This window comes from Bacillus sp. RSS_NA_20, assembly GCF_020165915.1.
In the GTDB taxonomy this organism is placed as follows: Bacteria; Bacillota; Bacilli; order Bacillales; family Bacillaceae; genus Bacillus; species Bacillus altitudinis.
Genome location: NZ_JAIUKW010000003.1, coordinates 518,179 through 575,527 on the forward strand (window position 1 = coordinate 518,179; position 57,349 = coordinate 575,527).

A 57,349-nucleotide genomic window follows, 5' to 3' on the forward strand; every position below is an offset into this window, starting at 1 on the left:
CCGCATCTTAAGTAATCCCCATAAGAGAAACCGCCTGGTACGAGTACACCGTCAAAACCATCAAGACTCGTTTCGTCGTGCCATACATATTCAACTTGTTCACCTAACTCATCTTGAATCGCATGATACATATCGATATCACAGTTAGAGCCAGGCAAGACGATCACTGCAAACTTCACTGTGCGACAACCTCCTCCACCTCATAGCGGTAATCTTCAATCACCGTGTTGGCAAGCAATTTTTCACACATTTCTTTGACCACTGTGTCTAAGTCACGATCTGATTTCTCAATGACTAGCTCCATATATTTCCCGATACGGACATCCTTTACTTCCTGATAAGACATACTGTGCAAAGCGTGCTGCACGGCACTTCCTTGTGGATCAAGAACGCTCTCTTTTAAGCTGACAAAAATTTTCACTTTATACATGTTTATGGCCTCCAAGTCTTTTGAAAATTTCTTCGTATGCATTTGTTAAGCCGCCCAGGTTTCGTCTGAACACGTCTTTATCAAGCTTTTCGTTTGTGTCTTTGTCCCAAAGCCTGCACGTATCAGGTGAAATCTCATCAGCTAGCAAAATACGATTCTCGTGATCTATTCCGAATTCAAGCTTGAAATCAATTAAATTCACATGGCAATCTGAGAAGATTTGCTTCAATTCTTCATTCACTTGTCTTGTGATTTGTTTCATTTCCTCCACCTGCTCAGGTGTCGCTGCATGTAAAATGCGAATATGATCTTCTGTAATGAGCGGATCGCCGAGTGCATCATCTTTGTAGTAAAACTCGATCAAAGGTGTGTCCAGTTTCGTTCCCTCTGGAATCCCAAGACGTTTTGACATACTGCCTGCCACCACGTTTCGCACAACGACTTCAAGCGGTACGATGTCTACCTTTTGAATGAGCTGTTCTGTTTCAGATAGGCGTTTCACAAAGTGATTGTTGATCCCTTTCTCATGTAGCATTTGAAAAATCAAGCTAGAAATTTCGTTATTCAGTCTGCCTTTGCCTTCAATTTCCGCTTTCTTCTCACCGTTAAATGCTGTAGCTGAGTCTTTATATTCAACATATAAAATATGCTCGTCATCGGTCTGATAGATTCTTTTCGCTTTGCCTTCGTAGAGAAGTTCTTGTTTCACAGTCATTCAGATTGGCCTCCTAATTTGAATGTTGGCAATTTTCAGGATTAGGCGCCTGACTAGCAGGCGGCCCATTTCTTACGCAAGACCTAGACGTTCGAAAATCATATCGACATTTTTCAAGTGATAGTTGTAATCGAAGCAGTCAGCGATTTGTTCAGGTGTTAAGCGTGAAGTGATTTTCTCTTCTGCTTCTACTAATGAACGGAATGGTACTTGTTTTTCCCAAGCTTCCATCGCTTTTGGCTGAACCGTGTCATATGCTTCTTCACGTGCCATACCTGTATCAATGAGTGCAAGCAGAACACGCTGAGAGTAAATTAAGCCAAGTGTGCGGTCCATGTTGCGTTTCATATTCTCAGGGAACACCGTCAAGTTCTTCACAATATTAGAGAAACGGTTCAGCATATAGTTCAGTGCAATCGTTGCATCTGGTAAAATGATGCGTTCAGCAGATGAATGAGAAATATCACGCTCATGCCAAAGTGGTACATTTTCATAAGCAGTCAGCATATAACCACGGATGACGCGTGCAATTCCCGTCATATTTTCAGAACCGATTGGGTTTCGTTTATGCGGCATCGCTGATGATCCCTTTTGTCCTTTTGCAAAGAATTCTTCTACTTCACGCGTTTCACTCTTTTGAAGACCACGAATTTCAACAGCAAATTTCTCAATGCTTGTTGCAACTAAAGCAAGGGTTGCCATGTAATCTGCATGACGGTCACGCTGCAAGGTTTGGGTTGAAATTGGTGCAGCTTTGATGCCAAGTTTCTCACATACATATTGCTCAACAAACGGGTCGATGTTCGCATATGTGCCAACAGCACCAGAGATTTTGCCGTATTCGATGCCGGCTTTTGCTTGTTTAAAACGTTCTAAGTTACGCTTCATTTCCTCGTACCAAAGACCAAGCTTTAGGCCAAATGTTGTCGGTTCAGCGTGTACACCGTGTGTACGGCCCATCATGACGGTATATTTGTGCTCTTTTGCTTTTTCTTTTAGTATGTCAACAAATCTCTCAATGTCCTTGAGCAAAATATCGTTCGCCTGTTTTAATAGATATGAAAGCGCCGTATCCACTACGTCTGTAGATGTTAACCCGTAATGAACCCACTTTCTTTCTTCTCCTAGAGATTCAGATACAGCACGCGTAAAGGCAACCACGTCGTGGCGCGTGTCTTGTTCAATCTCTAGAATACGTCCAATATCAAAGCTTGCATTCTTGCGCATTGTCACAACGTCTTCTTTCGGAATGACGCCAAGTTCTGCCCAAGCTTCACAAGCGAGAATTTCTACTTCAAGCCATGCATTATATTTGTTTTCCTCTGTCCAGATTGCTGACATTTCTGGTCGTGCGTAACGTTCGATCATTTCCCGTTTCCTCCATCTCTTTCAGTCCATATCTTTGTGATGTTTGCCATCCATTCATCATCAAGCTGTTTCATAAATGTCATATGCCCCATTTTGCGGCCGGCTTTTACTTCATGTTTGCCATATAGATAAAGCTTCGCTTCCTTTAAAAGCTCAGGATGTTCTTTTGGGATGTCCACTTCATCGCCCAGCAAATTCACCATCATGCCCTCTGATAAAAGAGCTGTTCCGCCAAGCGGCAAACCGCATATAGCGCGAATGTGCTGTTCAAACTGACTCGTCTCACATAAATCCAATGTGTAATGTCCAGAGTTATGCGGGCGCGGTGCCAGTTCATTGACGAGCAGCTTTCCTTCATTTGTCAGGAACAGTTCAACAGCAAGCGTACCGACCAGCCCTAGCTTTTCAGCAAGCGTTGTTGCCAGCTCTTTTGCTTTCTCCTGAATGCTGCCATCTACCCGTGCAGGCACGATGCTTTGGAATAAAACATTGTGCTTATGAATGTTCTCAGCGACTGGGAATGTCGCAATTTCCCCATGAACAGACCGCGTCACAATCACGGACAGTTCCACTTGGAAAGGAACCCAGCTTTCTAAAATGCACGTTCCATGCGTGAGAAGTGCAGCCGCTTCATGAAGCTGATCCTTCTCTTTGATCACGTACTGTCCTTTACCGTCGTAACCACCTCTGCATGTTTTCAGCACAGCTGGCAAACCAAGCGCATTTACTGCATCTTTCAGCTCCTTCTCATCATGAACGATGCGATAAGGGGCGACTTCACAGCCTGCATCTACAATCCCTTTTTTCTCCGTTTCACGGTTTTGGGTTAAAAGAAGAAGTTCGCTTCCTTGCGGTAAGTACGCCTCTTCCTTCAGCTGATTGAGTGCATCATAATCAATGTTTTCAAATTCATATGTGACCACATCACTGATGTCCGCCAGCTGCCTGATCGCTTCAAGGTCACTGTATGCGGCTGTAATTTCTGTATCAGCAACCTGTCCGCAAGGAGAAAGTGTGACAGGGTCAAGAACTGCTGCACGGTAGCCCATTTGCTTTGCACTGACGGCCATGTATCTGCCAAGCTGTCCGCCGCCGATGATACCAATGGTTGCGTTTGGAAAAATGGTCTGCTTAGCCAAGCTGATCACTGCTTTCTAATACAGTTTGTTTTGTTTGCTCTCTTCTTTCTTCAAGGCGTGCTTCAACGGCTTCATCGAATGCTGAAATCATTTGTGCGGCTAGAAGCCCTGCATTTGTTGCACCGGCTTTGCCGATTGCCACTGTGGCAACAGGTACACCGCCTGGCATTTGAACGATGGATAATAAGGAATCCAGCCCGTTTAATGCTTTTGATTGTACGGGCACACCAATGACCGGCAGTGTCGTTTTTGCTGCGACCATCCCCGGTAAATGTGCTGCGCCTCCAGCACCGGCAATAATGACCTTGAGTCCTTTACCTCTTGCTTCAGTCGCATATTCAAACATCAAATCAGGTGTCCGATGTGCGGATACAACCTGTTTTTCATACGGAATGTTCAATTCCTCTAAGATATCGCACGCATGTTTCATTGTTTCCCAATCAGATGTACTTCCCATGATGACACCTACAAGCGGCTTCATTTTGTCCCCACCTTTAAGCTATTATTCGATTTTGTATCGTTTGACACGCTTCCCAAACCTAAGTAGCTTGTCAAACGCCGAACAAAAAGGCCCGGTTTGTATTGCATTGTTAGGAAGCAACACAAACCGGGCCATGGTAAGCGCTGTTCGCTTTTAAAACGCCATGTCAGTTTTGTTCACTATCCTGCATAGTCCAGTCATTTACGGTAACTGGGTAGAAACTTATGGGCCATATTCCCAAGATTATATGAGGCTCGTGTTTTGATTTCATGTTTATCTTAACAACGGATGTTCATGATGTCAACGGATTTATCGAACAATCTATGAAGTCGTCGTTTTAATGTTCGGATTTAGAGTATTTTTCCCTCAAATACGATTTTTTTCCCAATCGGAATGATCTGAATCGACCCATTTTCCTTCTTTTCCTGAAAGATGGGCTCCTCCATTCGTCGGACAGGTGAGTAGCCTTCCTCTGCCATCTGGGACAACACTTGTTCAATCGTCATGTTGTCTTCCACGTAGAATTTCTTTTTCTTTGGTTTTGCGGTCATTCTTTAATTCTCCTTTTCTTCACAGCCTTCACCCAGAAGCCGCCATGAATCGTTTTGGGCTCATACGAAATGATAAACGCCTTTGAATCAAGCGTTTTAATCGTTTCATATAATTGCAGTTCATATTTTCTCGGTGTTAAAATTTGCATCGCTGACCGGTCTCCTTCAAGACCTCCTACTACCCAGTTGGTGACGCCATATCCTTTTTCTCTCAATTGTTTTGGGAGATCTAGATCGATTTCTTTTGTAATCACGTTCACAGTAATGTAGCCAAGTGCCAGCTTCTCTTCAATTTTCATCCCGACAATGATTCCAATTCCATAACCTAGCGCATACGCAATGACATTTTGTACTTGATCTAAGTTATCTAATACGATACTCAAACCAATGACATAAATCAGCATCTCGACAGTACCAGCAAAAGCGGCTGCATACCTTCTGCCTTTCATTGTTAAAATTAAACGCATAGTGGAAAAAGAGACATAAACAATGTTAATCACTAAAATAATCAAAACCATGGTGAACGCATTGGATAAAAGTTGTTGAAGCACGATTCGAACCCCCTGCACTAAAAATCAAATAAAGCACCCCATATTCTACTAGAGAACAAACCTTGATACAATCAAATTTGCGCGAGAAAAACACATATATCTTTCGACAACAAGGGGTGGTCTTTGTTACCAAGAGTTTACCCGTTTTTTCCTCTTCTCAACATGAAAAACCTCCTTTTTCAAAAGGAGGCTTTAGATGGTTGATAAAGGGCTAAAATATACTTTATTTTAACCCTTTGTCTTCTTTTCAGCGTGATAGAAAACCTTTGAATTTTAAAAATACCGAGTACACGCTGAAACGTGTTTTATCCAAACCGAACTGGAACAAGTGATGGGATCAAATACTCTCCGACAATGCCCCATAAAAGGGCAATGATGACGAGCTCAATCAACAAAAAGACCCAGCCGGCATACATCAAGTCTCCCCGCACAGCTTCTTGATCTGATTGAATGGAGCGGAAGAGCACAATGGCAATCAGCTGAAGACCGAAAAACATCATGACGGATAAAATCACCGTTACATATGGAATATTCAGCATGGCAAATACAAGCCAAAGGATAGATAAAACCAAAACCGGCACAAGCACGGCACCGAACTTCATGATCACTTCTTTCAGCGATATGTTTCCTTTCAGCATGTACTTACCGAGCACCCAAACCGTCAGCATCATCAGTGTCAACAGAATGAGTGAAAAGACCGCTACCTTTAAAAAGGCGTCACCAAAGGAATAATGAATACCAAAACCTAATAAACGGGTCTTTGACGCCTTTAATTGAACGTAGTTGCCTAAAGCAAAAAACACACTGAACAACACAATTGAAATCCAGGCGTACTTCATGCGTAAAGTGTCCGCTTGATGGATCGCACGACTCGGTGATTTTAACATCGCAAACCCATATGAGCCATAGCGCTTAAACGCACCGCCTACACTTCTTGCAATGCGCTGAATGGCTGAACGCTCTTCATCAGCTGGCTTAGCCGTTCTTCCTCGTTTTGCAGCACTGCGGCTGAGGCGGGACTGCCTCGTTTCTTGATCTATTGATGGCTCTTCGTTTTCGTTTTTCGTTTCAGATGTGACCTGCTCTTGATCTTTCTCTAACATCCCATATCAACTCCTATCTCAGACAATCCGCACAGGCTCATGTGACCTGTCCGAATGACTCCTATTAAAGTAGCGGAGTCTCTCTATTCAGTCAAGATTCCTTGACGTTCATACGAATAGACGGATAAATGAATGAAGAGGTTTTAAATGGAGAGAAATTAAGCCAAAACAAAAAAGCTGATGAGTGGATCAGCTTTTCATCATCTTTCATTACTTTTCATGAACGATAGCGCCCCTGCTTTGCTTTCTGAATCCGAAAATTCTCCTGGTGTGCTGGGAAACGAGTCTTTTCTGTCGTATCGACTTGTGTAATTTGTCCATTATGAATGGTGATCACCACCGACCCGTATTCAATCCCTTTTAAGGCAGATAAAATAAAATTCAGCTTTTGTTCATCCATCGCTCATCCCCCATCCCACTAATTTTGCTTTCGCTCTTTTAAATAGAGAACCTCATTTTCCAGCTCATGAATCGTATAATGCATGAGCGCTTCATGTTTTTCTTCATGCCCCCATAAAAGGAGCTGCTCAATCAATACCTGCTTTTTCCGCTCAATCACCTGCCTAAGCCAGCGTGACAAGTCATCCCCTCCCGTTATAATGAATGCAAGAAAAAAGGCACTCTGAACCCTTCTATAGAAAAAAGGAAATCAAAGCGCCTTTGGTGATCCAATCAGCGAATTATGTCTTTTTATCATAAACACATAATCCCTATAAGTCAACTATGTTTTTAAAATTTCCCTACAAAAAACAGCAGCCTCCATGAGCTGCTGTTTCAGACAAATCATTAATGATTTAAGAAAGCAAAATATAGAATAAAGATGACAAACAGTCCGTACATAATTGGATGCACTTCTTTTGCTTTTCCTTTAAAGATCATGGTGATCGGGTAGAAAATGAAACCAATCGCAATCCCTGTTGCAATACTATATGTGAGTGGCATCATAATCATGGTTAAAAAGGCCGGTACCGCAATTTCAAAACGATCCCATGCGATCTTTGCAAGAGGTGCTACCATCAGTGCACCGACAATGATTAAAGCAGGTGCCGTTACATTCGGTGTCACGACAGATAAAAGCGGCGAGAAGAACATCGCAAGTAAGAAGAAAATACCTGTCACGACAGCTGCAAAACCAGAGCGGGCACCCGCAGCAACACCTGAACTAGATTCAACATAAGACGTCGTCGTTGATGTACCAAGAACAGAACCGACGACGATAGAAGAAGAATCCGCCAGAAGCGCTTTTCCTGCACGCGGCAGCTCATTATTTTTCATTAAACCAGCCTGCGTTGCCACAGCCACAAGTGTACCAGCTGTATCAAAGAACCCAACGAATAGGAACGTTAAAATAACCACAAGCATTTGAATGGAGAAGATGTCTGGCAAGTGAATCAAGGCTTGACCAAAAGTTGGAGACAAGCTTGGAATGCTATCTACAATTTGAGATGGAACTGGCACAAGACCAAGGATCATCCCAGCAATAGCTGTCACAAGCATCCCAATGAAGACACCTGCATTCACTCGAAGAACCATTAAAATGACAGTCACAACGATTCCAAATACCGTCAACAGGACAGGACCACTATGAATGTTTCCAATCGAAACGAGCGTATTATCGTTATTTGCAATAATACCGGAGCCTTGAAGACCCACAAATGTAATGAACAAACCAATCCCTGCACCAACCGCCAGCTTCAGCTCACTCGGAATGGCATTGATGATTTTTTCACGAAAACCTGTTAAAGAAAGAGCAACGAAAATCAATCCTGAAACAAACACACCGGAAAGTGCTGCCTGCCATGAGATCCCCATACCAAGAACCACTGAGAAAGCGAAGAACGCATTCAGTCCCATGCCCGGTGCAATTGCAATCGGGTACCTGGCGATCAATCCCATCAGGAAACAACCTGCCGCAGAAGCTAACGCTGTAGCTGTAAAGACAGCCCCCTGATCAATTCGTAATTTATCTGGAAAATCCGGTACTGCTACTAAAGCAAGTGTGATCGGATTGACAAACAAGATGTAAGCCATCGACAAAAATGTCGTTAAACCGCCGATGATTTCTCTGCGATAATTCGTACCTAACTCATCAAACTGAAAAAACTGTTTCAAAGCCAACTGACTCCCTTCATGTCCTTTTGCTTTAGTCTGTCCCATTCACAAGTCAAATAAAAAACGCCCCAACAGTTTTTGGGACGCTTGACTACAATGTGAATTCAGACCGTGACATCAAACAAGAACAATGCATGATTTATATCAAACGAGTGTGAATTGACGTAGTCAAGCCATTTACGGTAGCTTGGTAGAAACTTGCGGGCCATATCCCCGCCATTATACGACTTCTATCTATTTGATTTCTGTGTCTATTGTACCAACTTCATTTTTAAAACACAATACAAAAAGCGAACATTTTTCAAAGAAATGTCCGCTTCATTCGTCTTATTACACGAATTTGGAAAATCACATCTAGTTCTTTATACACCCATCACTGAATTCTGGCAAAAACCGTTCCTGCTACATCGAAAAATGCCTTCACAGCAGGAGAAGCTTGCGTGAGCGATGGACAGGCAAGCGCCACCTCACGATGATGCGATACATTCAGATGACTGATCTGCACAAGTTGCTGCGTTTTTAGGAATAACTCAGGACCTATCGTCACACCAAGTCCTTCCCCAACCATGCGGGCAATGGTCGTACAATCATGCACTTCAAATAAAATAGACGGCTTGATTTGCGCCTCTGAAAAAATATCCTCTACATGGGACTGATACATGCCAGTTGGCATAATAAACGGTTCGTCCGCTAATTCTTCCATATCTACAATTGGCTGCTGCTTAAAACGATGATTTTCGTGATAGGCAACCACCATTTTATCTTTCATAAGTGGCAATAGATCAAACGCTTTATCCGCTTTACCTTTTACAACAAACCCAACATCAATAATGCCAGAATCGAGCCACTCCAATATTTCTTCATATGTCCCCTCATAGAATTTAAATTCAATCTTTGGGTGCTTTTTCTGATAGCTCACAAGTAGCTTTGGCAATAAACAAGCGGATGCACTGGCAAAAGTTCCAATTCGAATCAAGCCAGACTCAATATTTTTGGTGAGCGCAATCTCCTGTTGAATTTTCTCTACTCGATTTAGCACTTCTCTTATATGCGGAAGAAGGGTTTCACCGGTATCTGTCAGCGTGATGCCCTTTTTTCGGTCACGCACGAATAAAGACACGCCCCACTCCGTCTCTAAACTTGCCACCGCATGACTCACGGCAGACTGTGTCATATTTAACGCTTCAGCTGCGGCGGTAAAACTGCCTAGCTCGACCACTTTAGCCATCGTCTCGAATCGAACAAAGCTCATGAGTATTCACTCATCCCTTTCATGAAAAACATCAATTTTACTTATGTTAGCACGGAATTTAAAATGAATACAACGTTTCAACATAAAGGAAGGGTTCAAAATGAAAAGTACATCTTATCCATTGCTCATATTTCTTTTAGCCGTCGGTTCTTTCGTCACAGGTACTTCAGAATTCGTCGTATCAGGCATACTGGACATCATTTCTGACGATATGCGCATCTCCATCCCGGTTGCAGGACAGCTCATCACCATCTATTCTCTTTTTTATGCCGTGGGTGCCCTCTTTTTAGTCATGGCCACATCGAAATTGAATCGAAAAAAGGTTCTTTTATCGGCGATTTCCATGTTTATAGCAGGTAATGTGCTTGCCTTTTTTAGCCATCACTTTATGCTGCTCATGCTCTCGCGAGTCATCATGGCCATGAGTGGCGGCTTATATATTGTGCTCGCAACAAATTACGCAGCGCAGCTCGCCCCGCCAGAAAAAAAGGGGAGTGCGATGGCAACAGTAATCACTGGATTTACTGTTTCACTAGTACTCGGTGTACCGATTGGAACATTTTTAGCAGGATATGTAGATTGGCATGCCATTTTTCTCATCATTGCAATAGGGACCGCTTGTCTCTTGTTTCTTCTGTATCGATTATTACCGCCTATGGAGGGACATTCCCATGTGCCATTTAAGCAGCAAATGCAAATTCTTCAAGACCGCAGGGTGTTAAGCGGCTTAGCCACGACAGCCTTTTGGATTTTAGGTTACACAATGGTATTTGCCTACATTTCGCCATTATTGCGACAGACATCCGGATTTACGCTCGAAATGACAGGCATTGCCTTGCTCGTCTTAGGGATATCTGCTTTTATTGGCTCACGCTTTGGTGGATACGCTGTCGATCAATGGGGACCAAACCGAACCATTTCAATCAGCATCACGGTTCAGATGCTCATGCTCTTTGCATTATCCTTTACACAATTTTCAGTAGTTGGCGTCTTCATCACGCTCGCCATTTGGGGCACCGCCACATGGACAACAACACCAGCGAAGCAATTTTATCTCATCTCCCTAAAACCCGAAACATCAGAAACCGTGCTGAGCTTTAATACAGCGATTATGAATATCGGCATGATGCTCGGCTCGTCAATGGGTGGTCTGATTATTCAATATACAAATGTAACGAATTTAAGTTGGATCGGCGGGCTAGCCAGTTTTGTTGCATTGATGTTGATTCGGTACTCGTTCAATCGCAATCGACTGGCGCATCAACAGATAAAAAGCGAACATGTGTAATCATGTTCGCTTTCTGATTTATCGATTAGCTTTTGATGTTTCTTTTTTGACTGGAATGGTTACAGGTATATCTTTCTGTGGTGCCAATCGGTTCAGATCTGACAAATCAAGGTAAAGTCCATAATCCTTAAAAGAAAATGTGTCTAACTTCTTCACATCAAATTCAAAGGTGGATTGCATAGAGGCTATCTTGAAATTGGTCACCTTCGCATCGTTTCTCTCCAAGTAATATCCGTTTTCATCATTTGCTTCAGGATCTGACCACGATTTCAATTTTTTAACATCACCTAATCCTATCCATTCACCGATATTCTCCATAACATCCTCATCTAATTCTTTCTGATCTAGTCCAGTAAATTGATAATAAACTGTCACAGAATGCCCCTTTTGCTCTATTTTATTGATTTTGATCCCTATTCCATGATGCTTTGTTTTGAACTGAACAGGCAGCTTTGTCTGAAGAGGAATGATTTTGCTTTCTTCTTGTTCGTCTGTCACACCCGTGTAAAATGTTAATTCAGTTGCCTCTGGATCAATCGACTGATCTAAAATGGTCAAATGATTTTTTCTAGTTTTGTCAGAAGTCAGTTGTTTTTCTCCTAAAACTGTTCCAATTTCGAGCTGATAATCATTCCCTAGATTATCCTTCATTCTTTCTATACTAATTATATCGTCTTTAGCAAAACCATTGTAATCAATGGTATATTGAATAACAGAGCTTTTCACTCCATTTTCTACCTTTATATTTCTTAAGTGATAACGTCCATTTAAAATAGACACGTCTTTTTGTCCAGCTAATACAGTGGTTTTTTGCTTGACCGCTGGTACCTTGAAGCGCCAATTCCCTACAATATCCCCAATTTTAGAAATGACAAGTGGCACTTGTTGACCTTGTTTGATCGTTTGACCATTTGTATAGACTGTCACCTGCCCAACATAATGGCCATCTTTTAATTTTTTCAATTCATGATTGTAGGAACTCGATTGGGAAGCTTGATTTACTGGATCTAAGTTGACTATGAAAGGGACAACATCTTCCTTTGTATTCAAATTCTCCACAGTAAACGTATAAACAAGCCGCCCGGCATCATAATACACACTGTTCACTTTCACAGTAACCCCTCTTGATTCAGCCCCCTCATTGACATGCTTCACCAACTCACTCTGAAAAAGAGACATTCCTACTTTATCGTGAAACATCATATATAACTGTCCAACAAACGGTACTCGAGCCATCGCTGTATTAAGAGAAGGAAAAATGAAGCCTGATGAAAAGTAAAGGACAACAAGGGCGATAACTGAATAGATTGGCGTTCTCCAATTCCATGTGAACCAACGTCTTTTCTGTTCCGCTTTCACATCTCCTATTGCTTGGCGAACCGCAGAGGTCACTTCAACCTTTGGTACATCAATCTCATCATAAAGCTTCTTCATTTCTTTTCGTTCCATCGACACTCTCCTCCTTCTCCAATGTTTGCTTTAATAACTTTCTTGCTCGATACAAATGAGTTTTGACAGTTCCTTCGGGCACACCCATCTGTTCAGAAATCATTGAAATCGAATAATCTTGAAAATAAAATAGCTGAATCACGAGCTGATATTGCTCATCTAACACATCTAGTGCATTTTTTAAATCCAGCTTGTCTTCCAAAAAATCATGCCGCTCAACGCTCTCATGATGCTGTTCAAACGGAACAACATCTTGCTGCTTTTTCTTCATTGCAAAAATTGTATGAATCAAAATCCGCGTCAGCCATGTAGAAAAATAAGCTGGCTCTTTTAAGCCGGATAAATGCTTAAACGCTTTAATGACCGTTTCTTGAACAGCATCTAACGAATCCTCTTTATTTCTTGTGTAGAGAAAAGCCGTTTTATATAAACGCTCTTGATACATCAGCATTAATGTCTCAAATGCCGGGACATTCCCTTTTTGTGCTTTTTTAATTAGACGCACTTGCTTCATCTCATCCACACCTCCTACACCTGTTAGAGCAAGGTTTCTCTCAAACGGTTTCAACAAACGAAAATTTCTTTTCCTTACCATATGTCGGACAAAAATAGAAAAAGTGAAGAAAGGGCCGCAAAGATTATGTTGCATATTTGATATAATGGAAGAAATATCTACAAAAAGGAGTATGCCGATTGTTTCTCTTTGAAGAACCCGTATGTGCTAGCTGTCAGAAGAAGATAGAAGGTAACGAAGAAGTGTACGTCAAGCTCGTCTATCCAAAGAGACGTGGAATGACAGAGGTGAAGGCTTGGCTGAGGAATGAAGGGATTTTTTATTGTAAGGCATGTACAGAACAAAAGACATCACAAGGGGGATAAATGCATGAACAAAATTACTTTTCCACAATCATTTCCAACGATACAGACCGAAAGACTAATCTTAAAACAAGCGACGATCGCAGATGCCGAGGATATGCACGTCTACTTATCCAATGAAACCGTGTGCCGCTATATGGGCATTGATGCACATGAAACCATCGAAGACACAAAAGGTGAAATCAAGTGGTATGACAATATCTTCAATGAACAAACAGGCATCCGGTGGGGCATTTCTTTAAAAGACAACCCCACCATCATCGGCAGCTGCGGTTTTCTTAACTTGGAAAAACAGCACTACCGCACCGAAATTGGCTATGAATTACACCATGATCATTGGAGAAAAGGCATCATGAAGGAAGCGATTACTGCGGTATTGCGATATGGATTTCAGGAGATGAACCTGAACCGGATTGAAGCGATCATTGATCCAGCAAATACGTCTTCTGTTCAATTATTGGAGAAAATTAATTTTGTACGAGAGGGTTTATTGAGGGAGTATGATCTTGGTCAGAATGGGTTTGATGATGTGTATATGTATGCGATTTTGAAGAGGGATTACGAGAAAAAAAGACTCTTACATTTCTAAATTAAAAATTAACGAACCTAAACAAGTTATTGTTTTCCTTCAAAAGAAATTTATGTTAAAATTATATTGCTAGTACTATTGTCATTTATTAGAGTGCTAGGTATGTTGTATAACAATGTCAAGAGATATTACTGTGAAAGCTGAAACTTGTATACCGTATGCTAATCTTAAGATCAGCATACTAGATAAGTAGCAAGCCAAAGTCATATCTATCATCATAGAACACTTCACCACCAGAACTTGTCTTCTTGTTATATTATACATTATTTGTATTTGTGAGTATTAAACTCACCCCGCCATACCATATAATATGCCGCGTGGTATAGTAGAGCCTAAGGATAGCGGCGCTTTAGGCAGAGTGCAAGTCAGAAGAAATATAGTAGCGGGACTAAGTCTGTACTTGCTCCAACAATAAAAAAAGGGATGTGAGTTTTAAATGGTATATAAATATCCATCTAAACCTTACTTGCATTTTGATAAAATTGCGTCTTTTAATAAAAAGGTAGAAAACTACGTCCTTGGTTTTAAACAAAACCCATCACATAGTTTTCTACCTTTAATTTTTAGTGAGTTAACCTTTGAGAAATTTAGCGATATTAATGATGGAACCACTATGAAGAGAAACGGTCAATTAATACCTATTAAAGTTAAAAAACGACCGATTATGTATGCTGCTCATATTGATAACTTTATATACAAACATTACAGTTTAGAGTTAAATGACTTTTATAATAGCTATGCTAAAGTTCAACAAATTGATGAATCTGTTACTGCCTATAGAAACAACAAAAAAAGACAAAACAATATACATTTCGCAGCTGAAGTAATTAACTTCATTGCAAAGAATCCAAATTGCTATATATACATAGGAGATTACCAAAATTTTTTCGACACTTTAGATCATAAATTACTTAAAGAAATGATTAACTTGATTTACGGAAGTGAAATGCCAATTCATCAATATAAAATCTTCAAGAGTCTCACTAAATATTCATACATTAATAAAAAAGATATCAATATAAGAGTAGGCGAAGATAAAGAAATATTTAGAACTAATCAAACCTGTTATTTCACTTCATTTAAAGAGTTTAGAAGGTTCAAAAATGAGAGAAGTTTAATTACAAATGATAACAGCAAAGTCCTAAAAGTAAATACGGATACCAAAGGTATTCCTCAAGGAACTGCTATGAGTGCTATTTACTCTAATATATATATGATAAAGATCGATGAATATATTACTAATTTATTAGCTAGCACAGGAGGTTTATATAGGAGATATTCTGATGATTTCATCTTGGTTTTTACTAATATAAATGAAGAAAAATTTTACACTATTAAAAATCAAATAGAGAATCAAATCAAAAAAAACAAATTATTAATTCATCCCCAGAAAACGCAAACCTTAATATTTGATGGGAGAAAAATTTTCGATATTAAATCTCAAAGACTTTCTAAAATTGATTATCTAGGATTCATTTTTAATGGTAATGAAGTTAGAATAAGAGAAAAAAGCATTTATAAATACTATAGAACTGTTTATAAGTTAATAAAGAAAGGTGAAATTGTTTCAAGAAAAAAGGGCTTTACTAAAGATCGAATACGCTTAACTTATAAAAGAAAATTATATCAACATTATCATCAGTTAGGAGAAAGAACTGACATAAAATATAACTATAAGAAAAGAGAATTCGGAACATTTATCACATACGCAAATAAGTGCAATAAAATATTTAATGAGATTTCGCCGCTTACTACAAATTTAATGAAAGAACAAATTAAAAACCACCGAAAGAAAATCAACAAAAAAATCCAGAAGTCTTTAAATACTCTAATGGATTAATGTTAATAGATTCATTACCTAAAAAAAGTATCCTTAACTTTTCACCTAAAGCAGTTCACACACGTCGTTGCACGTATACAACGTTCAAGAAAAAAACCGTAACATTTCCTTATACTTTTTATGAAACGGTGAAATTAATTATTCAATAGAATCTAATCAAGAGCATTTAAAAACATTATAATAGGCGTTCACACAACAAAAAGGAAAGGAAGAAGCTTTTAGGTGGTTGCATATGAATGAACAAACAAAAAAGTTTGCTTATTTCCCAGTTCAAGATAGACAAATACATGTATTGGAAGCACTTTGGCTGAGAAATCAAGGTATAATTGAAATGAATCGAGAAAATCCTGCTTTTTTTGACTTCAAGAACCCCTCTATTCGAAGCGGAGTATTACCAGTTTCTCCTACTTTCAGTGGAGAAAAAAAGATTAAAGACGCATTTTACCGATATTATCATAAAGAAGACATGAAACAGATTCTTTATTCAAAAAAAATGACAACTGCTCATTCCCTTTTTCAAATGATGTTTTCACAACTTAATCAATTCAAAATTGAAGACAAAGAAAAAAAGGAAATTAGAGTAGCTATTGAATCAGCAGAAATAGAATCTTATATTAAATATAATGATAAAAAAGGTATATTAATTGATATCTTATTGCGCATCAAACAAACGTATCCATACTCTTATAAGTATCTATGGAATAAAAAGTTGGCAATTGAAGTTAAAGTAACCCATGCTGTTGATCCAAAGAAAAAGCGCATATTACTCGATAATAATATTTCAACTTACGAAGCACCTGTTCCTAATGTTATTAAAAAATTGATTCCAAAAGCTCACGAAATATTAAAAAATAAAAAGCTTAGACAAAAAGAAATTGACAAACTAACTAAAATTTATAGCAAAAACAATTGGACTTTATTTGGAGACTTTATTGTAAACTCTAAAGTAGAAGATGAAAATAAGGAGAATTATCTATTGTTATCCCAAGCTGAAATTGAACTAGATAAATACAAAAAAAGAAAAAAAGAATTATCTGAAGAAATACAAAAATCTGAAGAATATAAGCTACATTTATCTGAAATTATTCATAAGCTAAACAAAGATTTATACACTCTCAAAGAAAAAGTTGAAGTTAATCAAGAATTACTATTGGCTTCTCAAAGAAATAATGAATTAGTATTAAAATTGAAACAAAAAGACCAACAAATTGAAAATTTTAAAAAAGAAAATGATATCCTCAAGAACAATGTAAATAAACTTCATGACGAATCCTTTTTGAAATGGATCAAGAGGAAAATTTTAAAATAACCTTTAAATCCAAAATCATAATTCTTTACTAATTTATAAATTATAAAATCAAAGAAATTTGAAATGAGCATAGAAATGTAAAAAAAGAATCCGAACTATTGGAAACACTTTGAAGTGGTTCCTAAATAGTTCGGTTTTCTTATTGGTGAAGAGTTTTTTATCCTTATTAAAAATTATTCCCACTCAATCGTAGCAGGCGGCTTACTCGTAATATCATACACCACGCGGTTAATATGCTTCACTTCATTCACGATACGAGTCGAGATCTTCTCAAGTACATCCCAAGGGATTCTTGCCCAGTCACTCGTCATACCATCAATAGAAGTAACAGCACGGATACCGATTGTGTAGTCGTATGTTCTTGCGTCACCCATGACACCTACGCTGCGGATGTCTGGGAGGACTGTGAAGTATTGCCAGATGTCGCGCTCAAGGCCGAAGTTGGCAATTTCTTCTCGTAGAATCGCATCCGATTCACGGACGATTTCTAGTTTCTCTTCAGAAATTTCACCTAGTACACGGATTCCTAGTCCTGGACCTGGGAATGGCTGTCTCCAGACGATGTCGTCTGGAATACCTAGCTCTGACCCTAGAGCACGAACTTCATCCTTGAATAGTGTATTGAGTGGCTCAATCAATTCAAACTGCATGTCTTCTGGAAGACCGCCAACGTTGTGGTGAGATTTGATTGTTTGTGCCGTTGCTGTTCCACTCTCAATGATGTCTGTGTAAAGAGTTCCTTGTGCTAAGTAGTCGATTCCTTTAAGCTTGTCCGATTCGTCATCGAATACATAAATGAATTCGTTACCGATGATTTTACGTTTTTGCTCAGGATCAGACACACCTTTTAGCTTGTTTAAGAAGCGATCTTTCGCATCTACTTTAATCACGTTCATGTTGAAACCTTCGCTAAATGTTTTCATAACCCCTTCTGCTTCGCCTTTGCGAAGAAGACCGTGGTCAACGAAAATACATGTCAGCTGATCGCCGATGGCTTTGTGGATCAATACCGCCACAACAGATGAATCTACACCGCCGCTTAGTGCGCACAATACTTGTTTGTCGCCTACTGTTTCACGGATTTTCTGCATTTCGATTTCAATGAAGTTCTCCATTGACCATTTGCCATCGCACTCACATACGCCGAAGACAAAGTTCTTCAATAGATCATTTCCGTACTCAGAGTGACGTACCTCTGGGTGGAACTGAACGCCATAGAAATTCTTCTCAGCTAAGCTCATCGCTGAGTTTGGACAATGTGCACTTGTTGCATCAACTGTAAAGCCTTCTGGTACTTCAACGACAAGGTCACCATGGCTCATCCAAACGACTTGATCCGTTGGAAGGTCTTTGAATAAAGCAGGTGTTCCGTTAATATGAATGTCTGCTTTTCCATATTCACGCTGGCTTGCCGCTTCTACTTTCCCACCTAAATAGTGAGTCATCAGCTGCATGCCGTAGCAAATGCCTAGAACTGGAATGCCTAGATCAAAAATCTTTTCGTCACAACGGAAAGATCCTTCATCATATACACTGTTTGGTCCACCAGAAAGGATGATTCCTTTCGGCGCCATTTCTTTAATTTCTTCAGCAGTTAAAGTGTGCGGATGAAGCTCACTGTACACACCAAATTCACGAATACGGCGAGTGATCAGCTGATTGTACTGACTACCGAAATCGAGAACCAAAATCATTTCATTTACTAAATTTGTCATGGTGTCACCTCTATGTCCAATATAGTTTTTATAAACGCACAGAAAAAATGAGAGGAGAAAACCTGCTCTCAGTGTAAATCACGCTTTTGAAGCGCCCAGACTCACATCCGAACGCTTCAATTTCATGTATTTTAGAAGGTTTTAATATTCACCTATTCTAACAACAGGAAGGTACGGGGTCAAGACTATCTCCTGTTTATTAAATTTTCCCATAACTTCACCGACTGCCGCCAAAGCGCCGAGGCATCTTCTCGCCTGTAGAGCGCCCGCTCATAGAACTGCGTTAGTTCAGACATGTGATGATTCCCTTCCTTGTCATCGATCAAAGAAGCAAATTCTCTTAGCGTCATGCCTGGCTTTTTATCGATCCCTCTGCGCTTTAGCTGTTTTAATAGAGCAGCATATGCGTAGAAAAAAGCTTCCTCATCTGGCAGACGTTTTACCTTTCTCACAATAAAGATTGGCAGCCATCTTGCTCTGAACCGGTAAAGCATCCAGCCTATAATTCCAAGAAAGACAATTGCACCTGCTGCGTAGCCCAAGATTGAACCAACATGAATCATACTTGGCTTTGCTTTAGCTGCTTGTTCCTCTTGTTTTGCCGCCTGTTCTGGTTCTTGTTGCTGCGGCTGTTGTGTCTGCTCGTTTTCTTGTTGATCAGATGCGGGCTGATCTTTTTCATCCTGTTGATCATCTGTTTGGTCGTTGTTAGCCGTGGTTTCATTCGTAAATGTCTCTGGGTTCGTGAACCCTTTTGTCGGTTCGAATGTCACCCAGCCACGGTTTGGAAAATACACCTCTACCCATGAATGCGCATTGTTATTGGTCACTTCATACACATTGTTTCCATCCATTTGTGTTTCATATAACTGACCTGACGTGTACCCTTTCACCCATCTCGCCGGAATTCCAATCGAGCGAAGCATGACAATCATCGAGGTTGAAAAGTTATCACAATAGCCAATCATTGTGTCAAATAAGAACTGATCCACATAGTCTTCGTTACGCCCAGGCACAGCGACATTTTGGGTTTCATATGAAAACTTCGCAGATCCTAAATAATCCTCAATCGCTTTTACTTTATCATACATATTATCCTTCGTTTCCGTTAAGCTGTTCGCCAATGTTTTCACACGCTCTGGCAGCGAGGATGGGAGCTGCAAGTATTCACGTCCGACCTGCTGGTTCACTTGCTGCTTGGTCGGTACTTTGATCCGCTGTAAGTCCTCTAGGATAAATGTAGGTGATAAGAAGCTGACTCGATAGTTCCCTAAATTTTTGGGCGGGTTTTGAGTGGACGGGACAATTTTCTCCGTTTTGCCCATCATTTGCAGTGGAATGTTTTCCATCGGCGTCATCATAACCGTACCAATCGGATAAACAGCATGATTAAATCGATAATTTGATTCCATATCGACTCTCGTTTCATGCTCCTCTGTTTTCACGCGATTGGTAAACCACCGGTTCGGCACCTCATTCCCTTTTAACCGAGTAGGTTTCGTATCATTTGAAGCATCCTCCCAGCCTTTCCCCGTGTAAATACTTTTTGTTTCTACACGAAAATAAGACGGCTCTTTTCCGCTCCATTTAAATACCGGTGTAAGGTCCTCACTAAATGGTCCCCCAAGCGACGAATCATCCGTACTATATCCCACCTTATTCTGCCCGGCAGAACCATCTTGATTCGTGACCGCTTTAAAAAACGGGACAGGGTCAGGCCATTTCGGATCAGATTTTGGCAAAGACGCACCGAGTGATGCTGATACAAGAACAAGCGCCAGCATGGGTAAGAACCAATTGAGACGCGCTTTCTGTGACACCCGCACACCTTCAGCCGAACGAAGCCGGTCGAAATAGAGCAGGCCAAGCAAACAAAAGCCAAATACCATAATTCGAACGATCGCAAAAGTCGCATCATAAGGTGTAAACGTATCAAGAATCGTGACATATACAATCGTCATCAGTAAAAAGAAAAAGATACGCTGCTGATACACAACCCAATAATGAAGCAAATAAACAAGTAGCCAAAGCAAAATATAAAACAACAATGTGCGGAAAGACGGATACATGTCACTCCACATGCCCATGCTCATCAAAGAAATATTATCTTGAATATCAGCAAACAGCGCAGGCAGATAACTTGGCTCTGATTGATAAAAAATCAAGTATAATGCGAGCAAGATCAATCCAGCACAAATAGGAAACGTCACATACCACTTCAATCGAAAGAACGTAAACAAACACGTAAGCCCTATAAAAATGATGAAATAAGACGTATGACTCGTCTCTGTAAAATCTTGAAGCGGACGAAGCCACTCCCAAAGCAGCAGAAATGCGACAGCATAATAGATGAACAACTCAAAACGGCTTTGCCGCTGATGCATATGCAGCATAAATGTTTGTCACCTCACAGTTCTTTCGTGCAGCCGGTCCTCAAATAAAAGGGTCGTGTGTATCCCAGAAGCTTTAAGCCGGTCCACAAGCTGTTTTTCTTTTGCCGTCAATCGATCAACGGCTCTCTTCACTAAAAGAACGGTGATGTTCTTTCTGTTTCGATTCCCAAGTAAAATGGTAGCAAGCTCTTCTTGCAGATGACCTGTCACCACATACTTTCCTGTCTGCTGGTGCTCACTCGATGTTAATGATTGATAATCAGGTGCACGAGAAGGCTGATACTGCACCTTTGTTAAATAGTAGAGCATGTCCTGTAAATGCCACTCTCCTTGATCCACTCGAAATATGTGCTGATCCCCAAGCGGGACAAGGCCTACCGGCACCCCTTTTTTCACAGCCGTTTGCAGAACCGATGCGGCCATAGACACAATCGTTTCAAAAGCGGCTTCATCTGTAAAATCAGCAAACACCACCAGATCCTTTGTCTGATTCTGTTCAAACTCCTTCGTCATAAGCTGACCTCTTCTAGCTGTTGTCTTCCAGTCCACCCAAGCGAAACGGTCTCCTTGCTGGTATTCACGCACACCTGTCGTCACATTTGTCGGTTCATTTAACCAAGAGTGCAACGCTTTGCCTCCATTTTCATTCACCGATGCAGCAGATTCAACCGGAATATCCAACATTTTCGGATACACAAGCAATGTTTTCTCTAGTGGAAGAATCACTTCTTTTTCAACAAACCCAAACATATCACCCGTTTTAATTCTAACCGCCGTCAATTGATGCTCTCCCCGCACAATGTCATTGAATTGATACGAAAATCGCCACGTTTTCCGAAACCAAGGAAAGATCATTCGCTTCATTTCAATTTGTTCCTGCAAATGAAAGGTATCCGGCGGGTCATCCTCAAGTATGACGTACACGTACGGAAATAAATTCGTCCGCTTGATTTCAAGGTCAACAGACAGCACATCCCCTGCCTTTAACCGGGTATGCTGTAATGTCCTTTTGGCTGTTGCACGAAGTGGAACAAGGGCAAACAACAAAGCATACAAAGCATATGGTGAAAATGCATAAAAAAGGAACCAGCTCACAAAGCCGCCCTGAAACATGGCATAGCAAAAGGCTGCTATTGTGAGGAGAAGGAGCATAAACACCCGTAACCATAGTGAAAAAGCGAAACGATCACGTGACTTCATTGAGTCATCGACTTTTGAACTGGTACGCCAATTTGCTCAATCATCTGTCGCAGCAGTGTCTCCGCCTTCTTCCCTTCATATGTTGCTTCTGATGTCAAAATCATGCGATGCGGCAATGTGTAAGGCGCCAAATACTGTACATCATCAGGAATCACATAATCCCGCCTGTTCAACAGCGCATACGCCTGAGCCGCTTTCATCAATGCAATTGAACCCCTTGGGCTCACGCCTAAATAGACAGACGGATGATTTCGCGTCGCTTGGGCGATTTCGACAATATATTCTTTAATCGATGCATCCACATGTACGGTCTGAACCGCTTGCTGCAAAGCATGGATATGATCTTTTGTCATGACTGCCTGAAGCGTGTCAATTGGCGATTGTTTCTCCTGCAAATTCAGCACCTCAAGCTCCTCCAGCATGGTTGGATACCCCATCTGCAGCTTAAATAAGAAACGGTCCATTTGCGCTTCTGGAAGTGGATAGGTTCCCTCATACTCCACTGGATTTTGCGTAGCCATCACAAAGAAAGGATCTGCCAGCGGCATCGTTTCTCCGTCCACTGTGACACTGCCTTCTTCCATCGCTTCAAGAAGGGCTGATTGTGTTTTAGGAGAGGTTCGGTTGATTTCATCAGCCAAAATAATCTGCCCCATAATCGGTCCTTGTCTAAATTCAAACTTGTTTGTCTTTTTATTATAAATCGACACACCTGTTACATCTGAAGGCAAAAGGTCAGGTGTAAACTGGATTCGCTTAAACTCACACCCAATGGATTTTGCAAGAGCACGAACCATCATGGTCTTCCCAACGCCAGGCACATCCTCTAATAGCACATGCCCCTTCGCCAAAATCGCAACAAGGCTTAATATCGCAATATCTTTTTTCCCCACCATCACTTTATTGATGTTATCTACGATTTTTTGTAAATCTGAATGCATCGGTTCATCAAATGCCATCCTGATCCTCCTATCACGTTTCCGTCAATTTTCATATAGTCTAACTTTACCATACAACACGCATTTGCATGAAACATCAACACGTAGAAAAAAGAAGCCTTCTCACGATGGAAAAGACTTCTGCTCCTCTTTAGGCTCACTTGCTGGTTCCATATGAACATGAGAGTGTAGAATATCATGTTCCTGCTTCATTCTGCGTTCAATTTCATCTGCAATATCATGGCTTTCTGCGATGTTTAAATGCGGTTCTACTTCAACGACCACATCCACATGGACGGTGCTTCCAAGATAACGAGCTTTAATGTCTTTCAAATCGCCCACTCCTGGTGTCGCTTCAATCGTCTCTTTATATTTAGACATATCTTTTATATGAAAACCGTCCGTTAACGAATGAGACGCATCTCTGAAAATCTCCCACGCCGTTTTACAGATAATTAAGCCAATCACAAACGCAGCAAGCGTATCAACCCACGCCAGCTGAAATTGAGAGGCGATAATTCCGACAAACGTCCCGATACTCACATAAGCATCTGATTTATTATCAGCCGCTGCCGCATATAGCGCCTGGCTATTAATTCGTTTAGACAGTTTACGGTTATACATATACACGCCATACATCACAACCGCACTTCCTGCTGCCGTCCAAGCTGCAATCATATCAGGCGTTTGATGCTCTGATGAGAAAAGCGACTGGCCTGCACTCAGCAAAACCTGAAGCCCGACAAGCATCATAATAAAGGAAGCCACAAGTGACGCAATATTTTCAGCTCTAAAATGACCGTATGGATGATCCTCATCAGGTGGCTTCTGTGAAATACGCAACCCAATTAATACGGCAAGCGAAGCAATGATATCTGTCGTATTATTCAAGCCATCTGCGGAAAGGGCTTCTGAATGAAACACATACCCAATGATCAGTTTGACAGCAGATAAGATCACATAGGCTATAATGCTGACCCAAGCACCTGTTTCACCTTGTCTTAATTCGTTGTAGCGCTCCATACCGAACAGCGCCTCCTCACACATTACTTTTCTATATTTATCTTACAAAGCCAAGCCCGTGTGGGTCTACAGCAACATGATTCGCTTGAATCAGCAAAATAGGATACATAGAAATGTGTTGACCTAAGCAAACTTATTTTTATAAGGTCAATTGACCTCAAGACCTACTCCCATCAATGTTTTTCAAAACCACCCTGAAAAATGAAGAAGAACAAAATTACTCTATTATACAATTGTCAGAATAGTTTTATTTTAAAACACAACTTTTCTTTCTTCCTTCTTATGCTATTTTTAAGAATGGGCAGAGGAAAATGAGGGAACATAATCTCTCAAATCCTTTATACTTTTTAACATCATGTTAAGAGGTTTGAAATGTCAGTTTGATAACCTGTCCAATGCTGAATGACAATTCAGTATGATAAAATTTAAAATATTCTAAAAACAAACTCTCGAATAAAAGAGAAATGTTTGGAGGTAAAGAAATGTCCAACATGACAAACGGTCTTCAAAAAAACCTTAAGACAAGACATATTTCAATGATCTCCATTGCCGGGGTCATTGGGGCAGGGCTATTTGTTGGTAGTGGTGCTGTCATTCATTCTGCAGGGCCTGGATCGATTCTTTCCTATTCATTTGCCGGACTTCTGGTCATCTTTATTATGAGAATGCTTGGAGAAATGGCATGTGCCTATCCGACAAGCGGCTCTTTCTCACAATATGCGAGCGACGCCATCGGCCCGTGGGCCGGGTTTACAATCGGCTGGCTTTACTGGTTCTTCTGGGTCATCGTCATCGCCATCGAAGCCATTGCCGGTGCTGCCATTATTCAATATTGGTATGGAGATGCACCTGTTTGGCTCACAAGTCTTATCCTCACAATCCTCTTAACTTTGACAAATATCTTTTCTGTTAAATCTTTTGGCGAATTTGAATATTGGTTTTCATTGATTAAAGTCGTCAGCATTATTCTATTCCTACTCATTGGTTTTGCATTTATCTTTGGTTTTGGCGGTCATCATACTGCAGGTCTTGCTAATTTAACGGGAAATGGCGGTTTCCTTCCAAACGGGTTCGGCTCTGTGCTCCTCGGGATTGTCGTTGTCATCTTTTCCTTCATGGGAACCGAGATTGTGGCAATTGCCGCAGGTGAATCAGCAGACCCTGTCAAATCTGTGACAACAGCTACCCGTTCAGTTGTATGGCGTATTATTGTGTTCTACGTCGGGTCGATCGCCGTCGTTGTCACTTTACTCCCATGGAATTCAGCGAATATTTTAACAAGCCCGTTCGTTGCAGTATTAGAATACATCGGTGTCCCATCAGCCGCTCAAGTCATGAACGTCATTGTTTTAACAGCCGTTCTTTCTTGTTTAAACTCCGGCCTATACACAACGTCCAGAATGCTTTATTCATTAGCTGAAAGAGGCGAAGCACCAAAACGTTTTATGAAAATCAGCAAACGCGGTGTCCCTGTAGCAGCGACAGTCGCAGGTACCTTCTTTTCCTATATTGCCGTCATGATGAACTACTTTTACCCTGAAACCATCTTTCTATTTCTAGTCAATGCCTCTGGTGCCATTGCACTTCTTGTCTACTTGGTCATTGCCGTTTCACAATTAAGAATGCGTCGTAAAATTGAAAAAGAAAATCCAGAACAACTCAAAATCAAAATGTGGCTGTTCCCATACCTTACGTACTTTACCATTTTGGTTATCTGCGCCATCTTGGCCTCTATGCTGTTTATCGAATCGATGAGACCTCAGCTCATACTGACAAGCATCATTACCATCAGTGTACTAGCCGCCTACTTCATCTTTAAACCAAACAAAAAAGTGCCTGCAAGTGCAGCGCTTGAAAATAAACACCCTTAATTCTCCCGCTGAAAAGCGGGTTTTTTTATTTTATTCACCTATTTGGATGTCCGCACTTATAATGTATCAAATTGATTTTAAGTGAGGATTAGTCAACATGAACCTAGAAAAGTTTGTTGACGAGCTGCCAATTCCAGAAGTCGCAGAGCCCGTCAAAAAAAACCCAAGACAAACGTATTATGAAATCGCTATGGAGGAGGTGTTCCTAAAAGTTCATAGAGATCTGCCCCCAACCAAGCTATGGACCTATAATGGCAGTTTGCCTGGTCCAACCATTAAAGCGAATCGAAATGAAAAGGTCAAAGTGAAATGGATGAACAAATTGCCGCTGAAACACTTCCTGCCTGTCGATCATACCATTCACGCTGGACACCATGATGAACCCGAAGTCAAAACAGTCGTTCACCTGCATGGGGGCGTGACACCTGCAAGCAGTGACGGTTATCCAGAGGCTTGGTTTTCGCGAGACTTTGAAGCGACCGGCCCCTTCTTTGAACGAGAGGTTTACGAATACCCTAATCACCAGCAAGCATGCACATTGTGGTATCACGATCATGCCATGGCATTAACACGATTAAATGTATACGCCGGATTAGCTGGATTTTATTTGATCTCAGATGCGTTTGAAAAATCACTGGAATTACCTAAAGATGAATATGATATCCCTTTAATGATCATGGACCGGACGTTTCAGGAGGATGGCGCACTGTTTTACCCAAGTAGACCAAATAACACACCAGAAGATAGTGACCTTCCAGATCCCTCTATCGTGCCATTTTTTTGCGGGGAAACGATTTTAGTCAATGGAAAAGTATGGCCGTATTTAGAAGTAGAGCCGCGAAAATATCGTTTTCGTATCTTAAACGCATCCAACACAAGAACTTACGAGCTTCATCTAGACAATGACGCCACAATCTTACAAATTGGATCTGATGGCGGCTTTTTGCCAAGACCTGTTCAGCATCAATCTTTTAGCATTGCACCTGCTGAACGTTTTGATGTCATCATCGACTTCTCAGCTTATGAAAACCAAACGATTGTTTTAAAAAATACGGCAGGTTGCGGTCAGGATGTCAATCCAGAAACAGATGCGAACATTATGCAATTTAAAGTCACTCGTCCGCTCAAAGGAAGAGCAGCTAAAACATTACGTCCGATCTTCAAACCACTGCCACCGCTCCGACCGAGCCGAGCTGATAACGAGCGAACGCTGACGCTTACTGGCACACAAGATAAATATGGGCGCCCGATTTTATTACTAGATAACCAGTTTTGGAATGATCCTGTTACGGAAAATCCTCGACTTGGTAGTGTAGAGGTATGGAACATCGTTAACCCAACAAGGGGCACACACCCTATTCATTTACATCTTGTTCAATTTCGGGTGATTGATAGAAGACCATTCGATACAGACATCTATCAATCGACAGGTGAAATCGTGTACACAGGACCAAATGAAGCGCCTCCTTTGCATGAACAAGGTTACAAGGATACGATTCAGGCGCATGCCGGTGAAGTCATTCGCATCATCGCTCGGTTTGTCCCATATAGCGGACGATATGTGTGGCATTGTCACATTTTAGAACACGAGGATTATGACATGATGCGGCCGATGGATATCATTTAGTAAATATGAAACCTCCTCTCTGTTAATTGCGTAATATGAAAAAGGGCTAACAGCTTCTATATATTAGCCCTCTATTTTCTTTTCAATCTCCATGAGAAAAAACGAACAATGTATCGCATGAATGGCATTTATTTGAACATTCCACACTTAAAAAGTTGACGAAGTAAACCGATAATACTACTATATACCCATTACCTCTATCAAAAGGCACTTAAGAAACCATGCACGAACAAATAGAAAATCGTCATAAAAAACGGAGGAGTTCAATTTGAATGAAGAAAAAGAGACTTGCCAGGTCAAGCAAGAAACAGTGGCAGGTAACAGGGAGAAGCTTTCAATTCATGAAAACGAGAGCATTCGATCAAACATTGAACAACTAACAATTGAACTCGGTGAACAAAAAGAATTCAATCACTTCATATTAGATGAAAAACAGAAGGCCATCAGCACATTATCGGCTCTCATTGCAAAAGGTGATTGTGATGAAGAGTTAAAAGCTCATTTTGTACAAGCATTACATATCGGGCTCTCTGTTATAGAGATTATGGAGATCATTAAGCACTGTACAAAGGTTGCAGGATTCCCTCATTCCATTAATGCCTTGTTTATTTTTCAAAACTTACTAGATGAAAACAATAAATAAATAAGAGAAAACGAGAAGTCTTCTGTCCTCTCGTTTTTTTATTTCCACTTACTTTACTCTCTTACACTGATTCTGTCACAGCAGCAAAATATCAAAATACCACTCATTTCCTTATTTAAAAAGTGCTGTTCATTTCACAAATCCGCATTTTTCACCGACACATCCCATAACAAAATAAAAAAACGTCCAGTTATATAAAATAACTGAACGCGCACCTTTTACCGATTGACAGTGAAATTGTTAACAATCCCGCCCTCTTTCTCCCAAGCGGTTTCTACTGTTTTCTTCTTAATATCATATTCAAAAATGGTTCTGACCTTCGCCTTTCGTCCAGTGTCATCCTTTAATTCCTTTGCGTTCTTTGCAACACCTAAGAAATAAACAGATGTACCATCCGCAGAAAATTGCGGCTGGGCAGCACTTAAAATACGCACATCTTGGCTGTTTTTAACGAGTGTCTTCGCTTTTCCTGTATCTACATCCATCACCTTAATAGATGATACTTCTTTTTCATTTCGAACCTTCACTTCTGTATAAATAAGTTTTTTATGATCTGGTGAAAAAGAAATATCATTGATGGTTTGAGAAATACGTGCAATTCGCTTACCCTTCTCACCTGTTTGAAGGGTAATCTTCATGGTCGTTGGTTCAGGATCCATTCCTTTTTCATTTGCCTCATCCGTCTTTTTATAATCCTCTTTTAACGAATAATGCTGAATGGCCAACAGATTTGATGCTGGATCATAAGCAAAAGAACTCACCGTATCATCATCACTTTTTTCTGGATATAACACTTTCACTTTCTGTGTTTTCAAATCAAAAGACGCTACATAAAATTGCTCACCTGAATCCTTGTTATACCTTAGATATAACTGTTTTCCGTCACCAGAAAGTTTCATACTGTCGATTGAATCGTCACTCGTAAAGAGCGTTTTTTCTTTATCCGTTTTCACATTCAATTCCCGTATACTTACTTTTTGTGTGTCTTCATCTGTATACGTGTAGTATAAAAGCTGTTTTGCCTGATCATAAGCAATTGAAGGATATGCTGTCAGTTTCTCTGTATGAAGCGCCTTGTCATGCAAGTAATAAGTATTGTTTAACTTTTGATCCGTAAATGAAACAAGCAATTCGTCTTTTGCATCTTGATTTGTTTTCACTTTTCCTGCATGTTTTGCCTCTTGCCCCGGCTTCATCATGAAGAAGATGACGGCCGCAATTGCTGCGACTCCAATCACTGTGACGATCCACCATGTTGATTTTTTCATTGATTTTCAGACCCTCTCCACAAGAAAAGAAGCCAGAAAATGAACTTTTCCCGCTTCTTTGCATGCCTATGTATTAATAAGTGTAATGCCCTTTGACGACACCTTTACTTGTTTTATACCCAAGTGCTTTGAATGCTTTCGGACTTACGTCTAATACTGCGTTTGGCATTCTACCTACATCATATTTATATACTGTAATCACTTTATGTGGTTTCGCTTTTGTTGTCACTCTTAGTTTTGTACCTTTTTTCGGTACGTCAAATCCCATTTTTGTTGCTGCATCCCAATGACCGAGTTTTTTTCCATCTGCGCCTTTTTTACCGACACCATTATACCAAGTAATATTGCCGCTTACTTTTTTTGCACTTGCTCCATGTGAGAAACTAAACGCTAAAAATAAACTAGCTACTGTTACGATTGTCGCGATAAGCTTTTTATTCATTAAAAAATCCTCCGTATTTGGTTTCTGACCCTATTATACATGAAGATGCACCCAGTTATTTTACAGTCACATTACAATTCGAATACAAGTTGACCACTTAATGACCGATTTTGTTCATAAATTTCACCAAAAACAGCCAGAACATTGTCAGTAGATCCCTCCCTTTTGTTTTATATAATAGAAATGAATCAAAGATAAGGAGGAATTTTCATGAAAAAGTGGTTCATCGTTTTGAGTGTAAGTTTGACCTTCGTTTTGATGCTTTCAAGTATTCCTGCCTCTGCGGCTGGTCCTCGTCACGGCGCCATCGTGACACAAACGGATGAAGCCAAATGGTCAGGTATCACGGCTGATATTGTGCTGCCAAAAACAGCAACCATTAAAAATGGCTATGCCGACTGGTATCTTGGTCTCGGTTCTGCCGTTGTTGAAAGCGGGATTTCAAAAACAGCTTCTGGCTATAAGGTATTCCTGGGCACCGGCTCCCAAGGCGGCAGTCAATATTGGAACAGTGAATACGATTCAAGTATTAAAGATGGTGCACGTGTCAACTTAAAGCTCATCAACAATGGTGATGGCACAGTGTCACTATACGTCAACGGGAAACTGCGCTATAAGCAGCCTGTTTACAACCCTAGCCGTCTGAAAAACCTTGATGTTGTCAAAATGGTACACGGCGTACAGGATAATGGAACAAACAGCTACTCGCAAGCAAGTTTCTCTAATGTACAGCTTCGTGCAAATACATCTGGAAGTGTCTATAAAAAATGGGACGGCACCGTCAAATCATCTCTTTTACGCAAAAATCTAGAATCTGGTGCTCCGGCTCCAAAATTCACGGTCATTTCTTCTGTTCCACTTAGTACAACCCTTTCAGCACAATAAAACATGAGCACCCAACTTTGGGTGCTTTTGATTGTTCACAGCTTATCAACACTTCTCTTTTAATCAAAACATCAATTCGTGGTAACATAAGCATACATACTTTGAAGAACAAAGGAGAAAGAACGTGAGAAAAAGTCTACTTGTTTTCATGAGTCTTGTTGCAACCTTCTCTATCCTAGCAGCTTGCTCAAATACGGCAAAAGAAGAAAAAACAGAATCTACGGCACTTCCAACGATTAATGAACGCATTCAAAATGAAACGAAAGAGGTCATGGAGCAGTCTAAGCTCGTAAAAGACACAGCGATCACCGTTGATCAAAAGAAAAAAGTCATTTCCTTAAACGTGACGGCTTCATCTGAGACCAATAGTGATTACGCTGAAGTCATTGGTTTGAACTTTGCCAAAACACTAGCTATTGGTGCATCCACTGAAAAGGAAAACAACCTGCATAAACCGGAAAATGACAGCCTCGGCGCCCTCTACTCCTTTTATGACCTAAACATCACCGTGAAACAAGAAAACGGAAAAGTACTGGCAAAAGGAAAGAAAACAACAAATGAAACAAAGATTACCTGGGAGAGAGCCCAGTAATTGGACAAGAAAATTCTTTATGGATTTTCTTGTTTTTTTTAACAAAACTATTAATATTGTGAAAAGAATGCCGATGAGTAAGATTGTGTTGGTTCTTAAGTACCAATAATTCTTATTTACATATCGGAGGAAAGTATCATGAAAAGAACGACAGAATTTGTTTTAGGCTTAATTGGAGGTATTTTGGGATTTTTCGGTGCAATGTTTGCACTTGCTTTTGGAGGACTAGATGCCGCATTTAATGAATCAGGTACGAGTCAATTCACAGGATTAGGCTGGTCAGCGATGCTTTTCTCTATTCTTGCGATTGTGGCATCTGTTATCGTGAAGAAAAAAGCAAAGCTTGGTGGCATTTTATTATTAGTTTCTGCTGTAGGCGGTATTATTTCTATTTTTGTGTTCTTTATCCTTCCAGCTGTATTAATCATCATCGCAGGATGCATGGGTGTGTTTAGAAAAGAGCCTGTCAAAACAGTTCCTGCTGAATAAAGTTGATATAAAAAAGCTTGTAGAGGGTCGCTCTACAAGCTTCTTTTATTGTATATTTTCATTTAAATCTTCTCTTATGATATCAATCAGCGTGTCAATATCCGAGTGAGCTCTAGATGCTAATCGTACCAGCAAATGATCGATATACTCATACAAATGACGATCTTTCAACATATACTTCCCATAATACGGAATGACAAAGAAATAGAGCAAATCAGCTACTTCTAGTGCAACGTCATCACCAAATTCATTCTTTAGCGCCTCCCCAACACATTGGATCAGCCAATTCAAATCTTCTTTCTTTTCAATCGGAACGTACATCAGCTGATGAATACGGTCCGTATCTCCCGTTTGTAAAATCTGCTCCGCTGCTCCCTTTGATAGAGCACCAATCTCTTTAGAAGATATATTAAGAACCGCGAATTCATTCTCTGATCTGTCTTGATCCATTTGCAGCACGTTTTGGTCCATCTCGACTCACTCCCCGTTCTCAGATACTTTTATTATAAGGAATTCAGCTGATTTTTTATGGAAATAGTGGATTTTTTTATGTAATTTTAAACAAAAAAAGAACCAAATGATATGATTCAATCTCAATTGACATAAAAAAACCATTGCACTTTATTTCAATCTATCTCAATATATGTATGTTAGTAGATTGAAAGGGATGAGAGAAATGAAGATGAAACACCCGTGGATCAAAGGAATTATTGTCAGTGTGGTTCTCGTACTTGGGCTTGGAATCTTTCCTGTCCAGCTGCCCTTTTTACACATGACTCATGCGACACCAGTCGCAAAAGCAGCCGCACCGAAATACGTGACAACAGCGAATGTTCATCTTCGCAAGGGACCTGGAACAAAATATTCAGTGATATTGACCATTCCAAAAGGGAAAAGGATTCCTTATCTTAAAAAGAATGGTTCATGGATTCAAACAAAGTATAAAGGAAAGACGGGTTACGTCAGCTCTCAATATATCAAAAAAGCAGGCAAAAGCTCACCAGCTTCATATGCTGCTCCTTCCACTAAAACGCCAGGTACGTATGTAAAAGGGATATTGGTTGTGAATAAGAAACATAGACTCCCATCTTCATACAATCCCGGAGAAAACAAACAAGCGAGAAAAGCAGTAAACGCTATGATCGCGAAAGCAAAAAAAGCAAACATCCGACTCACCGCTTTTAGCACCTTCCGTTCATACGACCGTCAGCGTGTCTTGTACAACAATTACGTCGCCTCTCATGGCAAAAAACAAGCAGATCGATTTAGCGCAAGACCAGGCTATTCCGAACATCAAACCGGCCTTGCTTTTGATATCGGCGGTGCCAATTCAAAACATTGGGCTGAAGATTCTTTTGCCAATACAAAAGAAGCGAAATGGCTGGCCAAACATGCCCATGAATTTGGTTTTATCATCCGTTATCCGAAAGGTAAAGAAAAAGTGACAGGCTATCAATATGAACCATGGCACCTCAGATACCTCGGATCAACCAATGCGAAAAAAGTAAATAAGAGCGGTAAAACCCTTGAAGAATATTTAAACATAAAAGGATAACTACAAAAGCACTCTTTTTCTTCAGAGTGCTTTTTTCATATATTCTCTTCTCTTTTTTTCATCGCAGCCGCCATTTCCACTTCACCCTCTGCTTCCAGCTGTTCAATAATGCGAGCATAATCTCTTTCATGGCGATTTTGACTTAACTTAAAAGCAGCTTGAACTTCATCAATGATGATTTTGAAGCCCACAATCCCTTTCATTTGTTTCTCTAGCAGTTCCTCAGACAACGTATCCCATAACACTGGCTGATCTCTATGACTTTCATATGTCTCCAGCATCGCTGTTAATTCCTTGACCAGTTCTGATTTTTCGAGCAGTGCAGCCTTTCCATATACATGTACAGCTTGATAATTCCACGTCGGTACGGCTTCTTTCTCATACCATGAAGAGGATATGTAGGCATGCGGCCCTTGAAAAATGACGAGCACCTTCTCATTTTCTTCAAACGTTTTCCACTGAGGATTTCCAATCGCCATATGCCCTGAGATCACATACGAATCGCCAATTTGATGAAAACTCACTGGAATATGGGTCGCAATGGGCTTTTCATTCGTTGTCGTCACAACTGTAGCAAATGAATGTGATTGAATAAATGATTTGATTTTCTCCATATCTTTCACTTGAAAGAATGATGGTATATGCATGTTCCCTTCCCCCTTTTTGATCATCTCAATGTTTTGGTCATAATGAAGTCCATTTGCTCCTCGTCTCCCATGTGAAAAGCATGCACTCCTGTTTGAACAAACCCAAGCTTTTGATAAAATGCCATGGCGGCTTTATTATGCTCCCACACCCCAAGCCAAACATCACGTTTATGGTGTTTCTCTGCAATTTCAAAGGCTTGATTCATTAAATATCGACCTAATCCTAGTTTTTGAAAGGACTGTTTGATATAAATGCGTTCAATTTCTAATGTGTCATCACCCATCTCTTCTGACTGTGCATCGTCCATATTGACCTTTAAATAACCAGCAAGGCGCCCATTTACTTGAACCAAATAAAATTGTGAAAAGGGATGTTGTAATTCTTTTAGTAGCTGGTTCGAATGAAAAGCTGTCTTCACATATGCGTCGATATGCTCCGCCTTGTTTTGCTCCTGAAACGTTTCTATAAAAGTATCGATTCCGATTTTTTGCAGCTCTTTTATATGTTGTTCATTACACCGAATGAGCGTGACGGTCATGAAGTAACCCCTCCTTAGTCATTAGTAGCTTCTCTTTTTGCCTTTTTTCACATCTTCCCAATCTTTTTCGATATTCTTTCGCACCCTCAAAAGATACTGATAAATCTGTTTCGCTTCCTCTTCAGAAAACCCATCCAGCGCTACCCGATTTGAATGATCATGTTCTCGTTTGATCATTGGATAGACGGCTTTCCCTTTCTCAGTTGGAAACAATTTCTTGATTTTTTTATTCGCTGAGTCATGTTTCTTCTCAATAAATTCATGCAGCTCTAATTTTTGAATAGCCCGAGCAGCCGTAGTTCGATCCACCTTAATCATTTCCGCTAGTTTTTCCTGAATGATGCCAGGCTCCTCACAAATACGCACAAGATACAAATACTGCCCCTTCGTTAAATCATACTCTTTAAATTCAATATTACTAATGGAATCAAGCGCGCGAGCAATCACGCCGATCTCCCGCAAAATTTCTTTCATATACCTCGACTCCTTTTATTGCATTTACAACAAATAACTAAAGTTAGCATAATTGATTAATGTTGTATTTGCAACAAAAAACCCACTTCTTAATTGAAAGTGGGTTTTCAACTCTTTCTTTATTTATCACGCCTCTTCGATCCAAACAATCCAAACACGACAGCCAGTGCAACAATAATTGCCACCCAAGTCGTAAAGCCCATATGATCACCGCTTTTCTTTTGAAAATCATCTCTTTATGTTAGATAAAACCAAAAAAATCACTGTCTCTTTAGTTAACGGATGTAAAGCGGTGAAAGTTTCAATTCATTTAACGCTCTTAACCAAAAAATAGACAAAACAAAAACCCCTATATTTCAAGGGGTTTTCGAAGGGTGTTTACATCATTCCACCCATGCCGCCCATACCGCCCATATCCGGCATTCCGCCGCCTGAGCCGCCTTCTTCTGGTTTGTCAGCTACGACTGCTTCAGTTGTAAGAAGCATAGCTGCTACAGAAGCTGCGTTTTGAAGTGCAGAGCGAGTGACTTTTGTTGGGTCAACGATTCCTTTTTCAATCATGTTTACCCATTCGTTTGTTGCTGCGTTGAAGCCTACGCCAATTTCTTCGTTTTTCAAGCGCTCAACGATGACTGATCCTTCAAGACCTGCGTTGTGAGCGATTTGACGAATTGGCTCTTCAAGAGAACGTAGAACGATGTTCACACCTGTTTGAACGTCACCATCAGCTTCGATGGAAGCAACTTTATTGTATACATTCACAAGTGCTGTACCACCACCGGATACGATACCTTCTTCAACTGCTGCACGAGTTGAGTTCAGTGCATCCTCAATGCGTAGTTTACGTTCTTTTAGTTCTGTTTCAGTTGCAGCACCAACTTTGATGACAGCAACGCCGCCAGCTAGTTTTGCAAGACGTTCTTGTAATTTTTCTTTATCGAATTCAGAAGTTGTTTCTTCTACTTGCGCACGAATTTGGTTCACGCGTGCTGCGATTTGAGCAGAATCCCCTGATCCTTCTACGATCGTTGTGTTCTCTTTTGTCACAACGACTTTAGACGCACGGCCAAGCTGACCAATTTCAGTTGATTTCAGGTCAAGTCCTAGGTCTTCTGTGATTAATTCTCCGCCAGTTAGAACAGAGATGTCTTCAAGCATTGCTTTACGACGATCACCGAATCCAGGTGCTTTTACAGCCACTGCGTTGAATGTTCCACGAAGTTTGTTCACAACAAGTGTTGCAAGTGCTTCGCCTTCTACATCTTCAGCAATGATCAATAATGGTTTTCCTTGTTGTACGACTTGCTCAAGTACAGGAAGGATTTCTTGAATGTTTGTGATCTTTTTATCAGTGATTAAGATGTAAGGATTTTCAAGAACCGCTTCCATCTTATCAGAATCAGTGACCATGTATGGTGAAGCGTATCCACGGTCAAACTGCATTCCTTCAACCACTTCAAGCTCAGTTGTGAAACCTTTAGATTCTTCAATTGTGATGACGCCGTCGTTTCCTACACGCTCCATCGCTTCAGCAATTAGGCTACCGACTTCTTCATCTGCTGCCGAAATAGACGCAACTTGAGCAATTGATTCTTTACCTTCGATTGGTTTAGAAATCTCATGCAAGCCTTCAAGGGCTACTTTCACTGCTTCTTCGATTCCTTTACGAACGCCAACAGGGTTTGCACCAGCTGTTACGTTTTTAAGACCTTCACGGATCATCGCTTGAGCTAGAACCGTTGCAGTAGTAGTACCGTCACCAGCTACATCGTTTGTTTTGCTTGCAACTTCAGCCACAAGTTTTGCACCCATGTTTTCAAATGCATCTTCTAATTCGATTTCTTTTGCAATCGTTACACCATCATTTGTGATAAGTGGAGAACCGAATTTTTTCTCAAGAACCACGTTACGTCCTTTAGGTCCTAAAGTTACTTTTACAGCATCTGCAAGTGCATCTACACCACGTAACATCGCACGACGTGCTTCTTCACTGAACTTAATATCTTTTGCCATAATAACGAAACCTCCTCAGTCTTTTTAGAAATTTATCTCAATCTTTGTTTATGTGATTAACCAATAACAGCTAAAATGTCGCTTTCACGAAGGATTAAATATTCTTTTCCTTCATATTTCACTTCAGTACCTGCATATTTTGAGAAGATAATGCGGTCGCCTGTGTTTACTTCTAACGCAACGCGCTCACCACTTTCAAGTACACGACCTGAACCTGCTGCAACAATTTTACCTTCTTGCGGTTTTTCTTTTGCAGAATCCGGTAAGACAATACCGCTAGCGGTTTTTTCCTCAGATTCAACGAGTTCAATGATTACGCGATCGCCTAATGGCTTTAACATAAGAAACAACCTCCTCAATTTTTATATGTAGTCTTTTTTAGCACTCATCATCAACGAGTGCTAACACATTTATTATAATAAAGAATGTCTTCTGTAATTTCAAGTAAAAACCTTTAAAAATTTTTACGCTTTCATGATCTTTTTTTATCACCGATTCTTTCCTTTTCAACGAAAAAGAAGACTTGTGTTACAATAAATCTAGTTCTTTTAGTAAAGGGGTTTTCGTTACTTGAAAAAACAATATTGGTACATCATCTTAACGTATATATTGGTGCAATTTTCTGCGTTTCCGTATGTGTTCATCATGAAGTGGTTAGGTTACATTCAGACACCGATGACACAAGCAGAGCTCTCCAAATTGTCAGGAACATGGACAATCATCAGCTTCTGTATTGGACTAATCATTATTCTGCTCATCCTTCGGACTGTGCCAAAAACATCACTTCGAAATGAAGCACCGGCATCAGTCGGCGTGGCAATCGCTTGGATCATTGGCGGTTTCTTTCTTTCCCTCTTTGCACAATCCATTGCGGGGGCGATTGAACAATATGCATTTGGCATTAGCCGAGAATCCGAAAATACTCAAAACATTTTAGCCATTATGGATGCAGTTCCATGGCTTGTAATCGTCATCGCTCTGATTGGACCGATATTAGAAGAAATCATTTTTCGAAAAATCATTTTTGGTGTGGTTTATGAAAAAACGAATTTTTTCATTGGCGCACTTGTCAGTTCAGTTGTTTTTGCTGCTGTACACAATGATTTCCCACATATCTTGCTCTATACCGCAATGGGCTTTACATTTGCCTTTTTATATGCGAAAACAAAACGAATCATTGTTCCAATCGGCGCACACATGCTGATGAACTCGCTCGTCATTCTTGTGCAGATTGAGCCAGTAAGAAAAATGATTGAAGAACAATCTCAAACAATGCAAATGATTATTGGAGGCTTTTTCTCATGAGAAACCCTGTCGTATGGGGCATTATTTATTTTGCCGTAGGTGTGGCGTTCACCTATATGGCCATTCAAAATCCAGGTGACATGTGGTCATTTTACAGCATTTTGCTGATGGTGTTTGCGGCCTATAATATCAATATCGCGTTAAAAATGTTTGCTTTTTCTGTCAAAATGAAAAAACAGCAGCAAAAATAAAGCAAAAACCATTTTCCGCCGTTTGGAAAATGGTTTTTTTATGGAGGTCATGTTTTCATGGAACACGAAAAACTGAACATCATGAACAATCAGCATGAAACGATTGGTACAGCCGCTCGATCTGATATCCATGCTGAGGGCCTTTGGCATGAAACCTTTCATTTCTGGCTTTTAAAAAAGGAAGATGACACAGTGTTTCTCTATTTTCAGCTGAGGAGTCCCTCCAAAAAGGATTTCCCTTCTCTACTTGATATCACAGCAGCAGGCCACCTTCTCGCAGATGAACAGCCTTCTGATGGCATCAGAGAAGTCGAAGAAGAGCTTGGTCTTTCCATCTCGTTTGAGAACCTTACCTTTGCTGGTGTCATTAAAGATGAAATCCATATGCCATCGTTTACCGATCGTGAGTTTTGCCATGTGTATCTTTATATGGATCAAAAAGAGCACATGGATGTCCATCTACAGAAAGAAGAAGTTGCTGGACTTTATAGAGCAAGGTTGATCGATGCACAGCAGCATTTAAATAGAGAATGCGAAAAAATGAACATCGAGGGCTTTGAAGTGGATGCAGACGGCAAGCGACGTGAGGAAAAGAGAGAGGTCCATGTACATGATTTTGTCCCGCATGAACCTGCCTATTATGAGCATCTCTTTCAAGCAATCAATCAATTTCTTTCACAATAGAAAAAGCATCGTGATCCCTATTTGGATCACGATGCTTTTTTATGAGACAACATCATTTTCTTTCTCCTCTGTCTCTGTTTGCTGCATTTTGCGATAGGTCACTCTTGAAATGACAATACTCACTTCATACAAAACGAGCATTGGCAAGGTAACCATGAGGTGAGAAACGAGCTCTGGCGGTGTAATAAGTGCGGCAATGACAAGGAGGACAAAATAGGCATACTTCCGTATTTTCGATAAAAACATCGGTGTAATGATGCCAAGTCTAGTGAGAAACATCAACACGACAGGCATCTGAAACAAAAAGCCAAATGGAAGTGTTAACTGCATCAGAAATGTAAAATACTCATGAATCCCAATCACTTGCTCCACATGTAAATCATTTGACATCCGCATCATAAAGTCGACGACAAACGGAAACAAAATAAAATAAGAGAAAGCCACACCGCTCAAAAATAAAAGCAGTGCAATCGGAATATAAGCAAGTGTCACCTTTCTTTCTTTTTCATATAAGCCAGGACTCACAAACGCCCAAAGCTGATATAAAATTACGGGACACGTCAAAACAAGAGCAATGACAAAAGCGAACTGCATAAACACGTACAGTGGATCTGTGAGCTTAAATGCGTTCAATGTCAGTGTAGCCGCTTCATCGGTATTTTGTAAATACACAATGACCGGCTTAGCGAGAAAAAAACCTGCCACCATAAAGGTGACAAAAAACATCGCAATGATCACTAAACGTTTTCGCAGTTCCACAATATGCTCCATAAGCGGCATATCTTTGACATTCATGAAGCTCATCCTATTCTACTGATCTTCTTTTTTCTTTTTTTCTTCCTGATCATCAGCTAAACCTTTTGTGGCATTTTTGAATTCACGTAATGTATCTCCTGCTGCTCTTCCTAATTCAGGAAGCTTTTTCGGCCCAAAAATAATGAGCGCAACAACCGCAATCAGAACCAAACTTCCAGGACCGATCGGACCCATTTGCTCCACCCCCTTTACCCCTTTTCGTCAGTCCTCCTGTGTAACAGAGTAATGCTTTAAGAAATACACAAGAGACTGAAGTTCAACCGCCAAATCTATATGATGAATTCGAATGTGTTCCGGCACATTCAATCGAGCCGGCGTAAAGTTAAGGATTCCTTTGATGCCAAGGGCAATCAAACGATCTGTAATGGATTGAGCTGCTACGGCAGGCACTGTCAAAATCGCAACAGGAATATCTCCTACCTCTTGCACATGCTCTTCAAGCTTATCCAAATCATAGACAGGCACGCCGCCTATCTCACTTCCTATTTTACTCTCATTGACGTCAAAAGCCATTGAAATTTTTGTATTATTATTTTTAATGAAATTATAGTGTAAAAAAGCAGTCCCTAAATTCCCGACACCGATGAGCATGACATTCGTCATTTCATCTTGGTCAAGGGTCTTTCTAAAGAAGGTCAAGAGGTAATCGACGTTATAGCCATACCCTTTCTTCCCAAGTGCACCAAAGTAAGAAAAATCTCGGCGAATGGTGGCAGAATCCACTTTGACTGCATCACTAAGCTCTGCCGATGACACCCTTTGTTTTCCTGATGCATGCAGATTTTTTAAAAAACGGTAGTAAAGCGGCAAACGTTTGGCTGTCGCTTGTGGAATTTTTGACTGGTCTATATTCATATAAGATCCTCCAACTTAAATATCAGATGCTCTGTGAAAATCACCGTTTTTCCCGCCTGTTTTTTCTACTAGATAGGTCGGGCCGATGATCATCCCTTTGTCTATTGCTTTGCACATGTCATAAACGGTCAGTGCACATACTGAGGCAGAAGTGAGCGCTTCCATCTCCACACCCGTACTTCCTTTTGTTTTCACCTGTACTTGTATGTTCAGAATGTACGCATTTCCGTCTTCCTCCCAATCAAAGGAGATATCGACACCTTTTAATGCAAGCGGATGACACATTGGAATGATGCTGGACGTTTGCTTTGCTGCCATGATGCCAGCTACCTGTGCGACAGACAGCACATCCCCTTTTCCAATGTCATGCTTTTGTATTTGATGAAATACTTCTTTTATCATACGAACGCTTGAAACAGCAACGGCAGTTCTCACTGTAGACGATTTGTCACTAATGTCGACCATCTTTGCTCTTCCTTGTTCGTTAAAGTGGCTAAATTGACTCATCTTTCAACGCTCCCTCACTCAAATCATACACTATTTTTTCCTATCTGTCTTTCATTTGACCATGGCAGCCGTATGTAAGATTTGCCGGTTTACTGCTGATAAGCTACACTTAACATATTATAGCAGAGGTGAAGTTACATGATGATTCTACAAGTGAATCAGCTGTCCAAATCGTTTGGCGCTGATACCGTTTTAACGAATATAAAATTGGAAGTCAAAGCGAGGGATCGTATTGCCATTGTCGGTCGTAACGGTGCAGGAAAATCCACGCTTTTAAAAATCATTGCCGGTCAAATGTCTTACGAACAAGGTGAGATCATCAAACCGAAAGACCTATCCATTGGATATCTAGCACAGCATACAGATGTGACGTCTACACGTACGCTAAAAGACGAACTACTATCCGTTTTCGATCATTTAAAAGAAATGGAACAAGAGATGAGAACCATAGAAGAGAAAATGGCTTCTTCCACAGGAACAGAATTAGATTCTCTAATGAAAACCTATGACAGACTGCAGCAAGCATTTAAAGATCAAGGCGGCTATCAATATGAAGCAGATGTCCGCTCCATTTTACACGGACTCGGCTTTAGTCATTTTGAAGATCATACAACCGTCCAATCCTTAAGCGGCGGTCAGAAAACCCGTCTAGCGCTTGGAAAGCTATTATTGATGAAACCAGAACTCTTGATTTTGGATGAGCCAACCAACCATCTAGATATTGATACCTTATCATGGCTTGAGCAGTATTTGCAAAATTATACAGGAGCCATTCTCATCGTTTCCCATGACCGGTACTTCTTAGACAAGGTCGTGAACCATGTATATGAAGTGTCAAGAACAGCGATGAAAAAGTTCGCTGGGAACTATAGTAAGTATCTTGACCAAAAAGCTGAGCAGCTAGAGCGTGATATGAAGCTGTATGAAAAACAACAAGAAGAAATTTCGAAGCTTCAAGATTTCGTGGATCGCAACTTAGCAAGAGCCTCCACCACAAAGCGTGCTCAAAGCAGGCGGAAACAGCTGGAACGGATGGATCGTTTAGATAAGCCGTTAGGAGATGAAAAATCCGCAAACTTCCATTTCGATATTATGAGGCAAAGCGGAAATGACGTGCTGAAGGTGCATGATCTCGATATTAGTTACGATAAAAAAACGCCGCTCCTCTCCTCACTCTCTTTTCATATTAAACGGGAAGATAGCGTGGCACTCATCGGTCCTAACGGTATCGGGAAATCAACTCTTTTAAAAACCTTAACGGATACGTTAAAACCAGTAAAAGGCGAGATCAGCTTTGGTTCTCATGTGACGATTGGCTACTATGATCAGGAACAAGCCAAGCTGACATCCTCCAAGAAAGTGTTAAATGAACTTTGGGATGATTATCCCCATATGACTGAAAAAGACATTCGGACTTGTTTAGGAAACTTCCTTTTTTCAGGTGATGACGTCTTAAAGCCTGTACATGCATTAAGCGGTGGAGAAAAAGCACGACTTGCGCTGGCAAAGCTGATGCTCCAAAAAGCCAATTTCCTGATTCTTGATGAGCCGACGAACCATCTTGATTTAGACAGTAAGGAAATTTTAGAGAATGCACTGATTGATTATCCAGGCACCATCTTGTTTGTTTCGCATGACCGTTACTTTATCAATCGCTTGGCAACAAAAGTACTTGAGCTTTCGCCAGATGAAACAAAAGAATACCTCGGTGACTACGACTACTATCTTGAAAAGAAAAACGAACAATTAGAGCTTGAAGCACTCCAAACTCAGGAGACGCATAAAAAACAAGCAGAAAAACCAGTAGAAACAGCAAAACTTTCCTATGCAGAAGAGAAAGAACTCAAAAAGAAAGAAAGACAAAAGCAGCGCCGAATTGAAGAAATTGAAGAGCGTATCGCTGTCATCGAAGACAAGCTCGGTGAAAACGAAGAGCTTCTATGTGATCCTGCTATTTTCCAAGATCACGAGAAAGTACAAGCCATTCAAACAGAAAATGATGCGCTCAATCAAGAGATGGAATCACTTTTTGCGGAATGGGAAGATCTATCAGATGCATAAAGAGTGCCCTAACGGGTGCTCTTTTTTTAAGGTGTGAATCTTTATCCACAATGATACCCACAATAACATCTTGATTATTCTTAAATATTTTAAAGTTATCCACTTTATCCACAGTATTTTAATCACATATCCACATAAAAGATTACATTTATACACATTCTCTTCATTTTAAAACGAATTTTCTAACAATTGTGGATATATAACGTTTACATGTGAATAAATCGCTTTCATTTCAATAGAAAAAACTCCTGTACATCCACAGGAGTTCCAAATTGTTGACAAAGGGCTAAAATGTTGTTTATTTTAGCCTTTGTCTTCTTTTCCGCGTGATAGAAAACCTTTGCAGTCTAGGAAGGACGAGTACTGGCGCAGAGCGAATTTCACATTCGTGAGCACCGGAACGCAGGACTGACACCGAATGCGAGGGTTTGTCTACACGCTGAAACTCCTGTATATCCACAGGAGTTCTTATTCATAGGAAACAAGCGGCAGTCCAGGTTGACCGTTCATTGCCATGTCGCCTCTTATTCCCTTTTCAAATGCAATGGTTCCCGCAGCAGCAATCATGGCTGCATTGTCTGTACAAAGAGACAATGGCGGAATAATAACATCCACTTCAGGCATCTTCGCAAATGCTGAAGTAAGAGCTTCTCTAAGACCTTTATTGGCAGCGACCCCGCCAGCTAGAACGACTTGTTTCACACCATATGCTTCAGCCGCTTTTAATGTCTTTCCGACTAACACCTCAATCACGCTTTCTTGGAAACTTGCAGCCAAATCCTCTGGCGCAATGGTTTCGCCCTTTTGAGACGCATTGTGTAACGTGTTGATGACCGCTGATTTTAAACCGCTGAAGCTAAAATGATAGGATCCTTCTTCTAGCCATGCTCGAGGAAGCTTAATCGTTGGCTCCCCTTCATGTGCCAATCGATCAATGTGAGGTCCCCCTGGATATGGCAGACCCATTGTCCGAGCTACTTTGTCATACGCTTCTCCAGCCGCATCATCCAACGTTTCACCAATGACCTCAAAAGATCCATGCTCTTTCATCAAAACAAGCTCAGTATGCCCACCAGAGACGACTAGAGCTAAACAAGGAAACACCAGTTCACCAACAAGCTGGTTCGCATAAATGTGTCCAGCAATATGATGAACACCAACAAGCGGAATTTGATGTGCAAAACTCAATGCTTTGGCTGCATTGACACCTATCAAAAGTGCACCAACTAAGCCCGGACCTTCTGTCACAGCAATGGCGTCTAAATCCTGAAAAGTCATATTGGCCTGCGTCATGACTTCTTCTAATACGATCGTCATTTGTTCCACATGATGTCTTGAAGCGATTTCTGGTACCACGCCGCCAAATCGTTTATGGCTTTCTATTTGTGAGGCGACAACATTCGCTACGATCTCTTTCCCATTTTTCACAATGGACGCAGCTGTTTCGTCACAGCTTGTTTCTATACCTAATATGAATCGATCTTTTTTTTCACTCATTTATCTTCACCCACATGACTAATGCATCTTCCCCGTTATCCGTATAATAATTCTTTCGAATAGAAGCTGGTTTAAAACCTAGCTTTTCATAAAGGGATTGTGCTGGCGTATTTGATACCCGCACTTCTAGTGAAAGATGATCTGTCTTTTTTTCTTTGCAAAATTCCATGACATATCGAAGCAGCGCTTCCCCGTATCCTTTTCCCCGGTGCTCAGGGAGAATCGCAATATTCGTAATTTGTGCATCATCCATGACAATCCAAACGCCGCAATACCCAACAGGCTGACCATCTTCTTCAATGAGGAAATAATGGCTGTATTGGTTATGGAGAATTTCATAGACAAACGACTCTTTTTTCCAAGGCGCTGTAAATGAATGCACTTCAATCGTATATACCTCTGGGATGTCCTCTACTGTCATTCTTCGCATCTCTACTGTGTTGAGATTATTTTTGTCCTTCAAGCCATTTCACTTCCGCTTCTGCCAAACGAATATAATTAGGAACAAGCTGATGGACATCTTCAGCAGGGCGGTCTGCCCCCAAAAATGCGAGCACTGAAGGTCTTGGGTTGTGAAATGCCTCGTCTGCTAAAACGGCGGTTTCTCCAAGTATGGAGAGTATATTCTCTTGATGAAGATGCACATCATGTCCAAGAAATAAAACAGGGTTCCCTTCTTTTTTTAGCTCTTGAAGCCAATCAGTGAGCAGGATATTTTGATCTGGTTTCACTTCTTTTATCTTTCCACCTTCAAATGTATATAACCCTGTATAAACTTGTCCTCTTCTTGCATCAAATATAGGAGAAATCATTCCATCAAAATGTCGAGCATTTGCCGCCAGCGTTTCTAAACTTGAAACAGCAGCTATCGGGATAGACAGCGTCCAAGCAAGTGTTTTTGCAATGGTCACACCGATTCTAACGCCAGTGTAAGAGCCGGGTCCTTTGGCTACAACAATTTTGCTTAATTCGTTCGGTGCTACGCCGCATTCTTTCATCAGTGCTTCAACTGTCGGCATTGCACGTACTGAATGATTCTTCTTTAAGTACGTAATACTTTCCCCAACCACAGTGTCATCACGGACAAGAGCTATTCCGAGTGTATGGTTTGACGTATCAATTGCCAGTATGGTCAATGTTTTTCATCTCCTTACAAAGGGCCTCATAACGCTCCCCTTTTGCATAAAACGTGAGATGACGTTCTTCTTCACGTTCTGTTCTCAGCATTTCAATTTTTAAATACGATGAAGGCAATTGAGGTTCAATGAGATGTGCCCATTCAACCAAACACACACCTTCCCCCTCAAAATATTCGCCCAGTCCAATATCTTCTTCCGCATCTTCCATACGATACACATCCATATGATAAAGTGGCAGTCTGCCATCCGTATATTCTTTAATAATTGTAAAAGTAGGGCTGTTGACGATACGGGTAATACCTAAGCCTTCTGCAAAACCTTTTGAAAAAGTCGTTTTACCTGCGCCTAAGTCTCCTTCTAATGTTAAGACATCGCCGGGCATCACAAGTGTAGCCAAGGCAGCAGCAATTCGTTTCGTCTCATCCGCACCTTTTGTTGTCCACGTTAACTTCATGGTGAAGTCACCTCATTTCTTAAAATGATTATATCCTTTTTTCATTAAAATTGTTTGTTGATCATGGTCTTTTAAAATAACGCTGGACGCTTGGTCATCTTTGACTTGTCCAATACGCGTGACCTGAATGTGTTCTTTTTTACATTGCGTCTCAAATCGCTTCCAATCCGTTTCAGGGATCGTACCAGTTAAGACAAAATCCTCTCCACCGAACAAGACCCATTCAAGCCACTCTTTATGTAACAACGGTAGATGTGGATGTTTTGGGAGCTGATCAGCTTCAATTTCAATCGTCACACGACTGGCTTCCGCTATTTCGTTTAACTCACTCGCTAATCCGTCACTCACATCATTCAAGGTCACCCGGGGGAAGCTTGAACAAATAAGGCCAGCAGCAATATGGGGCTGCGGCATTTTGTGTCGCTCTAGAAAAAAAGCAGTGTCAATCGAATGTGCAGTATTTACTTCATTCATTAAAAGGGATAGCCCAGCAGCTGATGAACCTAGTTCACCTGTGACAAAGACAACGTCTCCTGTCTGAGCACTATGACGGTAACAGGCTGATCCCTTTGGAATCTCACCAATGACCGTTACTGTGATGACAAAGTCACTGCGGGTGGCTACTGTATCTCCACCGATTAAATCCATATGATATGTGTCAGCCAATGCTTTCATTCCCTCGTAAAAAGCTGCGACAATTGCTTCATCCCCATGAGGCGGGATCGCGATTGATACAAGATAATACTTAGGGGTTCCTCCCATGGCTGCAATATCACTGATATTCACTGCCAGCGCTTTAAATCCAACCTCAAAGGGTGTGGAAAAATCAAATCGAAAATGGACATGCTCTACCATTGTATCAACACAAACGACCTCTTCACAATGTGAATGAGGTTGATAAACACTAGCATCATCACCGATGCCCATGACCAAAGAACGCTGATGCGTTTCTTTTGGTGTAATTCGACGAATAAGATCAAATTCATCCATAAAAGACAGCCCCTTCATACAATCAACTGATTGAGCAAACATGATGTCAGACACAGTTAGTATTAGTGTAGCGAATATGAGCCTCGGTTCCAACTAAAAACGATATAAAGAAAGCCTGGTATAAAAAAACCAGGCGTTGTTTGTTGAAGTCATGATCTTTTCTTATCACATTTAGTGTAGCCAAACACAAGGAGTTTCATTGCGTCTAGGATACTTATTGAAAGAAAAAGACATAAAAAAAAAACGAAACTATACGTTTTCGTTTACAAGTCATAAAAATGGCGGTCCGGACGGGACTCGAACCCGCGACCTCCTGCGTGACAGGCAGGCATTCTAACCAACTGAACTACCGGACCATTTTGGCTGTACTCAATGAGCACTCGCTACTTAATAGGTAAAATAATTTGGTTGCGGGGGCAGGATTTGAACCTGCGACCTTCGGGTTATGAGCCCGACGAGCTACCGAACTGCTCCACCCCGCGACGATATAAAATGACAAGCTTGGCGGCGTCCTACTCTCACAGGGGGAAACCCCCAACTACCATCGGCGCTGAAGAGCTTAACTTCCGTGTTCGGTATGGGAACGGGTGTGACCTCTTCGCTATCGCCACCAAACCTGATGGAGAGAATGTTCTCTCAAAACTAGATAACAACGTTCATTTTTCACATTAGAATATAGGTTAAGTCCTCGATCTATTAGTATCTGTCAGCTCCACGTGTCACCACGCTTCCACCTCAGACCTATCAACCTGATCATCTTTCAGGGATCTTACTTCCTTGCGGAATGGGAAATCTCATCTTGAGGGGGGCTTCATGCTTAGATGCTTTCAGCACTTATCCCGTCCGCACATAGCTACCCAGCGATGCCCTTGGCAGAACAACTGGTACACCAGCGGTGCGTCCATCCCGGTCCTCTCGTACTAAGGACAGCTCCTCTCAAATTTCCTGCGCCCGCGACGGATAGGGACCGAACTGTCTCACGACGTTCTGAACCCAGCTCGCGTACCGCTTTAATGGGCGAACAGCCCAACCCTTGGGACCGACTACAGCCCCAGGATGCGATGAGCCGACATCGAGGTGCCAAACCTCCCCGTCGATGTGGACTCTTGGGGGAGATAAGCCTGTTATCCCCGGGGTAGCTTTTATCCGTTGAGCGATGGCCCTTCCATGCGGAACCACCGGATCACTAAGCCCGACTTTCGTCCCTGCTCGACTTGTAGGTCTCGCAGTCAAGCTCCCTTGTGCCTTTACACTCTGCGAATGATTTCCAACCATTCTGAGGGAACCTTTGGGCGCCTCCGTTACATTTTAGGAGGCGACCGCCCCAGTCAAACTGCCCACCTGACACTGTCTCCCTGCCCGATAAGGGCAGCGGGTTAGAAGGTCAATACAGCCAGGGTAGTATCCCACCGATGCCTCCACCGAAGCTAGCGCTCCGGTTTCCAAGGCTCCTACCTATCCTGTACAAGCTGTACCAACATTCAATATCAGGCTGCAGTAAAGCTCCACGGGGTCTTTCCGTCCTGTCGCGGGTAACCTGCATCTTCACAGGTACTATAATTTCACCGAGTCTCTCGTTGAGACAGTGCCCAGATCGTTGCGCCTTTCGTGCGGGTCGGAACTTACCCGACAAGGAATTTCGCTACCTTAGGACCGTTATAGTTACGGCCGCCGTTTACTGGGGCTTCAATTCGCACCTTCGCTTACGCTAAGCGCTCCTCTTAACCTTCCAGCACCGGGCAGGCGTCAGCCCCTATACTTCGCCTTACGGCTTCGCAGAGACCTGTGTTTTTGCTAAACAGTCGCCTGGGCCTATTCACTGCGGCTTCTCGGGGCTTTAACACCCTAAGAAGCACCCCTTCTCCCGAAGTTACGGGGTCATTTTGCCGAGTTCCTTAACGAGAGTTCTCTCGATCACCTTAGGATTCTCTCCTCGCCTACCTGTGTCGGTTTGCGGTACGGGCACCTCTCACCTCGCTAGAGGCTTTTCTTGGCAGTGTGGAATCAGGAACTTCGCTACTAAATTTCGCTCGCCATCACAGCTCAGCCTTCACGGGAAACGGATTTGCCTATTTCCCAGCCTAACTGCTTGGACGCGGATATCCAATACCGCGCTTACCCTATCCTCCTGCGTCCCCCCATTGCTCAAATGGTGAGAAGGTGGTACAGGAATATCAACCTGTTGTCCATCGCCTACGCCTTTCGGCCTCGGCTTAGGTCCCGACTAACCCTGAGCGGACGAGCCTTCCTCAGGAAACCTTAGGCATTCGGTGGACGGGATTCTCACCCGTCTTTCGCTACTCATACCGGCATTCTCACTTCTAAGCGCTCCACCAGTCCTTCCGGTCTGACTTCACTGCACTTAGAACGCTCTCCTACCACTGTTCGTAAGAACAGTCCGCAGCTTCGGTGATACGTTTAGCCCCGGTACATTTTCGGCGCAGAGTCACTCGACCAGTGAGCTATTACGCACTCTTTAAATGGTGGCTGCTTCTAAGCCAACATCCTGGTTGTCTAAGCAACTCCACATCCTTTTCCACTTAACGTATACTTTGGGACCTTAGCTGGCGGTCTGGGCTGTTTCCCTTTCGACTACGGATCTTATCACTCGCAGTCTGACTCCCAAGGATAAGTCATCGGCATTCGGAGTTTGACTGAATTCGGTAACCCGGTAGGGGCCCCTAGTCCAATCAGTGCTCTACCTCCGAGACTCTTACCTTGAGGCTAGCCCTAAAGCTATTTCGGAGAGAACCAGCTATCTCCAGGTTCGATTGGCATTTCACCCCTACCCACACCTCATCCCCGCACTTTTCAACGTGCGTGGGTTCGGGCCTCCATTCAGTGTTACCTGAACTTCACCCTGGACATGGGTAGATCACCTGGTTTCGGGTCTACGACCACGTACTCATGCGCCCTATTCAGACTCGCTTTCGCTGCGGCTCCGCATCTTCTGCTTAACCTTGCACGGGATCGTAACTCGCCGGTTCATTCTACAAAAGGCACGCCATCACCCGTTAACGGGCTCTGACTACTTGTAGGCACACGGTTTCAGGATCTATTTCACTCCCCTTCCGGGGTGCTTTTCACCTTTCCCTCACGGTACTGGTTCACTATCGGTCACTAGGGAGTATTTAGCCTTGGGAGATGGTCCTCCCGGATTCCGACGGAATTTCACGTGTTCCGCCGTACTCAGGATCCACTCTGGAGAGAACAATATTTCAGTTACAGGGCTGTTACCTTCTTTGGCGGGCCTTTCCAGACCTCTTCGCTTATATCGTTCCTTTGTAACTCCGTATAGAGTGTCCTACAACCCCAAGAGGCAAGCCTCTTGGTTTGGGCTGTTCCCGTTTCGCTCGCCGCTACTCAGGGAATCGCATTTGCTTTCTCTTCCTCCGGGTACTTAGATGTTTCAGTTCCCCGGGTATGCCTTCTCATACTCTATGTATTCAAGTATGGATACTACTCCATTACGAGCAGTGGGTTTCCCCATTCGGAAATCTCCGGATCAAAGCTTGCTTACAGCTCCCCGAAGCATATCGGTGTTCGTCCCGTCCTTCATCGGCTCCTAGTGCCAAGGCATCCACCGTGCGCCCTTTCTAACTTAACCATTTCTTACTTTAGAAAGAATCACTATGTGTGATGAACTTTGCATTGCATTCAATGTGAATGTATTACTTATTGTTATCTAGTTTTCAAAGAACAATCCTGTCTCGCTAGAGACATGTTTGAAGGAATGATCCTTCAAAACTAAACAAGACGAAAAACGTACGCTGCTCCATATATCCTTAGAAAGGAGGTGATCCAGCCGCACCTTCCGATACGGCTACCTTGTTACGACTTCACCCCAATCATCTGCCCCACCTTCGGCGGCTGGCTCCATAAAGGTTACCTCACCGACTTCGGGTGTTGCAAACTCTCGTGGTGTGACGGGCGGTGTGTACAAGGCCCGGGAACGTATTCACCGCGGCATGCTGATCCGCGATTACTAGCGATTCCAGCTTCACGCAGTCGAGTTGCAGACTGCGATCCGAACTGAGAACAGATTTGTGGGATTGGCTAAACCTTGCGGTCTCGCAGCCCTTTGTTCTGTCCATTGTAGCACGTGTGTAGCCCAGGTCATAAGGGGCATGATGATTTGACGTCATCCCCACCTTCCTCCGGTTTGTCACCGGCAGTCACCTTAGAGTGCCCAACTGAATGCTGGCAACTAAGATCAAGGGTTGCGCTCGTTGCGGGACTTAACCCAACATCTCACGACACGAGCTGACGACAACCATGCACCACCTGTCACTCTGTCCCCGAAGGGAAAGCCCTATCTCTAGGGTTGTCAGAGGATGTCAAGACCTGGTAAGGTTCTTCGCGTTGCTTCGAATTAAACCACATGCTCCACCGCTTGTGCGGGCCCCCGTCAATTCCTTTGAGTTTCAGTCTTGCGACCGTACTCCCCAGGCGGAGTGCTTAATGCGTTAGCTGCAGCACTAAGGGGCGGAAACCCCCTAACACTTAGCACTCATCGTTTACGGCGTGGACTACCAGGGTATCTAATCCTGTTCGCTCCCCACGCTTTCGCTCCTCAGCGTCAGTTACAGACCAGAGAGTCGCCTTCGCCACTGGTGTTCCTCCACATCTCTACGCATTTCACCGCTACACGTGGAATTCCACTCTCCTCTTCTGCACTCAAGTTTCCCAGTTTCCAATGACCCTCCCCGGTTGAGCCGGGGGCTTTCACATCAGACTTAAGAAACCGCCTGCGAGCCCTTTACGCCCAATAATTCCGGACAACGCTTGCCACCTACGTATTACCGCGGCTGCTGGCACGTAGTTAGCCGTGGCTTTCTGGTTAGGTACCGTCAAGGTGCAAGCAGTTACTCTTGCACTTGTTCTTCCCTAACAACAGAGCTTTACGATCCGAAAACCTTCATCACTCACGCGGCGTTGCTCCGTCAGACTTTCGTCCATTGCGGAAGATTCCCTACTGCTGCCTCCCGTAGGAGTCTGGGCCGTGTCTCAGTCCCAGTGTGGCCGATCACCCTCTCAGGTCGGCTACGCATCGTCGCCTTGGTGAGCCGTTACCTCACCAACTAGCTAATGCGCCGCGGGTCCATCTGTAAGTGACAGCCGAAACCGTCTTTCATCCTTGAACCATGCGGTTCAAGGAACTATCCGGTATTAGCTCCGGTTTCCCGGAGTTATCCCAGTCTTACAGGCAGGTTACCCACGTGTTACTCACCCGTCCGCCGCTAACATCCGGGAGCAAGCTCCCTTCTGTCCGCTCGACTTGCATGTATTAGGCACGCCGCCAGCGTTCGTCCTGAGCCAGGATCAAACTCTCCGAGGTATGCAGGATGCATATCACACATGCGTTGCTACACGATGTAGCGAACTTAGCATGTGATCATCTCCTGCCTCGTCAGCGTTTGACTGACTACCTATGATGTATCATAGGATTTTTTTATAAAAACTCGAATTAACAGGTACGTTTTGTCTTGTTTAGTTTTCAAAGATCATCTTTTAAAATGGAGCGGGTGATGAGAATCGAACTCACGACATCAGCTTGGAAGGCTGAGGTTTTACCACTAAACTACACCCGCGTGGTTAAATGTTATTGGCGCGCCCGAGAGGAGTCGAACCCCTAACCTTTTGATCCGTAGTCAAACGCTCTATCCAATTGAGCTACGGGCGCTTAATCAGGCGACTTAATTATCTTAACATATCGTTTTTATTAAGTCAACATCTTTTTGAAGTTTGTTTATCGTATCTGTCTGAGCATCAGTGTTTCAGATGCGTCATCAGCGACGAATAAAAATATACCATGAATCATACAAAAGGGTCAATACATTTTTCTAAAAAAGTTTAATGTTTTTTAAGAAGTGCTCTTTTGTTAGATAAATAGAGTTTCAATCGCCCTATTTTCATTTCTTTCTTCATAATTCTAATGATTCTTAAATAAAATCTTTCTAAATCCAAAGGAGGACAAAACATGACCACCTAGAATTTTTATTTATTGGAAAATTCTTAATATTTTCCATGCATTTAAAGGAGGTAGGAGATGATGAAAAAGTTTGTCGCTTTTCAAATCATGATCGCTTTGGTGATAGGAGCTCTTATCGGCCACTTCTTCCCTGATTTCGGAATGGCACTGCGGCCCATTGGGGATGGCTTTATCCGATTGATTAAAATGATTGTAGTCCCTATTGTTTTCTCTACGATTGTCATCGGCGCAGCTGGCAGCGGTGGAATGAAGAAAATGGGCAGTCTCGGATTAAAGACAATCATTTGGTTTGAAGTCATTACGACCATCGTTCTTGGAATCGGACTTTTATTGGCCAACGTGTTAAAGCCAGGCGTTGGACTTGATTTCTCTCAATTAGCTAAGAAAGATATTGGGGAACTCGATGGTTATACTCAAAAGGTCGTCGATTTTAAACAGATGGTTTTAGACATCATTCCAACCAATATCATCGATGTCATGGCTCAAAATGATTTACTAGCAGTGATTTTCTTCGCTATTTTATTCGGTGTAGCCGCAAGCGGCATTGGGAAAGCTTCCGCTCCTGTCCTTACCTTCTTTGAATCAGTAGCACAAATTATGTTTAAGCTCACACAAATGGTCATGGTGACAGCTCCTATTGGAGTTTTAGCATTAATGGCAGCTTCTGTCGGACAATACGGCATTGTTTTACTCATTCCTATGATGAAACTTGTTGGCACTGTTTTCTTAGGATTGTTTATTATTCTATTTGTTTTGTTCCCTCTTGTCGCACTGATCTTCCGTTTTAACTACTTCGAAGTGTTGAAAATGATTTGGGATTTGTTTTTAGTGGCCTTTTCTACTACAAGTACAGAAACTGTTCTTCCACAGCTCATGTCACGGATGGAGAAATACGGCTGTCCAAAAAGAATCGTTTCCTTCGTCATCCCGTCAGGTCTTTCTCTTAATTGCGATGGTTCAAGTTTATATTTATCGGTTTCCTGTGTGTTTCTTGCACAAGCGTTTGGTGTCGATATGAGTTTATCACAGCAGCTCCTCATGATGCTTGTCCTTGTTTTAACAAGTAAAGGCATTGCAGCTGTCCCGTCTGGGTCACTTGTCGTTCTTTTGGCAACAGCTCATGCAGTAGGTCTGCCAGCAGAAGGTGTCGCTATTATCGCCGGTGTTGATCGGATTATGGATATGGCTCGAACAGGCGTGAATGTTCCTGGACATGCGGTTGCCTGTATTGTCGTTTCTAAATGGGAAAAAGTATTCCGAGAGTCTGCATGGGAAGTTCCAAAAGCAGGTGAAGAAACAAAAGGAATGTAATGTTTTTTTATGAAGGAAAGGGGTCGCCCTTTCCTTTTTTTATGGCAAAAATGTCTGCTTCAGCACGGCTTTACCTTCTTGTTGCAACTGCACCTCCGCGTATGCTCCGTTAATGAGGGTCATTTGAGGCGGTACGTGTCCACAATCAATATCGTAAACAATCGGTATGTGTAATTCCTTATGCAATTCTTCATATAGATCCGTATATTCATATCCTTCCACAGGAGTGTCCACTGCACTCCTGCCAAACATGATTCCAGAGCAATGATCAAACCAGCCTGCTAGTTTTAATTGAACAAGAGACCTCTTCATGCTCGCAGCATTTAATTCACAGTTTTCAAAATACCATAGAATGGGTTCACCTTTCAGGTATGTTTCTTGAAAAGCTTTGACATCTCCAAAAGGCGTGCCAGCTAAGTGCCGGATCACATCAATACAGCCACCCATCAGTCTTCCCTTCATCGTCGTCTCTAAGTGATCAACAGTACGCCATGCGGTTGGCTCGGTTAAATGAAAGACATGAATGCTTGGATGGTCATACTGCCATTCCTTTTGATACATATCAGAAGAAAATTGAGTAACGTCCTTTTTCTCTGGAGTGGAAAGTATTTGTTCCCACATAGCCGTCACCTGATCAAGCTCTTCCCCCTGAAGATCCACAAGGTTCGGTCCATGCGCTGTCGCAATGCCTGTGTTTAATGTCAAAGCTAATAGAAGGAGACTTGTATCTGAGTAACCAAGAATCCACTTTTTTTGCATCACTGAGAAATCAAGATGCTCTAACACTTCAATAAGCAGCTGTCCGCCCCATGGCGGGATGATGTGGTCAATCTCATGACAAGTCATCATCCGCTGTAACTCATTTGCTCGCTTGATTGCAGGGGCTGATTTCGCTTTTTCCTGCTGCCATACTGTCTCTCCACATATGACTTCATAGCCTCTTTTTTTCATCCGATCGCAAGACAGTTGAAACATATCATGCAAAGAGGGCTGCACACCTGAGGAAGGTGCTGTCACCCCAATCGTTTGTCCTTTTTGCAAAAATGGATACTGGATCATCCCTGCTCACCTCCACCTTCTATGAAACTCTCATCTATTCATTGTAAAGAAAATTCCCCTTCTTCAAGGGGAATCTCATCTTACTCTCTCTGACGCAGGACAGTATATACACCTGCGAAAATACACAAAATCCCAACAAACGAACGTAAGCCCATCTCTTCACCTAGAAGCAGCCATCCAAGGACCGTGCCAACGATTGGTTGAAAGAAGAAAAATAGACCACCGCTTGAAGCGTCCATCAGTTGAAGCCCTCTATTCCACAAAAAGAAAGCAAGGGCCGTTGAGATGATACCTAGATACAGAATGCCGCCCCATATTTCCGGTCTTGCCATTTGATGCACATCAAGATGAGGCAAACGAAACAAGACAGGTGGTGTTAATACGATAAAGGCCACAATGATCGCATATGTTGTCGTCACTACTTGAGGATACTTTCCTGGAACTCGTTTCAAAAGAACAGACATCAGCGCCCATGTTAATGCAGCAATAACCAGTGAAAGACCGCCAACAAACTCATCCGTTTGAACAGCGACAGGCCCAATCATCGTCAGCACACCTACTGTAGCAAGCAGAATGGAGACACACTTTCTCATTGTGAAAGATTCTTTTAATAGAAAGAAAGCGAAAAGCACCATAAAAGCAGGTGTGGCCGATGTGATGACGGCACCCATTTGTGCAGACGTATACATTGTGCCAATTTCTTGGGTCACGATCGAAAGAAAGTTGCCAATCAATCCAATCGACACAATCAGCGGGATATCCTTTTTGTCTAACCGAAAAGAGTAGCCCAAACGCCAAATCGTGAACACAAGAACGACTCCAGCTACTGCATATCTCATCCAGACGAGCTCAAGTGGCGGGACAACCGCAACTGTTACTTTGACCACTACATACATACCGCCCCAAATACTAGCAGCTAACGCTAAGTAGAGGGCTCCTATATATTTTCCATTCATTTTTTCCCCTCCGTTACTGGATATATTCACTGCGATATCCACAAACGGAGATCACTCTCCGTTATGGACGGAGGTGATTTGGTACATCATGTTCAAATAAAGGCTTCCATTGCATATCAGTCACCCCAATTGTGTTTATTTTCTGATTACTTTATAACAAAATCT

At 41.8% G+C, this 57,349-nt stretch carries 56 protein-coding genes, 4 tRNA genes, 3 rRNA genes and 2 riboswitches (1 of these 65 cut by a window edge); of the genes, 17 read left to right on the forward strand and 46 right to left on the reverse strand.

Features of this window, described 5'->3' with window-relative positions; all coding sequences use genetic code 11:
* The 13 genes from purQ to LCD32_RS02850 all read right to left on the reverse strand — a co-directional run.
* On the reverse strand, positions 1 to 179 hold the 5' end (the start) of the coding sequence (gene purQ, locus LCD32_RS02790) for a phosphoribosylformylglycinamidine synthase subunit PurQ (protein ID WP_017359821.1). It extends 505 nt beyond the left edge of the window; 179 of the gene's 684 nt are visible here — the first part of the coding sequence; it begins with the start codon at positions 177 to 179; the stop codon falls past the left edge of the window.
* The gene (purS, locus tag LCD32_RS02795) at positions 176 to 430 is read right to left on the reverse strand and encodes a phosphoribosylformylglycinamidine synthase subunit PurS (RefSeq protein ID WP_003214349.1); all 255 of its coding nucleotides are present in this window, start codon (positions 428 to 430) and stop codon (positions 176 to 178) included. Before purS ends, purQ begins: the two co-directional genes overlap by 4 nt.
* A complete protein-coding gene (gene purC / locus LCD32_RS02800) occupies positions 423 to 1,145 on the reverse strand; it encodes a phosphoribosylaminoimidazolesuccinocarboxamide synthase (RefSeq protein WP_007496901.1) in 723 nt (240 codons plus the stop codon). Before purC ends, purS begins: the two co-directional genes overlap by 8 nt.
* A 72-nt stretch (positions 1,146 to 1,217) precedes the next feature.
* Positions 1,218 to 2,513 (reverse strand): adenylosuccinate lyase, encoded by a 1,296-nt coding sequence (gene purB, locus LCD32_RS02805; protein WP_060780835.1) that lies wholly within the window; start codon positions 2,511 to 2,513, stop codon positions 1,218 to 1,220.
* Positions 2,510 to 3,652: a 5-(carboxyamino)imidazole ribonucleotide synthase gene (gene purK, locus LCD32_RS02810; protein WP_060780834.1), complete on the reverse strand. Its 1,143-nt coding sequence runs from the start codon at positions 3,650 to 3,652 to the stop codon at positions 2,510 to 2,512. The genes purB and purK overlap by 4 nt, the downstream gene beginning before the upstream one ends.
* The gene (gene purE, locus LCD32_RS02815) at positions 3,645 to 4,133 is read right to left on the reverse strand and encodes a 5-(carboxyamino)imidazole ribonucleotide mutase (RefSeq protein WP_224562722.1); all 489 of its coding nucleotides are present in this window, start codon (positions 4,131 to 4,133) and stop codon (positions 3,645 to 3,647) included. The genes purK and purE overlap by 8 nt, the downstream gene beginning before the upstream one ends.
* Before the next feature lie 169 nt (positions 4,134 to 4,302).
* Positions 4,303 to 4,404: riboswitch (purine riboswitch) on the reverse strand.
* Positions 4,405 to 4,483: 79 nt separating this feature from the next.
* The gene (locus LCD32_RS02820; RefSeq protein WP_017359825.1) at positions 4,484 to 4,684 is read right to left on the reverse strand and encodes an NETI motif-containing protein; all 201 of its coding nucleotides are present in this window, start codon (positions 4,682 to 4,684) and stop codon (positions 4,484 to 4,486) included.
* Positions 4,681 to 5,235: a DUF2179 domain-containing protein gene (locus LCD32_RS02825; protein WP_008344300.1), complete on the reverse strand. Its 555-nt coding sequence runs from the start codon at positions 5,233 to 5,235 to the stop codon at positions 4,681 to 4,683. The genes LCD32_RS02820 and LCD32_RS02825 overlap by 4 nt, the downstream gene beginning before the upstream one ends.
* A 305-nt stretch (positions 5,236 to 5,540) precedes the next feature.
* A complete protein-coding gene (locus tag LCD32_RS02830) occupies positions 5,541 to 6,338 on the reverse strand; it encodes a hypothetical protein (RefSeq protein ID WP_224562725.1) in 798 nt (265 codons plus the stop codon).
* Between the two features lie 217 nt (positions 6,339 to 6,555).
* Positions 6,556 to 6,738: a YezD family protein gene (locus LCD32_RS02835; protein ID WP_060780831.1), complete on the reverse strand. Its 183-nt coding sequence runs from the start codon at positions 6,736 to 6,738 to the stop codon at positions 6,556 to 6,558.
* A gap of 18 nt (positions 6,739 to 6,756) precedes the next feature.
* Positions 6,757 to 6,918 carry a hypothetical protein gene (locus LCD32_RS02840; protein WP_008344307.1) on the reverse strand — a complete coding sequence of 54 codons (162 nt, stop codon included), beginning with the start codon at positions 6,916 to 6,918 and terminating at the stop codon, positions 6,757 to 6,759.
* 206 nt (positions 6,919 to 7,124) lie between these two features.
* Complete coding sequence (locus tag LCD32_RS02845; protein ID WP_035703624.1) at positions 7,125 to 8,450, reverse strand: NCS2 family permease; 1,326 nt, start codon at positions 8,448 to 8,450, stop codon at positions 7,125 to 7,127.
* Between the two features lie 145 nt (positions 8,451 to 8,595).
* Positions 8,596 to 8,697, reverse strand: a riboswitch (purine riboswitch).
* Between the two features lie 126 nt (positions 8,698 to 8,823).
* A complete protein-coding gene (locus LCD32_RS02850) occupies positions 8,824 to 9,702 on the reverse strand; it encodes a LysR family transcriptional regulator (RefSeq protein ID WP_224562728.1) in 879 nt (292 codons plus the stop codon).
* A gap of 100 nt (positions 9,703 to 9,802) precedes the next feature.
* Between LCD32_RS02850 and LCD32_RS02855 the strand changes: the two genes are divergently transcribed.
* The gene (locus tag LCD32_RS02855; protein ID WP_224562730.1) at positions 9,803 to 10,990 is read left to right on the forward strand and encodes an MFS transporter; all 1,188 of its coding nucleotides are present in this window, start codon (positions 9,803 to 9,805) and stop codon (positions 10,988 to 10,990) included.
* Positions 10,991 to 11,008: 18 nt separating this feature from the next.
* Here the strand turns inward: LCD32_RS02855 and LCD32_RS02860 are convergent, their stop codons facing one another.
* On the reverse strand, positions 11,009 to 12,439 hold the full coding sequence (locus tag LCD32_RS02860) for a DUF4179 domain-containing protein (RefSeq protein ID WP_224562732.1): 1,431 nt from the start codon (positions 12,437 to 12,439) through the stop codon (positions 11,009 to 11,011).
* Positions 12,408 to 12,953, reverse strand: coding sequence for a sigma-70 family RNA polymerase sigma factor (locus LCD32_RS02865; protein WP_060780829.1), 546 nt, complete (start codon positions 12,951 to 12,953; stop codon positions 12,408 to 12,410). The genes LCD32_RS02860 and LCD32_RS02865 overlap by 32 nt, the downstream gene beginning before the upstream one ends.
* Positions 12,954 to 13,132: 179 nt before the next feature.
* Between LCD32_RS02865 and LCD32_RS02870 the strand changes: the two genes are divergently transcribed.
* The 4 genes from LCD32_RS02870 to LCD32_RS02885 all read left to right on the forward strand — a co-directional run bounded on the left by LCD32_RS02870 (position 13,133) and on the right by LCD32_RS02885 (position 17,053).
* Entirely contained in the window at positions 13,133 to 13,318 is a 186-nt protein-coding gene (locus tag LCD32_RS02870) for a hypothetical protein (protein WP_046342846.1), read from the forward strand.
* Between the two features lie 4 nt (positions 13,319 to 13,322).
* Entirely contained in the window at positions 13,323 to 13,904 is a 582-nt protein-coding gene (locus tag LCD32_RS02875) for a GNAT family N-acetyltransferase (RefSeq protein ID WP_224562734.1), read from the forward strand.
* A gap of 436 nt (positions 13,905 to 14,340) precedes the next feature.
* A complete protein-coding gene (locus LCD32_RS02880) occupies positions 14,341 to 15,744 on the forward strand; it encodes a reverse transcriptase domain-containing protein (RefSeq protein WP_035703517.1) in 1,404 nt (467 codons plus the stop codon).
* A gap of 232 nt (positions 15,745 to 15,976) precedes the next feature.
* Positions 15,977 to 17,053: a hypothetical protein gene (locus LCD32_RS02885; RefSeq protein WP_035703515.1), complete on the forward strand. Its 1,077-nt coding sequence runs from the start codon at positions 15,977 to 15,979 to the stop codon at positions 17,051 to 17,053.
* 173 nt (positions 17,054 to 17,226) lie between these two features.
* On the opposite strand, the gene guaA is transcribed toward LCD32_RS02885, so the two are convergent.
* From guaA to LCD32_RS02910, 5 genes are all read right to left on the reverse strand, one after another.
* Complete coding sequence (gene guaA / locus LCD32_RS02890; protein WP_025206841.1) at positions 17,227 to 18,768, reverse strand: glutamine-hydrolyzing GMP synthase; 1,542 nt, start codon at positions 18,766 to 18,768, stop codon at positions 17,227 to 17,229.
* Positions 18,769 to 18,953: 185 nt separating this feature from the next.
* The gene (locus LCD32_RS02895) at positions 18,954 to 21,161 is read right to left on the reverse strand and encodes a DUF3488 and DUF4129 domain-containing transglutaminase family protein (RefSeq protein ID WP_224562736.1); all 2,208 of its coding nucleotides are present in this window, start codon (positions 21,159 to 21,161) and stop codon (positions 18,954 to 18,956) included.
* 9 nt (positions 21,162 to 21,170) lie between these two features.
* A complete protein-coding gene (locus LCD32_RS02900) occupies positions 21,171 to 22,361 on the reverse strand; it encodes a DUF58 domain-containing protein (RefSeq protein ID WP_263485649.1) in 1,191 nt (396 codons plus the stop codon).
* Complete coding sequence (locus LCD32_RS02905; protein WP_224562739.1) at positions 22,358 to 23,320, reverse strand: AAA family ATPase; 963 nt, start codon at positions 23,318 to 23,320, stop codon at positions 22,358 to 22,360. Before LCD32_RS02905 ends, LCD32_RS02900 begins: the two co-directional genes overlap by 4 nt.
* Before the next feature lie 102 nt (positions 23,321 to 23,422).
* On the reverse strand, positions 23,423 to 24,322 hold the full coding sequence (locus tag LCD32_RS02910; protein ID WP_008344349.1) for a cation diffusion facilitator family transporter: 900 nt from the start codon (positions 24,320 to 24,322) through the stop codon (positions 23,423 to 23,425).
* A gap of 482 nt (positions 24,323 to 24,804) precedes the next feature.
* Between LCD32_RS02910 and gabP the strand changes: the two genes are divergently transcribed.
* From gabP to LCD32_RS02925, 3 genes are all read left to right on the forward strand, one after another.
* Positions 24,805 to 26,193 (forward strand): GABA permease, encoded by a 1,389-nt coding sequence (gene gabP, locus LCD32_RS02915; protein WP_017359846.1) that lies wholly within the window; start codon positions 24,805 to 24,807, stop codon positions 26,191 to 26,193.
* A gap of 97 nt (positions 26,194 to 26,290) precedes the next feature.
* On the forward strand, positions 26,291 to 27,820 hold the full coding sequence (locus tag LCD32_RS02920) for a multicopper oxidase family protein (RefSeq protein ID WP_048002245.1): 1,530 nt from the start codon (positions 26,291 to 26,293) through the stop codon (positions 27,818 to 27,820).
* Positions 27,821 to 28,088: 268 nt separating this feature from the next.
* Positions 28,089 to 28,463, forward strand: coding sequence for a carboxymuconolactone decarboxylase family protein (locus LCD32_RS02925; RefSeq protein WP_007496965.1), 375 nt, complete (start codon positions 28,089 to 28,091; stop codon positions 28,461 to 28,463).
* A 218-nt stretch (positions 28,464 to 28,681) separates the two neighbouring features.
* On the opposite strand, the gene LCD32_RS02930 is transcribed toward LCD32_RS02925, so the two are convergent.
* Together LCD32_RS02930 and LCD32_RS02935 are read right to left on the reverse strand one after the other, a co-directional pair.
* Positions 28,682 to 29,731: a TolB family protein gene (locus tag LCD32_RS02930; RefSeq protein WP_224562741.1), complete on the reverse strand. Its 1,050-nt coding sequence runs from the start codon at positions 29,729 to 29,731 to the stop codon at positions 28,682 to 28,684.
* A 73-nt stretch (positions 29,732 to 29,804) separates the two neighbouring features.
* Positions 29,805 to 30,173 (reverse strand): RlpA-like double-psi beta-barrel domain-containing protein, encoded by a 369-nt coding sequence (locus LCD32_RS02935; RefSeq protein WP_003213878.1) that lies wholly within the window; start codon positions 30,171 to 30,173, stop codon positions 29,805 to 29,807.
* Between the two features lie 210 nt (positions 30,174 to 30,383).
* Here LCD32_RS02935 and LCD32_RS02940 point away from each other — a divergent pair, with 210 nt between their 5' ends.
* The 3 genes from LCD32_RS02940 to LCD32_RS02950 all read left to right on the forward strand — a co-directional run bounded on the left by LCD32_RS02940 (position 30,384) and on the right by LCD32_RS02950 (position 32,139).
* A complete protein-coding gene (locus tag LCD32_RS02940; RefSeq protein ID WP_048002244.1) occupies positions 30,384 to 31,058 on the forward strand; it encodes a hypothetical protein in 675 nt (224 codons plus the stop codon).
* Positions 31,059 to 31,182: 124 nt separating this feature from the next.
* On the forward strand, positions 31,183 to 31,650 hold the full coding sequence (locus LCD32_RS02945; protein ID WP_017366718.1) for a hypothetical protein: 468 nt from the start codon (positions 31,183 to 31,185) through the stop codon (positions 31,648 to 31,650).
* A 138-nt stretch (positions 31,651 to 31,788) separates the two neighbouring features.
* On the forward strand, positions 31,789 to 32,139 hold the full coding sequence (locus tag LCD32_RS02950; RefSeq protein ID WP_017366717.1) for a DUF4064 domain-containing protein: 351 nt from the start codon (positions 31,789 to 31,791) through the stop codon (positions 32,137 to 32,139).
* Positions 32,140 to 32,184: 45 nt separating this feature from the next.
* On the opposite strand, the gene LCD32_RS02955 is transcribed toward LCD32_RS02950, so the two are convergent.
* Positions 32,185 to 32,610, reverse strand: coding sequence for a hypothetical protein (locus tag LCD32_RS02955; protein WP_178896465.1), 426 nt, complete (start codon positions 32,608 to 32,610; stop codon positions 32,185 to 32,187).
* 205 nt (positions 32,611 to 32,815) lie between these two features.
* On the opposite strand from LCD32_RS02955, the gene LCD32_RS02960 reads away from it, so the two are divergent.
* A complete protein-coding gene (locus LCD32_RS02960) occupies positions 32,816 to 33,694 on the forward strand; it encodes a D-alanyl-D-alanine carboxypeptidase family protein (protein WP_060780820.1) in 879 nt (292 codons plus the stop codon).
* A 35-nt stretch (positions 33,695 to 33,729) separates the two neighbouring features.
* On the opposite strand, the gene LCD32_RS02965 is transcribed toward LCD32_RS02960, so the two are convergent.
* The 5 genes from LCD32_RS02965 to groES form a co-directional block, all read right to left on the reverse strand.
* A complete protein-coding gene (locus LCD32_RS02965) occupies positions 33,730 to 34,341 on the reverse strand; it encodes an FMN-binding negative transcriptional regulator (protein WP_081114873.1) in 612 nt (203 codons plus the stop codon).
* 20 nt (positions 34,342 to 34,361) lie between these two features.
* Positions 34,362 to 34,880, reverse strand: coding sequence for a GNAT family N-acetyltransferase (locus tag LCD32_RS02970; protein WP_045034404.1), 519 nt, complete (start codon positions 34,878 to 34,880; stop codon positions 34,362 to 34,364).
* Positions 34,881 to 34,901: 21 nt separating this feature from the next.
* The gene (locus LCD32_RS02975; RefSeq protein WP_041506695.1) at positions 34,902 to 35,354 is read right to left on the reverse strand and encodes a MarR family winged helix-turn-helix transcriptional regulator; all 453 of its coding nucleotides are present in this window, start codon (positions 35,352 to 35,354) and stop codon (positions 34,902 to 34,904) included.
* A 378-nt stretch (positions 35,355 to 35,732) separates the two neighbouring features.
* Positions 35,733 to 37,367 carry a chaperonin GroEL gene (gene groL, locus LCD32_RS02980; RefSeq protein WP_007496015.1) on the reverse strand — a complete coding sequence of 545 codons (1,635 nt, stop codon included), beginning with the start codon at positions 37,365 to 37,367 and terminating at the stop codon, positions 35,733 to 35,735.
* 56 nt (positions 37,368 to 37,423) lie between these two features.
* A complete protein-coding gene (gene groES / locus LCD32_RS02985) occupies positions 37,424 to 37,708 on the reverse strand; it encodes a co-chaperone GroES (RefSeq protein ID WP_003214120.1) in 285 nt (94 codons plus the stop codon).
* A gap of 229 nt (positions 37,709 to 37,937) precedes the next feature.
* Here groES and LCD32_RS02990 point away from each other — a divergent pair, with 229 nt between their 5' ends.
* Genes LCD32_RS02990 through LCD32_RS03000 form a run of 3 tightly spaced genes read left to right on the forward strand, consistent with a single transcriptional unit; the run spans position 37,938 to position 39,547 of the window.
* Positions 37,938 to 38,672, forward strand: coding sequence for a CPBP family intramembrane glutamic endopeptidase (locus LCD32_RS02990; protein ID WP_019743787.1), 735 nt, complete (start codon positions 37,938 to 37,940; stop codon positions 38,670 to 38,672).
* On the forward strand, positions 38,669 to 38,863 hold the full coding sequence (locus LCD32_RS02995) for a YdiK family protein (RefSeq protein WP_017366710.1): 195 nt from the start codon (positions 38,669 to 38,671) through the stop codon (positions 38,861 to 38,863). Before LCD32_RS02990 ends, LCD32_RS02995 begins: the two co-directional genes overlap by 4 nt.
* A 57-nt stretch (positions 38,864 to 38,920) precedes the next feature.
* Positions 38,921 to 39,547 carry an NUDIX hydrolase gene (locus LCD32_RS03000; protein ID WP_224562743.1) on the forward strand — a complete coding sequence of 209 codons (627 nt, stop codon included), beginning with the start codon at positions 38,921 to 38,923 and terminating at the stop codon, positions 39,545 to 39,547.
* Between the two features lie 39 nt (positions 39,548 to 39,586).
* Here the strand turns inward: LCD32_RS03000 and tatC are convergent, their stop codons facing one another.
* From tatC to moaC, 4 genes are read right to left on the reverse strand one after another with little or no spacing between them, the layout of a single operon-like run.
* On the reverse strand, positions 39,587 to 40,351 hold the full coding sequence (tatC, locus tag LCD32_RS03005) for a twin-arginine translocase subunit TatC (protein ID WP_090756407.1): 765 nt from the start codon (positions 40,349 to 40,351) through the stop codon (positions 39,587 to 39,589).
* A gap of 6 nt (positions 40,352 to 40,357) precedes the next feature.
* Positions 40,358 to 40,537, reverse strand: coding sequence for a twin-arginine translocase TatA/TatE family subunit (locus LCD32_RS03010; RefSeq protein ID WP_008344374.1), 180 nt, complete (start codon positions 40,535 to 40,537; stop codon positions 40,358 to 40,360).
* Positions 40,538 to 40,564: 27 nt separating this feature from the next.
* Positions 40,565 to 41,218, reverse strand: a complete 654-nt coding sequence (locus tag LCD32_RS03015) for a redox-sensing transcriptional repressor Rex (RefSeq protein WP_008355687.1) — start codon at positions 41,216 to 41,218, stop codon at positions 40,565 to 40,567.
* Between the two features lie 15 nt (positions 41,219 to 41,233).
* A complete protein-coding gene (gene moaC / locus LCD32_RS03020; RefSeq protein WP_026050052.1) occupies positions 41,234 to 41,725 on the reverse strand; it encodes a cyclic pyranopterin monophosphate synthase MoaC in 492 nt (163 codons plus the stop codon).
* Positions 41,726 to 41,863: 138 nt separating this feature from the next.
* Between moaC and LCD32_RS03025 the strand changes: the two genes are divergently transcribed.
* Positions 41,864 to 43,786: an ABC-F family ATP-binding cassette domain-containing protein gene (locus LCD32_RS03025; RefSeq protein WP_224559289.1), complete on the forward strand. Its 1,923-nt coding sequence runs from the start codon at positions 41,864 to 41,866 to the stop codon at positions 43,784 to 43,786.
* A 468-nt stretch (positions 43,787 to 44,254) separates the two neighbouring features.
* Here LCD32_RS03025 and tsaD read toward each other — a convergent pair whose 3' ends face one another.
* From tsaD to LCD32_RS03085, 12 genes are all read right to left on the reverse strand, one after another.
* Entirely contained in the window at positions 44,255 to 45,283 is a 1,029-nt protein-coding gene (gene tsaD, locus LCD32_RS03030) for a tRNA (adenosine(37)-N6)-threonylcarbamoyltransferase complex transferase subunit TsaD (RefSeq protein ID WP_073414380.1), read from the reverse strand.
* Positions 45,276 to 45,704, reverse strand: coding sequence for a ribosomal protein S18-alanine N-acetyltransferase (gene rimI, locus LCD32_RS03035; RefSeq protein ID WP_008344382.1), 429 nt, complete (start codon positions 45,702 to 45,704; stop codon positions 45,276 to 45,278). The genes tsaD and rimI overlap by 8 nt, the downstream gene beginning before the upstream one ends.
* A 25-nt stretch (positions 45,705 to 45,729) precedes the next feature.
* A complete protein-coding gene (gene tsaB, locus LCD32_RS03040) occupies positions 45,730 to 46,419 on the reverse strand; it encodes a tRNA (adenosine(37)-N6)-threonylcarbamoyltransferase complex dimerization subunit type 1 TsaB (protein WP_224562746.1) in 690 nt (229 codons plus the stop codon).
* Complete coding sequence (gene tsaE, locus LCD32_RS03045) at positions 46,400 to 46,876, reverse strand: tRNA (adenosine(37)-N6)-threonylcarbamoyltransferase complex ATPase subunit type 1 TsaE (protein ID WP_017359859.1); 477 nt, start codon at positions 46,874 to 46,876, stop codon at positions 46,400 to 46,402. Before tsaE ends, tsaB begins: the two co-directional genes overlap by 20 nt.
* Before the next feature lie 12 nt (positions 46,877 to 46,888).
* Positions 46,889 to 47,866, reverse strand: a complete 978-nt coding sequence (thiL, locus tag LCD32_RS03050) for a thiamine-phosphate kinase (protein ID WP_017359860.1) — start codon at positions 47,864 to 47,866, stop codon at positions 46,889 to 46,891.
* A 279-nt stretch (positions 47,867 to 48,145) separates the two neighbouring features.
* A tRNA-Asp gene (locus LCD32_RS03055) sits at positions 48,146 to 48,222 on the reverse strand.
* Positions 48,223 to 48,271: 49 nt separating this feature from the next.
* Positions 48,272 to 48,348, reverse strand: a tRNA-Met gene (locus tag LCD32_RS03060).
* Positions 48,349 to 48,365: 17 nt separating this feature from the next.
* Positions 48,366 to 48,481, reverse strand: a 5S ribosomal RNA gene (rrf, locus tag LCD32_RS03065).
* Positions 48,482 to 48,542: 61 nt separating this feature from the next.
* Positions 48,543 to 51,473, reverse strand: a 23S ribosomal RNA gene (locus LCD32_RS03070).
* Between the two features lie 182 nt (positions 51,474 to 51,655).
* Positions 51,656 to 53,204: ribosomal RNA gene (locus tag LCD32_RS03075) — 16S ribosomal RNA — on the reverse strand.
* Together the 16S, 23S and 5S rRNA genes with 4 tRNA genes alongside form the textbook arrangement of a ribosomal RNA operon.
* A 179-nt stretch (positions 53,205 to 53,383) precedes the next feature.
* Positions 53,384 to 53,457 (reverse strand) — tRNA-Gly (locus LCD32_RS03080).
* Between the two features lie 15 nt (positions 53,458 to 53,472).
* Positions 53,473 to 53,549, reverse strand: a tRNA-Arg gene (locus LCD32_RS03085).
* Between the two features lie 369 nt (positions 53,550 to 53,918).
* Here LCD32_RS03085 and gltP point away from each other — a divergent pair.
* Positions 53,919 to 55,169 (forward strand): glutamate-aspartate/proton symporter GltP, encoded by a 1,251-nt coding sequence (gene gltP, locus LCD32_RS03090; protein ID WP_024719154.1) that lies wholly within the window; start codon positions 53,919 to 53,921, stop codon positions 55,167 to 55,169.
* 39 nt (positions 55,170 to 55,208) lie between these two features.
* Here the strand turns inward: gltP and LCD32_RS03095 are convergent, their stop codons facing one another.
* On the reverse strand, positions 55,209 to 56,228 hold the full coding sequence (locus LCD32_RS03095) for a S66 peptidase family protein (RefSeq protein WP_046342787.1): 1,020 nt from the start codon (positions 56,226 to 56,228) through the stop codon (positions 55,209 to 55,211).
* Between the two features lie 80 nt (positions 56,229 to 56,308).
* The gene (locus tag LCD32_RS03100) at positions 56,309 to 57,184 is read right to left on the reverse strand and encodes a DMT family transporter (RefSeq protein WP_017358425.1); all 876 of its coding nucleotides are present in this window, start codon (positions 57,182 to 57,184) and stop codon (positions 56,309 to 56,311) included.
* Between the last annotated feature and the right edge of the window lie 165 nt (positions 57,185 to 57,349).

What these genes read in the sequence shown, in the direction of transcription:
- groES (WP_003214120.1), bottom strand. Translation starts at nt 37,708, where the DNA reads ATGTTAAAGCCATTAGGCGATCGCGTAATCATTGAACTCGTTGAATCT.
- purB (WP_060780835.1), bottom strand. Translation starts at nt 2,513, where the DNA reads ATGATCGAACGTTACGCACGACCAGAAATGTCAGCAATCTGGACAGAG.
- LCD32_RS02920 (WP_048002245.1), top strand. Translation starts at nt 26,291, where the DNA reads ATGAACCTAGAAAAGTTTGTTGACGAGCTGCCAATTCCAGAAGTCGCA.
- LCD32_RS02975 (WP_041506695.1), bottom strand. Translation starts at nt 35,354, where the DNA reads ATGAAAGAAATTTTGCGGGAGATCGGCGTGATTGCTCGCGCGCTTGAT.
- LCD32_RS03100 (WP_017358425.1), bottom strand. Translation starts at nt 57,184, where the DNA reads ATGAATGGAAAATATATAGGAGCCCTCTACTTAGCGTTAGCTGCTAGT.
- LCD32_RS02905 (WP_224562739.1), bottom strand. Translation starts at nt 23,320, where the DNA reads ATGGCATTTGATGAACCGATGCATTCAGATTTACAAAAAATCGTAGAT.
- LCD32_RS02940 (WP_048002244.1), top strand. Translation starts at nt 30,384, where the DNA reads ATGAAAAAGTGGTTCATCGTTTTGAGTGTAAGTTTGACCTTCGTTTTG.
- LCD32_RS02900 (WP_263485649.1), bottom strand. Translation starts at nt 22,361, where the DNA reads ATGAAGTCACGTGATCGTTTCGCTTTTTCACTATGGTTACGGGTGTTT.
- thiL (WP_017359860.1), bottom strand. Translation starts at nt 47,866, where the DNA reads ATGGATGAATTTGATCTTATTCGTCGAATTACACCAAAAGAAACGCAT.
- LCD32_RS02865 (WP_060780829.1), bottom strand. Translation starts at nt 12,953, where the DNA reads ATGAAGCAAGTGCGTCTAATTAAAAAAGCACAAAAAGGGAATGTCCCG.
- LCD32_RS02930 (WP_224562741.1), bottom strand. Translation starts at nt 29,731, where the DNA reads ATGAAAAAATCAACATGGTGGATCGTCACAGTGATTGGAGTCGCAGCA.
- LCD32_RS02835 (WP_060780831.1), bottom strand. Translation starts at nt 6,738, where the DNA reads ATGGATGAACAAAAGCTGAATTTTATTTTATCTGCCTTAAAAGGGATT.
- LCD32_RS02995 (WP_017366710.1), top strand. Translation starts at nt 38,669, where the DNA reads ATGAGAAACCCTGTCGTATGGGGCATTATTTATTTTGCCGTAGGTGTG.
- LCD32_RS02850 (WP_224562728.1), bottom strand. Translation starts at nt 9,702, where the DNA reads ATGAGCTTTGTTCGATTCGAGACGATGGCTAAAGTGGTCGAGCTAGGC.
- LCD32_RS02910 (WP_008344349.1), bottom strand. Translation starts at nt 24,322, where the DNA reads ATGGAGCGCTACAACGAATTAAGACAAGGTGAAACAGGTGCTTGGGTC.
- tsaE (WP_017359859.1), bottom strand. Translation starts at nt 46,876, where the DNA reads ATGAAGTTAACGTGGACAACAAAAGGTGCGGATGAGACGAAACGAATT.
- LCD32_RS02830 (WP_224562725.1), bottom strand. Translation starts at nt 6,338, where the DNA reads ATGTTAGAGAAAGATCAAGAGCAGGTCACATCTGAAACGAAAAACGAA.
- LCD32_RS02855 (WP_224562730.1), top strand. Translation starts at nt 9,803, where the DNA reads ATGAAAAGTACATCTTATCCATTGCTCATATTTCTTTTAGCCGTCGGT.
- purC (WP_007496901.1), bottom strand. Translation starts at nt 1,145, where the DNA reads ATGACTGTGAAACAAGAACTTCTCTACGAAGGCAAAGCGAAAAGAATC.
- LCD32_RS02820 (WP_017359825.1), bottom strand. Translation starts at nt 4,684, where the DNA reads ATGACCGCAAAACCAAAGAAAAAGAAATTCTACGTGGAAGACAACATG.
- groL (WP_007496015.1), bottom strand. Translation starts at nt 37,367, where the DNA reads ATGGCAAAAGATATTAAGTTCAGTGAAGAAGCACGTCGTGCGATGTTA.
- purS (WP_003214349.1), bottom strand. Translation starts at nt 430, where the DNA reads ATGTATAAAGTGAAAATTTTTGTCAGCTTAAAAGAGAGCGTTCTTGAT.
- LCD32_RS02965 (WP_081114873.1), bottom strand. Translation starts at nt 34,341, where the DNA reads ATGCATATACCATCATTCTTTCAAGTGAAAGATATGGAGAAAATCAAA.
- guaA (WP_025206841.1), bottom strand. Translation starts at nt 18,768, where the DNA reads ATGACAAATTTAGTAAATGAAATGATTTTGGTTCTCGATTTCGGTAGT.
- LCD32_RS02885 (WP_035703515.1), top strand. Translation starts at nt 15,977, where the DNA reads ATGAATGAACAAACAAAAAAGTTTGCTTATTTCCCAGTTCAAGATAGA.
- LCD32_RS02970 (WP_045034404.1), bottom strand. Translation starts at nt 34,880, where the DNA reads ATGACCGTCACGCTCATTCGGTGTAATGAACAACATATAAAAGAGCTG.
- LCD32_RS02880 (WP_035703517.1), top strand. Translation starts at nt 14,341, where the DNA reads ATGGTATATAAATATCCATCTAAACCTTACTTGCATTTTGATAAAATT.
- rimI (WP_008344382.1), bottom strand. Translation starts at nt 45,704, where the DNA reads ATGACAGTAGAGGACATCCCAGAGGTATATACGATTGAAGTGCATTCA.
- gabP (WP_017359846.1), top strand. Translation starts at nt 24,805, where the DNA reads ATGTCCAACATGACAAACGGTCTTCAAAAAAACCTTAAGACAAGACAT.
- purE (WP_224562722.1), bottom strand. Translation starts at nt 4,133, where the DNA reads ATGAAGCCGCTTGTAGGTGTCATCATGGGAAGTACATCTGATTGGGAA.
- gltP (WP_024719154.1), top strand. Translation starts at nt 53,919, where the DNA reads ATGAAAAAGTTTGTCGCTTTTCAAATCATGATCGCTTTGGTGATAGGA.
- LCD32_RS02895 (WP_224562736.1), bottom strand. Translation starts at nt 21,161, where the DNA reads ATGCTGCATATGCATCAGCGGCAAAGCCGTTTTGAGTTGTTCATCTAT.
- LCD32_RS02875 (WP_224562734.1), top strand. Translation starts at nt 13,323, where the DNA reads ATGAACAAAATTACTTTTCCACAATCATTTCCAACGATACAGACCGAA.
- LCD32_RS03000 (WP_224562743.1), top strand. Translation starts at nt 38,921, where the DNA reads ATGGAACACGAAAAACTGAACATCATGAACAATCAGCATGAAACGATT.
- LCD32_RS02950 (WP_017366717.1), top strand. Translation starts at nt 31,789, where the DNA reads ATGAAAAGAACGACAGAATTTGTTTTAGGCTTAATTGGAGGTATTTTG.
- LCD32_RS03025 (WP_224559289.1), top strand. Translation starts at nt 41,864, where the DNA reads ATGATGATTCTACAAGTGAATCAGCTGTCCAAATCGTTTGGCGCTGAT.
- tsaD (WP_073414380.1), bottom strand. Translation starts at nt 45,283, where the DNA reads ATGAGTGAAAAAAAAGATCGATTCATATTAGGTATAGAAACAAGCTGT.
- LCD32_RS03010 (WP_008344374.1), bottom strand. Translation starts at nt 40,537, where the DNA reads ATGGGTCCGATCGGTCCTGGAAGTTTGGTTCTGATTGCGGTTGTTGCG.
- tatC (WP_090756407.1), bottom strand. Translation starts at nt 40,351, where the DNA reads ATGAGCTTCATGAATGTCAAAGATATGCCGCTTATGGAGCATATTGTG.
- LCD32_RS02960 (WP_060780820.1), top strand. Translation starts at nt 32,816, where the DNA reads ATGAAGATGAAACACCCGTGGATCAAAGGAATTATTGTCAGTGTGGTT.
- LCD32_RS03095 (WP_046342787.1), bottom strand. Translation starts at nt 56,228, where the DNA reads ATGATCCAGTATCCATTTTTGCAAAAAGGACAAACGATTGGGGTGACA.
- LCD32_RS02955 (WP_178896465.1), bottom strand. Translation starts at nt 32,610, where the DNA reads ATGGACCAAAACGTGCTGCAAATGGATCAAGACAGATCAGAGAATGAA.
- moaC (WP_026050052.1), bottom strand. Translation starts at nt 41,725, where the DNA reads ATGAGTCAATTTAGCCACTTTAACGAACAAGGAAGAGCAAAGATGGTC.
- LCD32_RS02860 (WP_224562732.1), bottom strand. Translation starts at nt 12,439, where the DNA reads ATGGAACGAAAAGAAATGAAGAAGCTTTATGATGAGATTGATGTACCA.
- LCD32_RS02935 (WP_003213878.1), bottom strand. Translation starts at nt 30,173, where the DNA reads ATGAATAAAAAGCTTATCGCGACAATCGTAACAGTAGCTAGTTTATTT.
- LCD32_RS03015 (WP_008355687.1), bottom strand. Translation starts at nt 41,218, where the DNA reads ATGAATATAGACCAGTCAAAAATTCCACAAGCGACAGCCAAACGTTTG.